We start from the raw sequence: 57,671 nt of genomic DNA, 5'->3' as shown, positions 1-57,671 counted from the left end.
TTGTCTAGCGCAGCAACCATGGTTAATGCATATGGCCAAGGTGATTAACGACACAGTAAACGATGCCAGCTTAGCTGAATATCAACTCGGCAGTGTGTTAGCATTTTTACCCGGCAAAGGTGAAATCAACAAACTGGCCCGTTTGCTTCGTGAACGTTTAGATCCAACATGGCTTATTTGCCCTTTGTATGGTGACTTAAGCTCTGCAGAGCAAGATCGCGCCATAGGCTTAACCGAACCCGGTAAACGAAAAATCGTGCTGGCCACCAACGTAGCTGAGTCGAGTCTCACCATCGAAGGCATCACGATTGTTATTGACAGTGGTTATCGCCGTGAAGCCAGCTTTAATCCTAAAACCGGGGTGACGCGTTTAGGGCTTAAGCGTATTAGCCAAGCATCTGCCGTGCAGCGAAGTGGGCGTGCAGGGCGTTTAGCGCCGGGTTATTGTGTGCGTTTATGGAGCCAGGAAGAGCATGGCCGCCTGCGCAAAGTCGATGAGCCCGAAATTAGCCAAAGCGAACTCACCTCAATGGCATTAGATTGTGCCAGTTGGGGAGCCAAGGCTTTCAATGAATTAGCATTACTAACAGCGCCGCCAGCTATCCATGAGCAAGTGGCGTGGCAGCTATTGCAACAGTTAGCGTTAACTGACCCCCAGCGAAAATTAACACCACTGGGCCATGAGGCTTATGCGTTAGGCTGCCATCCTCGTTTAGCTCACATGTTACTTAAAGCCAAACACATTGCCAGTGAACAATCTCAGCCGCAGTTGTGTGTGTTGGCTTGTGTGCTAGCGGGTATTATTGAAGCGCGCGGCTTACCCAAAAAAGGCGCCGATATTCACCATTACCTTGCTGAAGCACTGCACGGGCAAATAAAGCAACAAGTGCGTCAATGGCAACAATCCTTGGGGATTTCTGGCCAAGTGCAAGATGCCATAAGCCAGGCTTCAACTCGAGACATCAGTTATTTGTTAGCGCTTGCTTACCCCGACCGTATTGCTAAAGCACGTGGTCATGATGGTTTTTTACTCAGCAACGGTACCGGCGTGGTCATCGCAGCTGACGACAGCCTGGCACACGAACCTTGGTTAGTGGTTACTGACTTTCAAGAAAATCAAGGCCGCAATGCCGGCCAGGTGTATTTAGCCGCCCGACTAGATGTACGTTTATTTGATGATGAACTCAGCGAGTTAGTCACTCGCCAGGTGCAAGGTGGTTGGGATGAGGCAAAAGGGCGATTTTTTGCCGAAAAACACACTAAAGTCGGCCAGATAATTATTAAAACAGAAACCGGTATGGCACCAGAGCGAGCTCAAATTACCGCAGCATTGTTAGAACAAGTTCGTGTCAAAGGGTTAACAATACTTAATCGTGAAGAGGCTTTAATCCAGTTACAATACCGAGTCGAATTAGCGCGATATTATGCCCCGCAGCATGACTGGCCTTGTTTAACCGACGCGTATTTACTTGCCACCTTGTCTGATTGGTTAGCACCGTACATTGAACAGGTTAATTCACTGACTTCATTAGCTAAAATTGATGCCTATGGTTTGGTGAAAAACCGCTTAAGTTGGCAGCAGCAAACGTTACTTGATGAGTTAGTACCTACACACTGGCCAATGGCGACAGGGACTCGGGCACCAATAAGATATCAAATGCCTCTCGATGCTGAAGGGCATTTTTATCATAATGATGAACAACAAGGCCGAGCATTATTAAGTGTGCGTTTACAAGAAGCGTTGGGTTTAGCGCAAAGCCCGAGTATATTGCAGGGCAAAATGACCGTCGCCATGGAATTATTGTCTCCAGCACAGCGTCCATTAGCCGTGACCGCAGACTTAGCCAGTTTTTGGCAAGGACCGTATGTTGAGGTGAAAAAAGAAATGCGTGGCCGCTATCCTCGACATTTATGGCCAGACGACCCTGTGAACACCGTCGCCACCAAATTTACTAAAAAGAAAACGCCAGGTTTATAAGTAAACCGCATGTGAGTTAAGGCGAGTCTATTACTGTGCAACATTAAACGAATGAAGATTTATGACAAAAAAAACAACCAAGAAACCCCGCGCTAAAAAAGCTTCTACATCATGGTTTCGATCGCTTTGGTCGTTAACATGGAAACTTGCTATTGTCGGGCTCGCCGTGGTGACATTCTATGCGATCTATTTAGATCAAATTATTGCGCAGAAATTTGAAGGTCAAAAGTGGCATCTACCTGCACAAATGTTCAGTCGTTCAATGGCGTTGTACCCAGGCGCAGCGGTTAACCATCCGCAACTCATGGCCGAATTAAAGCTATTAGGTTATCGCAAAGTCGCTAATCCTCGTCAAGTGGGTGAGTTTTCTGCATCTAGCACTCGCATTGAGCTGTGGCGCCGTCCGTTTTTGCACCCAGAAGGCAATCAAGTCGAACAACGTGTGATGATTAGTTTCGACTCTGATGGCGTGAGTTCTGTTAAGCGCATGTCTGACAAGCGCGAATTAGCAGTATTTCATTTAGAGCCCGTGCTGCTTGATCGCATTATCGCAGGGGATGGTGAAGACCGTTTATTTGTGCGCACGCCAGAAATGCCAACCAGTATTGTCGATGCCCTTATTTTAGTTGAAGACCGCAGCTTTTATGATCATTACGGGGTTAATCCGTTGGCGATTGCTCGTGCAGCGTTAGTGAATATTAGTGCCGGACGCACGGTTCAAGGTGGTTCTACCCTAACGCAACAGTTAGCCAAAAACTTCTTTTTAAGCAGCGAGCGCTCTATTGTGCGCAAAGTACGTGAAGCATTAATGGCGCTGATTATTGATTTTAGGTACAGCAAAGATGAGATTTTAGAAGCGTACCTGAATGAAGTGTATATGGGGCAAGACAAGGCTCGCGGTGTACACGGTATGGGCTTAGCCTCGCAGTTTTATTTTGGTCGTCCTGTGGGTGAATTAACCGTGTCACAGCAAGCATTTTTGGTGGCAGTGATCAAAGGGCCGTCTTACTACAATCCTTGGCGTTATCCTGAGCGTGCTCAGGAGCGCCGTGATTTGGTACTGCGCCTATTAATGGAAAACGACAAACTGACTGTTGCGCAATACAAGGCTGCAGCAGAGTCACCGCTGGGCTTACGCAGCTCGCAAAAATCAGTGCATCAAAAACTACCGGCATTTTTTGCTGTGGTAAAACAAGAATTACGTGAGCGTTACGGTGATTCGCTGTTGCAGCAATCTGGGGTTAAAGTTTACACCACACTCGATCCTATGGCGCAAGAGGCTGCCGAAAAAGCAGTGTCATCGACTATGGCTTCATTAGATAAGCGCGCTAAAAATATTCAGGTAGGCATGGTGGTCACCGACAAATACACCGGCGGTATCGCGGCGATGGTTGGCGACAAAGTTCCTGGCTATGAAGGCTTTAACCGCGCTGTTGAAATTCGCCGTCCTATAGGCTCGTTAATTAAACCTTTTGTTTATGCCAGTGCGTTAAATCAAAGCGATAAGTTTTCGTTGGCTACGCCTATTGACGATAAACCCATTACGTTGAAAAACGAGCAAGGTAAAACCTGGTCACCTAAAAACTTCGATAAAAAGTTTAGCGGCCAGGTGCCATTACTCACCGCGATTAAAGACTCAATGAACGTACCGACAGTCAATGTTGGTTTAGCTGTGGGTGTAGATCATGTGGTGTCTACTTTGCAAAAGTCGGGTTGGGAAGAGTCGGTGTCACCATACCCTTCAGTATTATTAGGTGCAGTAAACGGCTCTCCATTGATGGTGGCACAGGTTTATCAAACCTTGGCTGACGAAGGTCGCTATCGTAAGTTGACGTCGATTACCGCGGTGTTAGACAGTCAAAACCAGGCATTAGATGTGAGCCGGGCGCCAAGTTCGCAAGCAATCGCGCCAGCTACCGATTATTTAGTGCAATATGCAATGAATCATGTGGTGCGCTCTGGTACTGCTAAGCGTTTAGGCGCCGCGTTCCCCGGGGTACGATTAGCCGGTAAAACCGGAACCAGTAACGACAGTCGCGACTCCTGGTTTGCCGGCTTTGACGAGCGTAACGTTGCAGCCATTTGGGTTGGTCAAGATGATAACAGCAAAACAGGCTTATATGGCAGTAGCGGCGCAATGGCGGTGTATCAGGCGTTCTTACAGCAACGTCCACCGCTGAGTTTGCGAATGATCCCAGTCAATGGGGTGATTAATGGCTACTTTGACCGTACCACCGGTATGGCTAAGCAAGGCAATTGTGACAATATTATCGGGCTGCCCGCATTAGAGGCCAGCTACCGCCCGGCAGAAAATTGCGGTGAGCCATTGTCCTGGTGGCAAAAGCTGGTGGGTGGCTAGCAAACTGCTATGCCATTAAAAGCCCAAGGTCTTGTCGACGTTGGGCTTTTTTATATATTTGCTGCGCGGTAAGGGTGTTGCTAGGGCTTATCGAGTTGCTGTCTTAGCTTGCTGATTTCTTCGAGCATTTGTTGTTGATTCTGTTCCATCTGCAATTGATTTTGTTGCATCTGTTCTAGTGCCGCTTCAAGTTTACTGTTGATCTGTTCTTTGTGGGCTTCTTTTGCGTCTTGCTCTTCTTGGCGCTCGGTTTCATCAGGGGCGACAAACACCGATGCCATATAACCTGAAATCACCCCGAAAAAGCTCACACCACTGACAATCACTAATCCACCAATCACATGGCCTATAGTACTCACCGGATAAAAGTCGCCATAACCGACAGTCGAAATGGTCACTAATGCCCACCAAATAGCTTGTTCTGCTGTTTGAATATTGGCATTAGGTTCGGCGCTTTCTACTAATAAAATCAATACCGATGCGGTAGCAAGAATTAATACCATCGCTACAAGTAGGCTGGCTAACGTCGCTTGTTTGCGCTGACGAAGCAGGGGGATTAATAACGACCGGCTCATGCGGATTAAGCGGATAACGCGCAGAATTTGAAATATTCGCGCAAAACGCAGCGCTTCAATGGCTGGAATACTGGCGACAAAATCAATCCAGTGATGACGTATATAGTAGGTTTTATTACGCGCCTTGTATAAGCCATGAAAAAACTTACTCAAGAAAATCATACAAATGCTGCTGTCGATATACAAAAGCACTTTATTGGTTTCGGCATCTAAACGGCCAAAAGTAATGGTCAATACAATGACCACAGAGACCAATGACAGCACCATCATGGCTAATTCAAATGGGCTGGGACCATCGACGTTTTTCAGTGTCCAGCGTTTAGATTCAAACATGAATGCCTGCTTTGATTCATTGTTATTAACTTATAAACCTTATCATAACAAAAAACGCACAAGACGTGAGCCTAGTGCGTTGTTTTTAAGCGACATAACCCATAACGGATATTAGGTTGATGACTTTTTATCAACAAAGTGAACTAAATCATCGAGTACACGCTTTTTGATCTCTAATTGAGAGTCGCTGTCTAAACCGTACTTTTGCGCTAATAACACGTAGTCTTCACCGCTTAATGATACGGTTAAACGTGGACGTTTTGGACGCTTAGAGACCGATAATCCGAGGATAGTGCGTATTTGATCCGACGGACTTACGCCTTTATCTAAAGCGGCTTTGCGGATGGAGTATTGAAACTTTTCATCCAGATCAAAAGCCACTTGAGTGGCCTTTGCTGCTTGTTGGTTTTTAAGCCATTTATCGGGTAACGGTTTACCTGAGCTCATAAGAACGTCATCTCCTACTTGTATCAGCTTGCCGGCCAGTATTCTCTAATGTCGGACAATGGGCGATATAAGGTCAACATCACTTCAGTGTCACCGCCTTCATACACTTCAATATCAACGGCATGAGTGTCTTGATTGTTCACTAGGCTATAGCTTTCAAAGCCTTCGCCTTTTGCGCCATTGTCATCTTGAGGTGGCGTTAAGCCGCGGTAATCTTGACGATGAAAATAACCAAATCCAGCAAATTCAACCTGATGATACTCTTCACTTAACCATTGACTAAACTCGGTTTCAAGTTCTGCTGACAGTGGTTGTGTGGTAAGGAGTGCTTTACCGGGTTCTTCAAATATTTCAGCAAAAGCATCAAGGTCAAACATTTGTTCAACATCGGCACGATTGATTTTGATTGAAATACTGAGGTAAGACTCGTCTTCTTGAATATAAGACAAAAAGATTGCCGTGCCGCTATGGCCACGTAATAAGAATTCACAAAGCTGCGAGCGCTGATATTCATAAGTATGAATGGCTTCAACCTTTAGCTGTTGCCCGCGCAATTGCGCGGGCAAAGCAAAACTGTCATCAAGGGTTAACATATCACCCTTGAGCAGTTTGTTTGGGTGGTCAAGCTGGCGCTTCGGGGCTTCTTTTTTGCCAAAAAGGCCGCTAAGAAATCCCATACCAATTAACCTTTACGCGCTTTGATACGATCTAACACCGCGTTAGCATTCGACTTTTGCTCACCAATACCCGCTTCAGCTAACTTCTTGTGCAGAGACTTGTCGCTGTTTTCTTCAGCTAGGGTTTCAGACGCTTTTAAGCGGTCATCAAACTGTTGCTGACGTGCTTTAATACGCTCTAACGAGTCTTTAGCATTAAGCAGTTTTGAGTTGCTAGACGCAAATGAGTCGGTAATAGTTGCCGTGGCTTTTTGTACGCTTTCAGTGGTTTTAACCATGGTTAATTGACGTTGATAATCAGACAATTGACGTTCGGTCTTTTTCACTAAATCTTTTAAACGTACCGCGTGTGAACTGAAGCTGTCGTTAGCCGTTTGCTGTTCAGACAATTCCTCGTCTAGCTGAGCAATTTTTTCAGCGATTTCGATAGCTAACGCTTCATTGCCTTTGTCGAGCGCTTGGGTCACATAACCTTCATGCTCTGCAACACTGCGTTTTAGGCGATCAATTTCACGGCTGGCTTGCATTTCTTTGGCCATCACGTCAGTTAACTCACGCTTAGCTTTGGTTAAATGCTTTTCTGCATCACGGATTTCTTGTTCAAAAATACGGGTTGAGTTTGCGTCTACGATACTCTGGCCAACTTCTGTTGCACCACCACGAAACGCTGTAAGAATCTTGTTTAGAATGCCCATAATTGGCTCCTTAATTTAAAAATTCGACGAGTTCGTCGATCACTTCCAGACAGTTGTCTGACAGTACTGCTAATTCTTGTTCAATTTCAATCATGCTTGATTGCACTGACAATGCACCGTAAACCACGTACTTATCATCAATTTTTGCAAATGAAGATAATGGCATTGGAATGTTGAGCTCTAACATGGTCTCAAACATTTCAGCGCGGCGGGCCTGGTTTACTTCGTTTTCGCCCCATAAATAACTGATACACAATATTTGGTTGTCAGTTACTGATACAAACACCGGAATTTCTTCACGGCCAACAACATTAACTTGTAACACTTCAACATCACCATCAATCGGATAGCAGTCAAACTGAAAGCCGGTTTGGCTTTGGTCGCATAGTCCGTTTAGGTGACTCGCAATAGTATGGATGTTCATATTCGTCCTTAATTGACATATTATGTCTGTGAGTAAAGATAACACCCAGACATAATATGTCAAGTGCTATCTGGTCCAATTAAAAAAGATTTATCAGTTCGTTTTCTGACCAAGCCGCTAAGTGATAGTTATACAGCTGGAGTGAGCCTATTTCGTTCACTTTGATTTTGTCTATATCATCATAAAAATGCTTTGGGAATTCAAACGCACCATGAATAAGTCCTGGCGTTAACCAGTCCTCAGGTACCGGAATTTGCTGTAAAACCGCTAATCGCTGCTGAGCATCTTTGCCTGTTTTAGTGGCAATACTCCAACCCCATTCGCCAAAACTGGGCACGTTATGATGATATTGTTTAACGTTAAACCCTGCTGCGCTGAGCGTTTTACCTACTGAAATAAAAGCATTAGGCGCATGATAAGGCGAGGTTGATTGCACCGTAATCACGCCATCTGCATTGAGTAATTCATTAATCTTTCTGTAAAATAAGTCAGAATAGAGTTTGTTTAAATCAGGATGGCTAGGGTCTGGCAAATCAACAATGATGGCATCAAACATTTGGCCATTACGGATCAATTTATCGACGCCGTTAAAAGCGTCATCAACCATCAAGGTTAAACGAGGATCATTTAAGGCATCACCATTCAATGTCAGTAACGCATCACTTAAATGTTGCGGCATATCTGCAGGAGGCGATTGAAATAACGTTAATAGATCTTGGTCTAAATCCATCAAAGTAACGGCTTTAGGTTGCCATTTAAGCACTTGTTTAAGCCCAAGGCCGTCACCACCGCCAATAATTAATACATTGTCATGACGGGCACTGGCCGCCAAGGTTGGGTGCACTAAAAAGCTGTGATAAATATGCTCGTCGCTGCTAGAAAATTGCAGACGCCCATTAATGTATAAATTATAAACGGGAGGTAATCCGCCACCACGCAAACGTTCTGTAAAGTTGAGCTGCTGGAACCGTGTTGCTTTAGCGTACACCACATGGTCTTTATACAGCAGATTATTAAAATGTTGCTCCCAACTCGGGCCTTTAACTGCCAGTAAACCAATGACCACGCTGGCGATGATATGGCCAATAAGCAGCAGTTTTACGTGACGGATCTGCGCCCAAAAACGCCAGATAAACACAAGACCTGCCACTAAGTTCACACTGGCCGTTAATGCTGCAGCAAGTTGAATATCAATCGCCAACATAAATCCAACCCAAATGGCAGCACCGACACCAGCGCCAATGTAATCGGCACCATATATGGTGCCGGCATTATGCAGTAAATGGGCATCAGATAACGATTGCCGTACTCGGGCAATTAATGGGATTTCCATGCCAATCATTAACCCGAGTAACACGCCCCAAACGTAAGGCAAGTATTCGCTTAAGATTTGTAAGCTGGCAATAAAGCCACCATTAGGTAAATGATCGGGTGGTAAACCAAGGGTATTGGCAATGGTGAGGGGTAATTGCTGACCAAAACCAATTACCGCTGCGGTAATGATAATGGCAAATGAGCCACACAATGCCACGGTGAGTTCGAGCATGGCAAAACCGGTAAACGCACATTTGATTTTACGGGCAGCAAATGCACCAACACCCATCGACACAATCATTAACCCAATCATGGTGTAAATGGCTGCTTCTAACGCACCTAAAATGCGCCCAGCATAGTGTGATAATAGGTATTCGTAAATCAGGCCGCATCCCGCTAGCGCAGCCATGATGCCCAGTAATAGGGCATCATCGAACCACGACACATTGCGAGATACTGGAGGGCTTTGCTCTTCGCCCCCTTGTGGTAATGCTTTGGGGCTAGCTTCAAGCAAAGGGGTTGTCATAAATTACGCCATCAACGCCGTTAAAATAAGTGCAACAGCAATACTGATTGCCATTTCTACTGCGGCTATACCAATGTTGTGTTGCTTTTCAACTTCTTCAGCTAAGTTAATGCCGGCTAAAACCAATTTTTTCACCAAGGCAATCAGTAATGACAAGGCCACAAGCATAATTAACGAGAATACAAACCAACCTATAATGTTAGTTACGTAAGCCGTTGGCTGGTAAATAATGAAGTGACTGGCCGCGTTAAAGCTTAATGCCATGGCAATCATGTAGCCACTGTGACGCAGTGCTAAGGCGGTTTGCCCTTGTACTAATGCGTGTTGCATTGAAGCATTTTGATTGCGTTTAGCATAACGGTGCTCACGTAAACGCGTTAACAAAACTAACATCAATTGTGAGATTAAAAATGCGCTGAAGATGGCAATAAAGGTGTCGAGGGTGATGTCTTCTGCCCACATCAATACGGCACGAATGATAATGGCGGTGGCAATCGCTGCCGCAGCATCTACAACCGCGACAGACACGTTACCTTTTAAAATTTCAGCGTTTTTAGCAAATTCATTTAATGCAATTTTGTCATGTAAAAAGCGGCCTAGCTTAATCAGCACTAAACCAAATAAACCATAAGCCGACATACCAATGGCTTCGGTTAGGTATGATGGTGCAGCTTCGCCGGTAATGGCGCCCGTTAACACAATGCCTAATGCGGCAACAGCACCGGCGGTGCTAATACCAAAAGCAAAATTATCACGTTCAGCCAGTTCGGCACTGCTGTTCACTTTAATGCTCCAACCTTGCAGGTAACGCATCAATGCCAGCAACACAATCGCGATACTTAAGTCGATAGCCAGGATAATCGCTAGCTGTTGAGTTAAGCCATATTCTTGAAAAAATGTCATGGGGAGTCCTTACCTATTTACCACGGCTAACACCGCGACTAGTGCGGCTGCTTGAGTTGCGAAAACTGCTGTCTTTAGAATAATTCGAACGAAACTTGCTGCTAGAGCTTGCCGTGCGAGTCGTGCTACTGGGTTTTGGCGCACTGGTACTTTGACGCGACAAGGTGGTTGAGCCTGTGCGAGTTTTTGCATATGGGCTATCAAAGCGTTTCCCCTGGCTGTCAAAACGTTTTTTGGTTTGTTCAAACGTTTTGGCTTGTGAAGTGGCCTGTTTTGGCGATGTATAGCGATAACGGCCAACATCGTTGTAGTAACTGTAACCGCGACGACTTGACCAATTGTCGTAAGCAATAGGGCGCGAAAAGTTGGAGAACATCGCGTACATGCCGTACCAAGCCCAAATAGACATACCACTTGAGTTATTTTGCCAGCTTCCATAAGCCGGATTGCCCACTAATTGGCTGCCAGGTTCTGTGCCGTCGGTACCATTGGCTAGCGCTTCAGCTTCACGACTAATGGCATTGACGCGGGCTAATTGACCTTTAGACATGTCTGCGACCACGTTAACCGGATCCGATAACATGTCGTTATATAAGCTGGTGTCTGCGGCTTGATAGATATTTTGTGCTTCGGCGAGTTGTTGGTCTAAATCAACAAAATTTGCGCTGTTGCTCAAATCCTTATATCGACGAGTTAGCGACTGGAACATTGGCCCGTCGGTGCCTGCATCTTTGGCAAGCTCATCAAGTAATGGGGCTAAATCAGGCTGACGCTTGGCTAAAATACTGGTGTATTGCTTCAATAAATTGGCATTGCGTAATTGATCGTCTTTAAGTGATGTTGAAAGCAATTCAAGACGCTGCTGCGTTAATTGCTGGTACTTAGCAATTTGCTCCGGTCTGTCGTCGCCACAGGCACTGAGTGTCAGTGCGACGATGATTACGGTTATCAATGTGAGTACACGGGGGAGGTGACCTACCATGTTTTCTCCAAAATGTAGATTTTTCATGTGCTAATTCAATATGACACAGGTTATAGTAATCTTGATGTCAATGATATTAATCTGCATCAATAGACTGATCATTAGATATAGCATTCACGACATAATATGTCCAACATTCATTTTCTTTAGGGATATTTATTGCCATGCAAAACCAAAGTAACAAGGTGTTATCTGCCGCGCTAGTTGAAACAGCAGATCGTTACTGGTTAAGACTCTGCGAAGTTTGGCCTGACGCTAAAACTGCATTGACTGCCGAGCAACAACAAGAATTAAAGTTAGTGTTTGGTTTAAGTGATTTTATTGGCGAGCAATTATGTCGTCACCCTGAATGGATCCCGCAGTTATTTGATGGCCTATTAAATGAAGTCGTGCGCAGTCAGTTTTATGTTCAATTGCAGTCACTTTTAGAAGAGATTCCCCAGGAAGAACAAGCTAAATCCGTTTTACGACGTTATCGAAATCTGCAAATGGTGCGCTTAGCGTGGCGCGACTTTTTAAATTACGCCGAGGTTGAATCATCGTTACTTGACTTGTCTGCTCTCGCTGAAGCCCTGGTTATAGCTGGCCGCGATTGGGTTTATCAAGACATGTGCAAACAGTTTGGTACCCCAACAAGTGCTGATGGTAAGCCGCAGCCGTTACTGATATTGGGTATGGGCAAGCTGGGCGGGCGTGAGCTCAATTTTTCATCTGACATCGATTTAATCTTTACCTTTCCTGAGCATGGCGAAACCGTTGGCGGGCGTCGTACTCAAGACAACCAACAGTTTTTTATCAAAATGGGCCAACGCTTGGTGAATATTCTTGACCAAGTCACCGTTGACGGTTTTGTATTTCGTGTCGATATGCGCCTGCGTCCTTATGGTGAAAGCGGGCCGTTAGTGGTCAGTTTTAGTGGTTTAGAAGATTATTACCAGGAGCAAGGGCGCGACTGGGAACGCTACGCCATGGTCAAGGCTCGCGTACTTGGTCCGTGGAGTGGTTATTGCGACGAACTGCATGACTTATTACGTCCGTTTGTATATCGACGTTATATCGACTTCTCGGCAATTGAATCATTACGTAAAATGAAGCAATTGATTGCACAAGAAGTCAGACGCAGACAATTAACAGACAACATTAAGCTCGGCGCTGGTGGGATCCGTGAAGTTGAGTTCGTGGTGCAAAGCTTTCAGTTAATCCGTGGTGGGCGAGAACCTGCGTTGCGTCAGCAAAGCTTATTCGGCGCCATAGATACGTTATACAGTTTGGGGCAGTTAGAATATTTAGCCGTTGATGAACTTAAGCACAGTTACATTTTGCTGCGCCGCGTGGAAAACTTACTTCAAGCCATTGGCGACAAACAAACGCAAACCTTGCCCAATAACGATCTTGATTGGCAACGATTGTGTGTGCCGCTCGAATTAGCAGATGAAGCGCAATTACGACAACAAATTGAAGCGGCAATGTCTATTATTCATGGCCATTTTAATGCCACTGTTGGCGGCAGTGATAATCAAGATTACAACGATCATTGGTCATCTTTGTTTTGGAATATTCAACAAGACGATGATGCGGCAACGTTACTGCAAGAGCAGCAAATCGAAGACGAGGCGCTGTGGCCCATGTTAAGTGACTGGCGTCAAACCGTGTCTAAACGCTCTATTGGCCCTCGTGGCCGTGAAACGTTAGACAAACTCATGCCAAAACTGCTTGAAGAGTTATTTAATCAATCGACTCCCAGCTTGGCATTTAAACCGGTATCCAACGTACTGGATAAAATTTTAACTCGCACTACCTACCTTGAATTGTTGTGTGAAAACCCAGGAGCAAGGCAGCAATTAGTGAGCTTATGTTGTGCTAGTCCGTGGATTGCACGAGAACTTGCTAATTTCCCCATGCTGCTTGATGAGCTCATTGACCCTTCGCAGCTATACGATATTACCTCCATTGATGATTATCCAAGTGAATTACGCCAATATTTACTGCGTGTACCAGAAGATGACATGGAGCAACAAATGGAAGCTTTGCGACAGTTTAAGTTGTCGCAGCAGTTAAAAATTGCCGCAGCCGATGTCACAGGTGTATTACCGGTTATGCAAGTGAGCGATCATTTAACCTTTTTAGCAGAAGCGATTATTGAACAAGTGGTGCTACATGCCTGGCATCAGGTTGCGGCTAGACATGGTGTGCCAGAAGGCACAAGCCCCAGTAACATGGGCTTTGCGGTAATAGGTTACGGCAAGTTAGGTGGTATTGAGCTGGGGTATGGCTCAGACTTAGATTTGGTGTTTTTGCATGGCCATAGTGGTGCGGGTAGTACCAATGGTGAACGACCAATCGACAACAGCCATTTTTATTTAAAACTGGCTCAGCGTATCGTGCATTTATTTGCCACCCGTACCACATCGGGTGAGTTATACGAGGTCGACATGCGTTTGCGTCCATCGGGCGCATCGGGGTTGTTAGTGAGTGAAATAGAACAGTTTGGCCAATACCAATTAACCGAAGCCTGGACATGGGAGCATCAAGCATTGGTAAGGGCACGATTTGTATTTGGTGACAATGCATTAGCTGCGCGTTTTAGTGAAGTCCGCGGGCAAATATTACAACTTGAACGAGATCAAACTGAGCTGGCAAAGGCGGTACGTGATATGCGTACTAAAATGCGTAATCATTTACTGCACGCTGAACCCGGACAGTTCGATCTTAAACAAAGTGCTGGTGGCATTGCTGACATCGAGTTTATTGCCCAATACTTAGTGCTCGCTTATGCGCATCAACACCAAGAGTTGACCATTTGGTCTGACAATGTGCGGATTTTTGAAGTATTAGCGGATTTAGAGCTCATCCCTGTCATGCATGCGCAGCACCTAACGCAAACCTACTGTTGGCTACGTGATGAAAACCATGAACTGACATTACAGCAATTGCCCGGTAAGTTACCTCATCATGTAGTGGAACAAAAAACAGACGCCGTCATTGAAATTTATAATGAAATATTATCAGTCTAAACAGGCTTTAGCTTGAAATAGCAGCATTTTACTGCTTTGATTAGGGCATCTTTTAGTAAAAGGCGGTATTAATGCTGGTAGCTCCGATACCTGAAAATGAACACACTCGGCTCGAAACCCTCAGAGGGTTGCACATACTCGATACCATGGCCGAGGAACGTTTCGATCGTATTACTCGCCTCGCAAGGCGCCTATTTTCGGTATCGATTAGCGTGGTGAGTTTGATCGACAGCGATCGACAATGGTTTAAGTCGGTGCAAGGTTTAGACGTTTGCGAAACGAGTCGAAATATTTCATTTTGTGGTCATGCCATTAATCAACCTACAGTGATGGTTGTGCCCGACGCCTTAAATGATCCCCGTTTTGCCGACAACCCGCTGGTGCTTGCCGCGCCTAATATTCGTTTTTATGCCGGCTTTCCGTTAACCATGCCAAATGGTATGCGGGTGGGAACATTGTGTATTATTGACGATAAACCCAAGGAGTTTAGCCTTCAAGATGAGCAAGCTTTAGAAGATTTAGGCCGATTAGTGGAAGATGAATTGCTATCGATTCAGCAAAATACATTAGATGCATTAACCGCGATTTCTAATCGACGTGGATTTGAATTACTAGCAGAGAAAACCCTTGCCAATACTGACCGACTTGGTTTAAGTACGAGCCTGATCTTTTTTGATCTGGATTATTTCAAAGAGATTAACGATGAGTTTGGCCATGAAGAAGGCGATATCGCACTAAAAAGTTTTGCTAAATTGTTGATTGACTGTTTTAGAGAGTCGGATGTTATAGCACGTTTTGCCGGCGATGAGTTTGTGGTCTTACTTAGCCAGAGAGAGCAGGTTTCTGTCGACTCGGTATTGCAGCGTTTTGCCGATTTAGTGAAGCAGCACAATCAACAAAATGGTAAATCTTATGCATTAGCTTACAGCCAGGGTGTGGTGAGCCGACAAGCAAAACAAAAAATGGATTTATGTGAATACCTCGCACTTGCCGATCAAGCCATGTTTATCGAAAAAGCAAAACATCATAAAAGTGATTAAGTGGATAAAATAAACAGGCCCACTGACAATATTTGTTAGTGGGCCTTTTATTTTGATAAGCCATTACATCAAGAGTTGTTCAATCCACATTTGATAAAGTGGCAAGCCAATAAGCACATTTACAGGGAACGTAATTCCTAGTGATGCCAACATGGCCAGCCCAATATTCGCATCTGGGATAGCGGCTTTAATTGCTGCAGGAGCTGCAATATATGAGGCACTGGCACTGAGTCCTGCCAACACTAAAATACTGCCAGAGGGCAACTCTAGCGCAAAGCCTAAGCCAATACCGACCCATGCCAACACAAACGGTGCCAGAGCTGCAAAAGCCAATAAACGCCATTGTTTATAAGGAATAGGAAAACACACTTTAGCCGTGCTGATCCCCATTTCTAATAAAAACAGTGCTAACAAGGTTTTAAATCCGGCAAGCAACATGGGGGTTAATGGTGCCATGCCTGTGGTGCCGTAAATCCAACCGATAACTACACCGCCACACAGTAATACCACACCACGACTGGTGAGAGCCTCATGCAAAATACTGCCGGCAGACGAGTGTACTTCATTGCCAGCGGTTTTAGCCTGTAAGTAACGATGTAGCCACAACATGATAATAATGGCGGGCAGCTCAAGCAGCACTAAATACAAGGTCGTTTCAGGGCGTAAAGGCCATTGCGATTTATCGACCATCGCCATGACCACCGCAAAGGTACCTGCACTCACCGAGCCATAATGGGCAGCAATACTAATGGCTTCTTTTTGCGGTAATTTAATGAGTTTGCGTAAAAGGGGGTACAAGCTCAGTGGGATAATAAACCCTAATGCAATCACTGCCAGTAATTCAGATATTGCTAGATTGGCGGTTTCGCCGTGTAGTGCCATGCCGCCTTTAAGACCGAGGGTTAGCATCAGTAAAATTGACAAGGTTTCGTAGGTGGCTTTGGGGACTTTTAAATCTGATTTTATTAACCCCGCAATTAAACCGAGGGCAAAAAAAGCTATCACAATATCAGGCATAGTATTGGGTTCTGTCTGTTATGAAGTACGGCGATTCTGCCTTGTTGCAGGGTGAAAGGGAACTGTTTTAGGATTTATTTTATGACTATTGGACAGCATTGTCGTTGTGGGCGTATTGTAGTATGTGTGTAGTTCAAAGGATGTATATGATGAAAAATGAAATTGATATTCACCGCGCGTTAAAAGTGTTTAACAAAGTCACGCAATTCGGTGAAAAACGCATAGCCGACAGCGATGAGGCTCAAAAAAGTGTCTTTGGTAATGACTATTATCTTTGCGGCATTAGCGCGCAAACTGACCATGACGGATACACCATTGTATTGTCGGATGCACAGGTAAGCTTAACGGTGTTTTTTCATAATAAATACCAGTTTGAGTACCCGTCTAATGATGCGCTAGACAATTTTTTACGCCGCTTTAATGATGTCGAAAACTATCAAGCGGCATAAATTGATGTGATAGGTCTAACGGGGTAATTGAGCCGTTATGCGTGCTCGTTTGCGGCAGATATCGCCCACTGTTTCATTTCAGTTAAGCGGCTATAAGTGCGCCTAAATTCAAATGAGAGTGCTCCATCAAGGTACAACTCATCTAACGTCCAGTGGCTGTGTATGATCAAAATGACTTTTTGATCATACAATTCGTCAACCAAGCTAATAAAGCGCCGCGCGGGATCGTCCTCGCTCGCATACGCTAATTGGCGCTCGCCGGTTGTCGTGGCTTGCGAACCATCTTCAGTACCTCTTGCTCTAATCCAACTGCGTACTTGACCACCTAACTGTGGCACGTTGCTTAACAGTACATAGCTAAATTGACTGGCAATTTCTATATAATCTAATGCCGATCTTGGGCCTTCACATAATGCAGAAAATTCAAACCAGCCAAGTCGGTCATGCCGTGCTTCGATAGCAATGTCGCGCTGGCAGATCCGTAAAGTCTGTGGAGAGATTTTTGGCACACTGGTATGGCTACATAATTGGCTCATTTGAGTAAAGATATCATCAGCATCTTCAATTGATGGCAGCGAAATCCAGGCTAATGATGTTTGAGGGTGCTGCCGCGAAGCTGCCAGAGACATGCGATGATCTTTATCACCATCAAGGTGGATCTCTTGGGTAAAACGCTGCAGTAAATCGATTGTCGGTAAAAAACGATCGCGCTGTAAACCGTTTTTGTATAAGTCGACAATTGGAATATTGGACGTAGCCACTAAGGTTACCCCTGAGTGGAATAGAGTATCAAACAGCCGCGCCAGTAAAATCGCATCACCAATGTCTGACACAAAAAACTCATCAAAACAAATGAGTTGATATTGCGAGGCGATCTGTTTGGCAATATGGGTGAGAGGATCGCGGATCCCAGATGTTTGATTAAGTTGCTGGTGGATCATGGCCATAAAACGATGAAAGTGCAGTCGCATGACAGTGTTTTGCGCCTGCTTAGGGTGTTGGCTCAGGCACTGACAAAACAAATCCATTAAAAATGTTTTACCCCTACCCACATCCCCCCACAGGTATAAACCTTCATCGATGGGGGATGAATGAATAAATTGCTGGTATAGAGTCTCTAATGCTAACAAGGCCTCTTGCTGTGCTGGGTCTGCTGTTATTGCCTGTTGTGAGTCAGCACCCATCGCTTGTTGGTAAGCTTGCAATGGCGACATCGACTGAACAGTAGGGGAGCTAGGGCTTGCTAATGGCGCGAGAACATCTACCGATGAATATATGGCTAAACTTTGTTTTAACGATGGTTTTATTGATTGTTTTTGCGAATGATTTTGCACTTTTTTAAGGGTGTCTTTTGCTGTGTATGTAGGCTTATGCTTGGGATCAGTCGTTGGCATAACAGTTCGGGCTATTTATTGATCTAGGTACTATAGCATGAATAGTAGGCTTTATTGTGTAGCCCATTTACTTTAAGATTTGTCACTACCTGTAACAATTTATACAAATTATATTAACTATCTGAGCAGGTTAGATAATTAATGTGATAGGTATTTAACCCTAATAAGGACAGCAAGTGAATAATAAGAATAAGGGGATAACCTACATAGGTGCTGATATGTCATTAGCGGGCGACATGAGTATTCGTGGTCCAGCAATGATTGCAGGCAAAACCAAAGGTAAAATTAGTTCTAGTCATCAAATTCAGATTGCGGTTGGTGGTGAAGTTGAAGGTGAAGTGTTTTGTCAGGAAATGCGCGTCTCAGGTGTGTTTAAAGGTAAATTACACTGTAACAAGTTAGTTATCGTTAGTTCTGGCGTCGTTGACGGTGAAGTGTCGAGTCATCAAATGGAAATTTACGATGGCGGCCAGTTTATTGGTATGCGCACCAAAGGTCCGGATGCATCAATCCTGCCAGAGCCAGAAGCCGGTTCTACTGCGATTAATATGCCTGCCATGACCGACTCAAATAAATCCGCGTCATCGCCTAAGTGGGCTTATGCTGCTTTGGCTGGCGCCGTTATTGTTGCGGGTATTCTATTTTTACCGCAAATAAACTCATTCATTATGTCGCCAAATATATCGCCTGATCCTGTCGCAAACCAAGCCAGTCAGTATCTGCAAAGCTCAAACGATATAACCGAAGATGATGCGGCGTTATTAATGCAAGATGTTGAGCAACAAAGTGCATTTCTTGAGCAGCGTGAAGAGCTTATTGGTGCAGGGCAAACTGATATCAATACCGCCATGGAAGACTTGCATGCATTGGAGCACACCAATCAAGCTTTGGGTGATACGCTCAATACTGATGGAACCAATGAGCCAGATATTGAACTAATACCTTAAACGTCAAAAATAAAAAATGGCTTGATTAAAATCCGCTAAAGCGGAGTAATCAAACCATTTTTGTTAATGCATTAGGCCTTTGAAGGCCGAGAGCGATTAAGGGTTAATACGTGTTGGCATGCCAGTACGTTTTTCTAATACACGTTTTAACGTTGTTGAGTCAGTTTCTGGGTGAGCCAGAAAACGCGTCATGTTCTTGTCTAATGTTAATGACACAGGCTCTTTTGAATCAAACTCAGCTTGGGTTTTAGACAGTGGCTCATGCACTTCAAGATAACGGCTGCCATCTGGCTCTGCAGTTGCCTTGATCGGTTTATTTAAGAACTCAACACGGGTACCCACAGGTACAGTTTCAAATAAGTGTTTAATGTCTTCGTCGCGTAAACGGATACAACCCGAGCTCACTCGTAAACCAATACCGAATGTGGCGTTAGTGCCGTGAACCGCAAATAGGTTACCAACATACAGCGCATATAATCCCATTGGGTTATCTGGGCCTGCTGGCCACACTGCGGGTAAGGTAATGCCATTAGAGGCATAAATGCGACGAGTATTTGCCGTTGGCGTCCACGTTGGATTGGCGCGTTTACGTTGTACAGTGGTAACCCAATTTTCAGGGGTATCACGGCCTATTTGGCCAATACCGATAGGCAACACTTCAACGATATTTTTACCCTTAGGATAATAATATAAACGCATTTCAGCAGAGTTAATCACGATACCTTCTTGCTTGGTATCTGGCAGAATTAACTGGTGCGGAATGATTAACGTACTGCCTGGTTTAGGTAAAAATGGATCAACACCAGGGTTCGCTTCGATAAGGTTAGTTAAGCCTAATTGAAATTCAGCGGCGATTTGCTCTAGTGTTAATTTACCTTCTTCAGGTACCACATAATATTGGTTTTCACCGACCAATTTACTGCCGTTAGTCGGTAAACGATATTCAACAGCAGCGCTTGAAAAACTTAACATTATTGCAGACGCGGCAACGAATGCGGTGCGTAACGAATTCATCATAAGGGGGTTATCATTCCTAAAAATAGACGTTATTTAAGTCAGACTACAATATCTTTCAAAGCTTGACTATTGAATAGCGCGCATCCTCACTTATTACGTCTAATAATTCAACTGATTTTTTTGCACTTTAGTCATTTTAATCCTAAGCGTTTTGCTAAACGATGCAAGTTACCTGAGTCAAGCTGTAGGCTTCGTGCCGTTGCTGCCCAATTGCCGTTGTGTTGCTGCAATACCTGTTGAATAAACTGACCTTGAAACTGATCTGTTGCATCTCGTAAGGTAGTTTGTGGTAAAGATGTTACTGAGTGTTTAACTGAGTCATTTCGTGTCTGAGAGGCTATGGTTTCTGTGTGTGGTGCAAATTCAAAGTGTTGAGGAGTGATAGTGCACATGTCCTCGAGAATCCCAGCCGATTTAGCCAACACTGCAGCGCGATGAATAGCATGTTCAAGTTCACGAATATTACCAGGCCAATCATAATGGTTGAGTAATGCCAGGGCATCGTGACTTAATCCTAAATGGGGTAGCTGCAATTGTTGACGATAACGCTCAATGAAAAAACCGGCCAATAAATGAATATCCTGCGGGCGCTCCCTAAGTGGTGGTACAACAACAGGAAATACACTTAATCGATGGTATAAATCTGCACGAAAACGTCCTGCTAATACTTCGCTTTTAAGATCTTTATTGGTGGCGGCAATAATTCTTACGTCCACTTTTAAACTGCGATCGTCACCGACCTTTTGTAAATCACCGTATTGCAGCACCCGTAGTAACTTTGCTTGCAAATTAAGTGGTAATTCACCAATTTCATCTAAAAATAATGTGCCTTTGTCTGCCACTTCAAACTTGCCACTGCGGTGGCTAATGGCGCCGGTAAAGGCCCCTTTTACATGGCCAAATAGTTCACTTTCAGCAACCGACTCAGCTAATGCGGCGCAGTTTAAATACACTAGCGGTTTATCGGCGCGAGGAGAGTGCTGATGCACGGTTTTGGCGATGAGTTCTTTACCTGTTCCGGTTTCGCCTAAAATCAGCACGTTTAACTCGGTCGCGGCAACCACATTCACTTCATTGAGCAAGGCCATAAAGCTGTCGTCCTGGCCAATGATCTCTGTTGCAGTATCGAGCTGCCCAGTAGGTTTATTGCTGGTAATGGTAAAGTTACTCGCTTGTTTTTCGAGTTTATCAATCAGCAAGGCATTATTGAGTGAAGCGGCAGTAATGGCGCTAATGCTGCGTAATTCATTATTGGTAAACTGGTCAAACTTATTGGGATCGAGAGCGTCGATGGTTAATGCCCCAATCAGTTGCTCGTTGGCAAACAAGGGTAATCCAACACAGGCATGTACTTTTAAATCGCCATCCACATTAGGAATAAGGCCATCATAAGGGTCGGGTAATTGACTGTCGGCAGGAAAGCGCACCACATCACCGGCTCGCGCAATGGCCTCAAGCCTTGGGTGTTCATTAACAATAAAGCGCCTGCCCAATACATCTGCGCTTAAACCATCGATTGCCAGTGGCGTAAATTGATGACCTTGGAACGACAATAGCGCCGCGGCATCGCAATCTAGAGTGTCTCTAAGAGTGGTCAGTAAGCGTGAAAAACGATCGCGATTAGATAAATTTGCGGTGATGTCAAGCGCAATACGAGTGAGATCTGTTTGACTTAACGCCATGACCAACTCCAAAAGAAACTAAGTAATTGTCATTATGACAAATGTGAATCTAACAACAAGAACAAAGAGGTTACGTCGATCACAAAAAGGTCATCAAGGCCCTTTTTTTGTTTACTTGAGTTAATTGAGTCTAGTGTTATGCCAATCCGCCGGCTTGTTTCAGTGTCTAAATCACCGTATCCAAATGCGTCATTTAGACATTTAAATGTCTAAATGACATCACTATTAAGCTTACTCTGTTATTTCAACGCGGTTTATCTTATTCGATAAGGTTATTTACTTAGCATGCTAACTAGTTATAATGCTTAGCACGCTAACTAAGTAGGTGCATCTCATGTCCCCAGAATTAGAAAGATTAAAAGAACTGTCTCTTGCTGAAAATTTAGGTCGATTGCACCGTTTATGGCGCACGGCTGCGGATGCAGAATTAATCCCGCTAGGTCTCACTCATCCGCGCTGGACAGCATTGTGGAAATTACTGCGCTTAGGCGACAACGTCAGCCAAAAGGTGCTTGCAGATGCGTTAGAAATTGAATTGCCATCGTTAATGCGCACCCTTAATCAATTAGAAGAACAGGGCTATGTGCAGCGCCGTTGTTGCGAAAAAGATAAACGGGCACGCATTGTTAGCTTAACCCCAGATGGGATTGAGATGCTTAAACAGATGGAAAGTAAAATCATGTTAGTGCGACGTAATTTATTAGCAGGCATTAGCCAGCAACAGCTCAATGACTTTGAAAATATTATGAGTCAAATCAGCGAGAACGCACTGGCAACATTAGATAAAACCTCTGCGTAGCTGCATAGGCAAAAGTGAGTAATGAGAAAGTATATGACCCCAGATCAACAATTTGCACGACTCGTTAAAATATCCATATTTCTGTTTGTATCAGTGTTTGGCTATTTTATGTTTGCCGACGCTATGATGCCAATGACCCCACAGGCAATGGCAACTCGTATGGTGACCAAAGTCACCCCGCAAGTCAGCGGTAAAATTGCCTCTATAGCCGTGGCAAACAATCAAGTGGTCGCTAAAGGTGATGTGTTATTTAGTATCGATTCCGCGCCATATGAACTGGCTGTTGAGCAAGCCAATTTAGCCTTAGAGCAAGCCAAACAAGACAATGCTGAGCTCGATGCTGAGATATTAGCTGCTCAAGCCGATGTTAACGCTAAGCAAAGTAGTGCACAGCAAAAACGCAGTGAGGCAAAACGGCTTGATGCACTTTATGCAAGCCGTGGTGTATCGCAGCAATTAGCCGATCAAGCACAAAGTGACGCCTCAACAGCAGAAGCTAACTTAATGGCAGCCAATGCGCGTCTAAGTCAATTGGTGGTGAGTCGTGGGCGTGATGGTGCAGAGAATTTAAAAATGCGCCAAGCTCAGAATCGTCTCGCTCAGGCCGAGTTAAATCTGTCATACACCCAGGTGCGCGCCGATCAAAATGGGGTGGTCACTAATCTACAACTAGAAGTCGGCAGTTTTGCCACTGTTGGTCAGCCATTGCTCGCAGTGGTATCTGAAAAGGTCGATATTATTGCCGACTTTAGAGAAAAAAGTTTAAGAGGAATAGAGTCTCAATCTACCGCTTTTATTACTTTTGACGGTCAACCAGGGCGTTTATATCAAGCCAAAGTCAGCAATGTCGATGCTGGAGTGAGTGCCGGGCAGTTTGATGCGAATGGGCGTTTAGCCACGCCAGAGGCGTCGGCGCGCTGGGTGCGTGATGCTCAGCGTTTACGTTTGCATTTAGCTCTGGATCATCAAGTGGTTAATACCTTACCCGCCGGTGCGCGCGCCACTGTGCAATTAGTCCCTAATAATGTGGTGCTAGGTTTTTTAGCAAAAGTACAGATTAAGCTGATTAGCGTGCTGCACTATATATATTAATCCCGAGCCAAGTTATTAATCCCGATCAAAATATCGATGTTGTTACTCGCCTTATTGCGCCACTAAAGTCGCGGCAAACCTAGAGTTTGTCGTGACGTATCCTGAAGGTATGCCGATGTTATTACGTCATAGTCCGTTAACTACCAATGATTTACGCCAATGTTTGCGCATTGCTACCGGTGCCACACTGGGCTTGGCGATTTGCAAATTATTCGACCTAAATTATGGTGTGTTTTTTACCGTCACGCCGATGTTATTACTTGGATTAGTTCCGGTAATGAACGCTCATGCCATGCGACAACTGTTGGCTTCGTCGGTTATGGCGGGGCTTGAAGTCGGTATTCTCGGTGGCTTATTTGGCGGTCATCCTGGGGTTATGTTACCCATCGTTTTTTTATTGTTTTTGTATCGGTTTGCCGCCATGTCACGTGGCAGTTTATTTTTGTTCGGTGCCAATGGCGTGATTAGCTTAAGCATTATGCTGCATTTTGCCAGTTATCCGGGTATGGACATCAACAACCTCATTTTCAGTAACTTTTGGGCGACACTCGCCTCGGTGATTATTGCCTATGCGATGACAGCATTATGGCCAGACGTTTCACCAAGGCCGCCAATGGCCAGTGTGGTAAAAGCGCCTAATCGTATGCGCCACGAAGCATTATTGGGTGCCTCTATCGCTACCGCGTCATTTATTGTGTTTCAGATGTTTAATTTACAAGATTCAATGTCAGCCCAAGCCACCACGTTATTACTGTTATTTCCCATGCATTGGAATGGGGCACTGGGCTATGCCAGAAAGCGTGCGATAGGGACCTTATTTGGCGTAATTTTTGGCTTAGTTGGGCAGGCATTGCTTTATGATTGGTCTGGCATGCTACTTTTTGTCGTGCCACTTTTGTGGATAGGCTTGATGTTATTTAGCCAGGTGCACGTTAAAGAGGCCAGCGGCTCAGGCGTCGGCTTTGGCGCCATGACCACCTTAGGCATATTATTTGGCCAGTACCTTAAGCCAAATAATGATCTTGTTTTTAGTGCCTTATACCGTATAAGCAGCATTTTAGTCGCCATCGTTGCCACTTTATTACTGTGTTATCTCGTGCATCGGCTATTAAATCGTTTTGAAGCAACACGATTTGCAAATAATTAACATTTTTTTAAATATAAGCAAACCCATATAAACTCTGGTGTAGTGTTAATTTATTGTTGCAACTCATACCTTTTGTGGCTATTTTTTAACCCTTTTATACTATAGACAAGTTAAGCTTCAGCGCTAATAGTATAAAAACATTCATTAAAAGGAATTAGCATGATGCAACATAAAATAATTATTTTTAGCCTCTTGGCCAGCTTTCTAATTTTTGCTCCAACAAAAAGTGAAGCAAGTCAGTTACCAGAGTGTCAAACATCAGAATGTGTTGAATACTTTAAAGCTTATCGTATTTTAACTAAACGAGGTCACTCATCTGCAATGGCAATGTTAGGTGAATTTTATTATGCCGGTTATGGCACAGATAAAGATTTAGACATGGCGTTAAAGTGGTATCGACGTGCAGGTAAGTACGTATTAGATGCTAAATACAAAGCTGGAGTGTTGTATTTACAAGATACCCATTTAAAGGATGTTGATGAAGGCATCGAGTTTTTAGAGTACACCTCAAAAATGGGCCATTCTCAATCTTCGTACTTACTTGGCAAGATGTATTTAGGCGGCGGCATGGTTAATGAAGATATGGCAAAAGCTGATAAATACCTGACTCGTGCCTACGAACAGAATAATTACGCTGCAAGACATTATGGTCAGACACTCTATTTGCACGAAACCACTAAAGATTTGCCCTTGAATGCACTATATGGGCTAGTTTCTAAAGATGTTGTGACCTTGAAGCAAGAACAAAACGTTTCAGGAGAACAAACCGCCGCAGTCACTTTTCCTGAAGGTGAGATGGAAACCCTAGATGTTACAATGGATACCTTTGAGGGCATGTTTGGCTCTCATATAGCCCAATTGAATCACATGATCCCAGACACTTCTAAAGGCACGGGCTCAAATATTCCAGGGCAAACTTGCGCTAAAATGTGGGGCTGTAGCAGTGAGGGCGATAGCTTGCGCATAGGTGATGTTATGCTATCTGACTGGGGCTTAGAGACTATTCCTTTCAGACTTGAAGGCTCGATATTTATCATTAATTAAATAAGTGTTAAATAAGCCAATATTAACTAAGTAGGCTTTGTGTTTAAAAAAAGTGACTCATGGCGAGTCACTTTTTTATTGCCAGCCTATTTTCCACTTCTGCGGGTCTTTTAAATCGCGCCATTCTATAGCAAATTCAGCGGCATTCATTTCTGCGCGAATAATGCATTCAGTTACATTTTGTAGCTCATCATATTCCACTTTAATAACGCTAAAATGTTTGAGTTTATTAACCACTTCAACTTTGGTCCACTTGCTGTGAAGTAATTTTTTAGGGTGAATTCGATTCATAAGGATTCTCACATTCAAATGTTACAGACTAGGATAATGGCGCCAAACTACTGGATGAAAGGCAGCAGTTGATTGAGCTCATCAATGACTATATCGGCAAGGTCTTGATAGCGCTTTTCAACACCGTGAGTAATTAAACAGGCTACCATCCCTGCATTATTGGCGGCTTGAATATCATATAAATAGTCGCCGACATACATAATGTGCTCAGGGGCAATTTGCCATTGGTTTGCAATTGCTAATAGTGCATCTGGAGCCGGTTTTGCGGGGTAGTCTTCACGGGTTATCACATGATCAATCGCGATGGCATTTTGTTTTACTTTCATGGTGCTGGCAGCAAGACTGTTGCGGGTTACAATGGCTGTAGGCATTTTTACAGCTTCAATAGCACTAATTAATTCGGCCATGCCTTTGATGGGCTTGGCTGTTATGGCATCTTGGTATTCATGCTCAATAATAATGTTATTGGCATGAGCCTGGCTGGTTTGACAGTTTAGGTCGTCGACATATTTGAGTAGGTCGATACCCTCGGGGCAGCCGATTTGTTGGCGAATTAACTCAAAGTCTAAACTCGACTCAACAAGAGTGCCGTCTAAGTCGAAAATAATGCCTTTAATTTGCACAGGTAATTTCAATGTTTAGCCTTTAAATTCAGCGATACGTGGGTGATTATTGTTTATTTTCAAACTCAATAGCATGTAACTCAATTGCAAATGGTCCTTGCTGTTTTTGTGCCACAAGAAACCCAATCCGCTCGATGTCTAGCAAGTTTAATTCCGGCGCGTTGCTTACAACCCGTCCTCTAAAGCTGACAGTAAAATCTGCGGCGGTAAAAGTGTGCTCAGTCAATGTATCTGCTTGAGTGGTAAAGTTAGCCACGTACGCTTCACCATAAGACAGTTGAGGCGTTTTTAAACGCAGCTGATAAACCTTCCCGTCACCTTTAACCGCAATGGTGAGTGATGATGCTGCAGATATTTGATGGGTAAAACGCGATTCTGTCGATGCAAATCCACCGTTATTGTCTAACGATACATTGCCGGTAAACAACAGGTCTTGTTGTTGATTTTGCTTGATTTGGCTTTGCGATACGCCGCCCATCACGGTGTCATTATTGATCTGCCAACGTTCAAAATGATCCTCATCTGCAAAACGAAATAACATATTATCCTCACTCGCACTGTAAGCTGGGTTCATTAATAAAGCCGCGACAATCACGCCGTTGATCAAGCCGAATTTAAGTAGTTTATCAGTGTTAAAGGCTAACATCATTGATCCCCTATCAGTATTGTTTGGTTTTGGTTGGGCAAATTTCGCCGTAAAAAAATGGCTTATCAGGGTGAGGGATAAGCCAAAGGGTCTTACGGAGGTTGTTAAATCAAATGGGTTAAATCGGGTCAGATTTAATGGCAACGAATGTCCTGGTGATTAATTAATGGTGGTTAATCACTGTTGGTTAATCGCTATTGGTTAATCACTATTGGTTAATCAAGAAGGCTTAATTCATTCATTGATAAGTTTTACGTCGGCGATTTGGATTCGGTTCAATTTATTGTAGATTAAAATCTACAAGGCTCGCGATAAGCCTTTAATAAGCTAAATCGAGTTTTGTTACTCATGGTGTTCTCACTCGCAAATCAGTATCCTAGTAAGAGGTTTTATTAGGATTAACATATGTTAAACGTAAACGACACATCATCGCCTACTGCATCTGAGCTTAGCTTTAATGTGGTGAGTATTAACTTATTTAACTTTATTGAACCGCCTTATGCGTTTTATGATTTTGAAAATATTTACAGCGATAAGCAATGGCAAAAAAAGTGTGCCTGGTTAAGTGATTTTATTAATCAAAGTCAGCCAGATATTATCGGTTTTCAAGAAGTATTTAGCCCAGATGCCTTAGCTAAACTGACTCAATCATTAGGCTATGAGTACTTTGTGGCCTTAGATGAGCCAGAAGTGATCAGCGATTATGTTTATCGCAGTCCTGTGGTGGCCATTGCTTCAAAATACCCGATTGTGGATTCAGTTAATGTCAGCCCTGATCCGCAATGGATTGCTCAATTAGGCTTAGCCGATACCTTTGCCTTTAGCCGCAAACCTTTACGAGCCACCATTCAATTACCGGTATTTGGGCCGTGCGATTGTTATGTTATTCACCTTAAATCAAAACGCAGTGGCGTAAGCCGTGATGATATTAGCGAGAGCGGTTTACAAGGCGGACCAGACTTTGTTGCACGCCAGGTGCTTGGACGTTGGGCATCAAGTTTACAGCGCGGCAGTGAGTCAGCATTGTTATGCCATCAAATGCTCATGAGGCGCCAACAAGCCCAGCAACCTTTTCTGTTAATGGGCGACTTTAATGACACCCTAGGCAGCGAGCTGTTAGCGGCCTTTAATAATCAACTGCGGGTGTTTCGCAGTGACATTGAAGACCCGCAATTAGCCAAGCTTGGTGAAACCTCATTAATGGCAGAATTACATCAAAGCAGTTTGTTCGACAGTTATGAGTTGTTTATTGCGGCAACTAAATGCAATGCCACTTTGGCGCAAGATGAGTTTGAATCAGCATCATTGCTTGATGACGAACCACATGCTGTAAGGCAAGCTACGCACTATTATGGCAACACAGGATCGGTGCTTGATTACATTTTAGTCTCAAGCGAGTTTAACCCGACTCAACAGCAAAATTTAGCCCATATTATTGATTATCAAACCTTCGACAGACATCTTGTTCGCCCAGATTATGAGCGCGACAGTGACAGTACCGACCACGCACCAGTGATGATGCGCTTTAGCGTCAGAACTTAAATTCAATCTAGGTAACCTGAGAGCGGGTTCGGTACACAACATAACCACCGACTAAGTGCTTACTTTGCCGGTTGTTAGGTAGATATTTCAACCGTTTTACTTGGTATTTTCTTCATACATCAAATAATGGCTTTGCTGCATGCCCAAAGACTCATAGGTTTTTTGAGCAACGGCGTTGTCATGTTCAACATATAATCTGAAGCTAGCTGTGCCACCATTGGCGGCGGCAAAGTCTTTAACTGCTTGGTAGAGCTTGCCATAAATACCCTGGCGACGGTTTTGCGGACGAACATACACACTTTGGATCCAGTAATAATTACTGGCGCGCCAATCGCTCCACTCGTAAGTCACCATCAGCGAACCGACAATTTCGCCATCTATTTCTGCAACTAAATAAACACCGCGCTCAGGATGTGTTAGCAAACCTTCAACCCCTTGAGTGAGTTTGTCAGCGTCTAGGGTGAGGTTTTCGGTTTCCATTGCCATGGCTTGATTAAAATTAACTAAGGCGTGTAAATCGGCGTGTTGGCCAGCTCTTATTATCATGAAATTCTCGTCAGTAATTGGATATTGAGGAATGCGGCAGTGGCTATTGAATTTTTTATTTATTTGCCCGCGGCAGCTTTAGTGTACGCCAAAATGACACCGCTTAGTAAGAGTGTATGACCAAACACACGGTATAACATGCGCGTGGACGGAGTTGATTGCGTCAGTAAGTAAACATGGCGCTAGCAGCAATGGCTTGCCGTGCCTTTGCTAGCAGGGTAAATCGAACAGGTGGTGCATATTTATACATATAAAATGACTGGCAGTTGCCAACAAAAGTCGTGATATTGATAAGGGATTTCGCTCCATAATGCGGATGACGTTGAGCATAATTCATGCACAAATTTCAGCTTAAACCTTATTAGCGCTCACTTATTTACCACTGTCCACTAACGTATAATTGAAATTATTGTGACGATGCAGTAATGTGACGCCACGACAATTTAGATCAATGTCACAAACTGCATAAATTGATGGAGATAATTATGAAAGTTGCTGTATTAGGTGCTGCTGGTGGTATCGGCCAGGCGCTAGCTTTACTGTTAAAAACTCAACTGCCTGCGGGCTCAAAGTTGTCTCTATATGACATCGCTCCTGTTACTCCTGGTGTTGCGGTTGACTTAAGTCACATCCCAACAGACGTAGAAGTAAAAGGTTTTGCTGGTGAAGATCCAACGGCTGCATTAGTTGATGCTGACGTCGTATTAATGTCTGCTGGTGTAGCGCGTAAGCCTGGTATGGATCGTTCAGATCTATTCAACATCAACGCGGGTATCGTACGTAACCTAATGGAAAAAGTGGCTGTAACTTGCCCTAAAGCATTAGTGGGTATTATTACTAACCCAGTTAACACCACGGTAGCGATTGCTGCTGAAGTATTGAAAAATGCTGGTGTGTACGACAAAAACCGTTTGTTCGGTATCACAACACTTGACGTTATCCGTAGCGAAACCTTTATCGCTGAGCTTAAAGGCTTAAACGTTGCTGACGTTAAAGTTAACGTGATCGGCGGCCACAGCGGTGTGACTATTCTGCCACTACTTTCTCAGGTTGAAGGTGTAACTTTCACTGATGAAGAAGTTGCCGCAATGACAACTCGCATTCAAAACGCAGGTACTGAAGTTGTTGAAGCTAAAGCCGGTGGCGGTAGCGCAACATTATCAATGGGCCAAGCAGCATGTCGCTTTGGTTTATCATTAGTTCGTGGTCTACAAGGCGAAGCCAACGTGGTTGAATGTGCCTATGTTGACGGCGGCAGTGAGCACGCTACATTCTTCGCACAGCCAATCCTACTTGGCAAAAACGGCGTAGAAAAAGTATTACCTTACGGTGACATCAGCGCATTTGAAGCTAACGCTCGCGATGCAATGCTAGACACTCTTAAAGGTGACATCAAATTAGGCGTTGAATTTGTTAAGTAATTAACAAATCGATGCTCTAAAACGCGAAGCTAATGGCTTCGCGTTTTTTTTGCTTAAAATGCCTAGCACCTAGCACCGAATAGCTCGCCTGCCGGTTTACTCCCATTTCATTATTCATATTGTTTACAACCACAATCCTTCATCGCTGCAAAGTTCCACGCTTATTGCCCTACCTTTCATCAACATAGCGACATTAATTTTCATGTGGATCTAAAGTGCCATTGCTGTTTGGCGCAAAATTCTGCAAGTTACTAATATGTTAAATTTGGAAACCGCTGAAATGATCAATAAAAAATACAGCTTAACTATGCCGCTGCTTTTACTGGGTTGTTTTCTTTCAATGCAGTCTGCTCAAGCAATCGACACGCCTTATATTCCTCTTACCGATTTTGGTGATAATCCAGGTGCGCTGACAAGCTCTTATCTTCCTGTGACGCAAGGCTCAAATGCTTCTCTTGCAGGGGATTTATCTTTAGTGGTGTTACTGCATGGTTGTATTCAAGACGGAGTTGAGTTGGCCAACAAAAGCGGCCTAACGTCATTAGCGATAGCGAATCAGTTTGCGGTTTTAGTGCCACAACAAAGCTATGACAATAACGTAAAGGGTTGTTTCAACTGGTTTGCAAGTCAAGATACGCAAATAGACAGTGGTGAAATGTTATCGATAAAAAACATGATAGTGACCACTCAAGAAAAGCTAGGCGCAAAGCATGTTTATGTCATCGGGTTATCAGCAGGTGGCGCTATGGCCAGCGCTGCAATGGTCAATTACCCCAATCTGTTTCAAAGCGGCGCTGTTATCGCTGGCTTGCCGTATCCCTGTGCCGACAATTTGATCAAAGCCATCTCTTGTATGAAACAAGGGCCTGCGCAGTCGGTTGAAGAATTAGCCCAATTTGCCAAAGCTATACATCCTAAGCAAACCCGTTGGCCTTCACTAAGTATCTGGACGGGTGACAATGACAATGTTGTCAGTGCGAACAATGCAAAAATGCTCGCATCTCAATGGCAAGTGTTAACTCAATCTAATGCTAAGCCGACGGTGACCAATGAATCTGGGTACAGTATTTCACGTTGGAAAGATCATCAAAACAATACGTCTATTGAGCTCGTTATGATTAACAATTTTGGTCACGGCATTGCCGTAAATCCAGACATAAAACATGGTGGTGAACAAAGTGACTTTTTGCTTAAAGCGCCGATTAGCAGCGTTAATGAAGTGATTAAGTTTTGGGGGCTTTAATTAAGAACTGAGTTTTAAGATTTTGTTTTTAAATGTTTTTATGTTTTGTTTGTTTGGAAAAAAAGAACAAAACGCATACTACTATAGTACCGATTCAATAAGCTTGAAAATACGATACAGTCAATATGTGAACAAAGAATCGTCAATAAACCAATAAGCAAAATGAGTTGTTAATCAGAATTTGCAATAAGTAAAACCATTAATAATAACTATTACAACGGGGACCTGTATGAAACAGAATACGATTAAAATGAGCTGCATTGCCTTAGCCATTTCGTCAGTGTTAACCGCGCAGCATGCGATAGCCGCAGAAGAACAAAATAACAGCGACGTTAAGCAGCCTGTACTAGAGCGCATTGAAGTCACAGCACGTAAAACGGTAGAGAGTTTACAAAATGTGCCTGTGGCGGTGACATCGGTGAGTGCCACAGAGTTAGCCGAAAATGGCATCAGCGTGATGACCGAAATTCAGCAGTTTTCCCCTAACACCACATTACAATCAAGCCGAGGCACTAACTCTACGCTAACAGCTTTTATCCGCGGCGTAGGCCAGGAAGACCCATTGTGGGGCTATGAGCCTGGTGTGGGTATTTACATCGACGATGTTTATGTTGCCCGTCCGCAAGGTGCGGTGTTAGACATTCTCGACGTACAGCGCATCGAAGTGTTACGCGGGCCTCAAGGCACCTTATACGGCAAAAATACCATTGGCGGTGCGGTTAAATATGTCACCAAAAAAATGTCTGGCGACGGTGAGTTAAGCCTTAAAGGTACCGTAGGCAGTTATGGTCAAAAAGATGCCAAAATTGCCGGTCAATTACCCATAATTGATGACAAACTTTACGTCGGCTTTGCCTTTGCAAGTTTAAATCGTGATGGCTTTGGTGATTTTAAAACTTCAGCATTAGATGGCCAAGATACCGAGAACTATAACAAGGATGTAATGGCAGGGCGGTTAAGTGTTGAGTACACCCCTACAGACGACCTGTTTATGCGCTTTACTTACGATAAAACCGAAGATGATTCTAATTCAAAAGGCGGCTATCGACTGCTTCCTAGTTTGTTAACCGATGCCCCGGTGCCAGACAGTAAATACGACTCTTACACCAGTATGCCAACATGGAATAAGGTTGAAACTGAAGGTTGGAGCGCGACGGTCGAATATAATTTCAATGAGAATTGGAGCGCTAAATCGGTTACCGCTAAGCGTGAAGGCGAGTCTCTCACCAACATCGATTTTGATAATACCAGCTTACGTATTTTCGATGTGCCGGCTATTTATGAAGATGAGCAATTTAGCCAAGAGTTTCAAGTGAACTATGTCGGTGATAACCTCAACTTAGTTTCCGGTATTTACTATTTTGACGGTGATTCTTGTGGCGTGTTCGATGCGATTTTAGAAGAAGCCTTTAAAGCTTTTGGTGGACTTACTCGTGAGGTCAGTGGTTGTAATAATAGCGAAAGCTACGCCGCTTATGTGCAAGGTTCATACAGCTTTACCGAAAAATTGTCGATGACATTAGGCGGTCGCTATACTCGCGAATCTAAAGAGGCCACGGTGTATAACGGAGTTATTTTCGATAGTATTTATCCTGAAACCGGCTGGTATCCTGGTTTTGTGCGCGATGACGCGCTAATTGAGTCGCAAATACCTAAAGTGCTTGATGACGAAGAAACATGGTCTAAATTCAATCCACGAGTGGGTCTAGAGTATCAAGTGAATGATGACTTGATGGTTTTTACCAGTTACTCACAAGGATTTAAATCAGGTACGTTTAACCCAAGAGCAACGGGCGCAGAGCCTGCGGTTGATCCTGAAACGGTGAATTCATACGAGATTGGTTTTAAAAGTGAGTGGAATGATAATCTTCGTGTAAATGCCACCGCATTTTATCTCGATCATAAAGACAGGCAGTTTGTCACTGTGTTACCTGGCGATGATAATTCAGACCTTAATCAGCGTTTAGGCAATATCGGTAAATCAACCGCCACAGGTCTTGAGCTTGAAGTTGAATATGCGGCTACTGAGTCACTGAATTTGTTTGCTAATGTCGGCTTAATTGATGCGTCATTTGATGAGGTGATTTCTTACGACGACCAGGGGACTAAAATTGATATCAGCGATACCTACACCATTACTAATACTCCAGACACCACAGCCAATCTTGGTTTTAGCTACAATATTGAAGCTGATATTGGCAGCTTTATCTTTAACGGTAATTACTACTACCGCAGCGATTACGATTTAGCGGTAGTGGATAACCTATTGAGCCAGGATGGCTACGGCTTGCTTAACTTTGGTCTCAATTGGTATAGCAATGATGGTCATTGGAATGCTGGGTTACATTGGAAAAACGTCACCGATGAAGAGTATTTGGTGGGTAACTACGCCTTTGTCACGCCAACAGGCGATGGTGATTTTACCCCTGGCTTAGGCGGCGATAACACCTTAATTGGATACTATGGCGACCCAGAGACTATTTCATTAACGGTTGGCTATGTCTTCTAAAACCTTGTTTAATTGATGCAGATAAGAATAGCCGGTCTCATCAGAACCGGTTATTCTTTTTATTGCTTATAAAGAGTGAACCATAACAATAACAACGAATGTAAGGGAGTCATGATGTCTCAAATTAAAGTTGCCATTGCAGATGACCATCCACTATTTCGTGCTGCACTCACTCAGGCTGTGCAAAAAAGTGTCAACGATGCACACGTGTTAGAGGCGGAAAACTTTCAAGAGTTAATTGCCTTAGTGGAGCAGCACCCCGATATTGAACTTATCTTTATTGATTTACACATGCCGGGAAATGACGGGTTTACTGGCCTCACGTTATTACAAAATCACTTCCCTGACATTGCCGTCATCATGGTGTCATCTGACGATCAACCGGAGATTATCCGTAAAGCCATCAATTTTGGTGCCAGTGCGTTTATTCCTAAATCGGCCAACTTAACCCAAATATCAACCGCGATTGATACTGTGCTAGACGGAGACGTTTGGTTACCCGAGCACACCAATATCAGTGCCGATCAACATACCGCCGCCGAGCATCAACGTTTAGCAAAGCAATTAGCCCAACTCACGCCGCAGCAATACACAGTACTGGCCAACATTGCTAACGGTCGGTTAAACAAGCAAATCGCGTATGACTTAAACATTAAAGAAACCACGGTAAAAAAACATGTCTCAGCGATTTTGCTCAAACTCGAAATTAACAATCGCACCCAAGCAGGGCTGGTGTTCCAGCAATTAATGATTACCTCAACGGAAAACCAGCAGGTAGAGGTTGAAGCCTCATGATATTGGATCAACTATTTATTATTGCCTCAACGACTGGTTATAGCTTTGATTGCGGTTAAAGATTGATAATAATAATGACTAAAGAGTTAACCCCAAAATGCCTCCATGTGAGGCATTTTTTATGGTCGTTAATCTATTAAAAATAAATTATTCAGTGGGTAATTGTTTAATAATCCGCTTTAACGCGATTGCCTTAAGCGGTTTACGCACAAAGCTAAACTGGGCACTGCTGGTGTGTTGTCTTACGGCTTCAGAAGGGTCGGCAGAGCAGATAACGCAGGTGGGTTTGTTACTGTCATTAACGTGATTAGCCAGTAAGTATTGCACCAGGTCGACCCCATTTTTATCGTCCTCTAAATGATAGTCAGCAATAATGAGTTTGGGTGTAGGTTGAGTCATTAATTGTTGTATCGCACTAGGTTGGTCTTTAGCGGTAATCACCAAGCATCCCCAGCCACTGAGCAAAGATGAGATGGCTTTTAGCATAAGGTCGTCATTATCGATAACCAGCACCGTCACGTTGATGTTATCGCTGTTAATGTCATCTTCAGATGGTAACGCTGCAACTTTAAGCGGTTTTCGTTGTTGCAATACTCGAGGGATTTCGACACTAAAACAGGTGCCTTTCCCAACCTCAGAATGCAGCGATATTGTAACATTGAGCAATTTTGCAATACGGTCACAAATGGCTAATCCTAGGCCTAATCCTGGGATTTCGCGGGTTAACTCTAGGCGTTCAAACTCATTAAAAATGGCGTGTTGTTTATCAAGGGGGATCCCAGGTCCATTATCCCAAACTTGTATTAATATTGACTGCTCAAGCCGTCTTACGCCCAATAGCACCTTTGGTATAAACGCTGTTGTTTTACCCTGATGGGCAGCTTGCTCATTTGTTTTGCCTGAGGGTGAATAATGAAACGCATTAGATAAAAAATTCTGAATAATGCGCCTTAATAACCTTTGGTCACTTTGGACAAAACATGACGATACCTGGTAGTTAAAATCAATGTTTTGCTGAATAGATAAGGCGTTAAATTCATTAACTAAGGTAGACAGTAAATCATCTATCGCAAATTGGCTTTGCTCGGTTTTGAGCGACTTACTGTCTAAGCGCGATATTTCCACTAGATCTGATAATAAGCTTTCAACAACGGTTAATGACTCTTCAATATTGCAGGCCAAATCTTGCAACTCGGTTGATTTTACCCTTTGCTTTAGCATGTCGGTAAATAAGGTTAAGGCATTAAAGGGTTGCATTAAGTCATGGCTAGCCGCAGCTAAAAAGCGGGTTTTGCTGCTGTTAGCGGCTTCGGCCTCAGCTTTGGCTTTTTCCAATTCTTGGGTGCGGCTTTCTACCCTTTTTTCGAGTGTTTCATTGGCCAATTGCAATGCTTTTTCGGCTTCAATGTGGGCGGTAATATCAGCAAATGTACTGACAAAGCCGCCACCTGGCATGGCTTGACCACGGATCTCTAATACTTTGCCATTAAGCATGGTGCGCTGAAAATGATGCGGGCTACCACCGCGCATATGCGCTAAACGTTTTTCCACTAACTCATGAGCTTCGTCGCCGACAATAATCCCTCTGTCGATATTGAAGCGAATTAATTGTTCAATATGCAATCCGGCTTTAACAAAATCTTGCGGGTAATCGAGCAGTTCAATATAACGTTGATTCCAGGCCACTAAACGCATGTCGGCGTCGACAACACTAATGCCTTGTTCAATGTTCTCCACCCCAGATTGCAGCAGCTCACGGTTAAACTCAAAAATTTGGTTAGCTTCGTCGACAATACTGACCACATCTTCTAACGGCACGTGTTGCACTCGAGACGCGGCATTCATTACCATTCTGGTCGATGCCGAACCGAGCACCCCAGATAATTTTAAGCGAGTATAGTCAACCAATTGTTGTTGCTGGTGTTTTCCATTGAGTTGTTTCGCTTTAGCTAATAATGCATCGGCTTCGTCTTTATTAATAAAGCGGTTCAATAAACTGGCTAAGTCATCGACCGACAAGTGCCTTTCTGGCTGCACCGGTTTTCTGTTTACAAATAAATCGGCTTGTAATACCTCGCCAACACTTTGCTCTTTGAGCAGTGAAATGATCACAAAGCAGCCGATGTTTGCCGCTAAACTGTAAAATACCCCATGGCTGATATTGTCTAGACTAGTTAAGCCAAATAAGGCTGTCGGGGTTAACCACGCAATATCAAATAAACCAAATTTAACCCAATGTGCATCAGGAAATGTCACCGGCAACAGTAAGGTATACAGCCACACAATACTGCCCATAATTAAGCCCACAAAAGCGCCTTGAGTAGTAGCATTTCGCCAATACAATGCGCCAATTGCAGCTGGCGCAAATTGAGATAACAGCACAAATGACAGTAAACCGATGCTGGCTAAATGATTTTGTTGATCGATAAAGCGTTCAAATGCAAAGGCTGACAGTAAAATCACCGCGATAGCAATACGGCGTAAATTTAATAAAATGCCAGATAATTGCGGGGTTTGTTGCGAGCTAAATTTTGGTAGTCGTAATAGTAATGGCGTTAAAATTTCAGTCGAAATCATGGTGCTCAATACAATTGCCGCCACAATCACCATGGCGGTTGCTGCAGCGAGTCCACCAACATAAACCAATATGCCGAGCCATGCTTGTTGATAAAACAGCGGTAATGTCAGTACATAGGTATCTGCACCGACACTGCCGCCAGGGAAGCTAAGCTGTCCGGCTAATGCAATCGGCAATACAAAAATATTAATCAATAACAGGTATAACGGTACCATCCAACGTGCAGATTTAAGCTCTTCATCATGATTGTTTTCAATCATCATCATGTGAAATTGTTGCGGTAATGCATAGATGGTAATCGCGCCCAAAATAACCTGCGATACAATAAGATAAATCGAGTCTGAATGAGTGGTTTGTTCAAGGTTTTGGCTTTGGCTGAGTAGGTCGCCAAAGCCATCAAATAGGTAAAACGTGGCAAATATCCCCACCGCCGTCAGAGCAAATAATTTAACGATAGAGCTAAACGCAATGGCTAACACTAAGCCATGATTATGCTTACTGGCGGAGAGTTGGCGCGCGCCAAACAACACGCTAAAAATAATCAGCACAATGGTAACAACAAACGCGGTGCTAATACCCGATTGAAAGGTGCCCGTGAGTAAATCAAAACTGGTGCTAATGGCTCGTAATTGCAAGGCAATATAAGGAATAGTGCCCAGTAATGACACTATGGCTACGCTAGCTGCCAGTTTAGGTGAGCGGTCAAAGCGGCACGCAATAAAGTCGGCAATGGAGGTGAGGTTTTGGCTTTTAATGATTTGCAATGTGCGGATGAGCATTGGCCAGGCTAAGACCAAACAAATAATCGAGCCGATATAAATGGGCGCCAGCCATGCACCGGTCGTCGCGGCCTGGCCAACCGTGCCGTAAAATGCCCAAGATGTGCAGCAAACACCAAGCGATAAGCTATAAATCCACGGTTTTTGGCTGACTTTTTTTACCGCCTGATTCTGTCCCCATTGCGCAACCACAAACAGCATTGCCAGGTAAGCAATCGAAATAGAACTGATCAACCAAGTATCAATAGATAACCAAGCCTGCAAGTTATTCCCCAATTATTTTTATTGTTTATCCTTGCGAAACTACACTAGACGCCCTGTTTGATAAAGATTTTTAACAATGCGGTGAACTAAGGTAGTACTTATTTCTCCATACCCATCAGATAACATGATTAGCATACGATACAGTCATTAAGGTACCGATTACGCCTATGAACATAACCCATAAGTATTTGGTTGAAGGTCTGGTTTTTACCAGTTATGTGCTTTTTGCGATGGCATGGGTTGGCGGGACTGCCAGTATGAGCAACATCATGGCTTCAATGCACATTGATAGCCTAGCCTCTGCCAGCTTTATTAGTGGTGCGGTTACGTTAGCCAAAATTGTCGGTACGTTTGGCGCGGCTTATTTAGCGGTGAAAGTGGGGGTTAAGTATGCTTTTTTATTCGCCTCATTATTAATTGTGGTCGGAATTGTCACCCCTTACGCAACCCATTACGAGTTGCTATTGGCGAGTCGATTTTTAATGGGTTTAGGTGGCGCCTTTATGATTGTTTACTTTAACCCGATTGTGATGCAGTGGTTTGCTCCCGCCGAACGCCCGTTGATAAATGGCTTAAATGCGGTGGCTTTTAACGTTGGCACTGCAATTGTTCTGTGGGGCATGACCAGCATTAATGACATCACTGGTGGCTGGAAAAGTAGCTTGGTGTTGTTTTCGCTTGCCAGTTTGGTGCTGGCCATCCTGTGGATGCTAGTAAAGTTTGACGCTCCGGCTGAGGTTAAGCACGCAGCGGGATCAGAACCCACAGAATATGGCTATATGGATGGATTAAAAGATAAGTTTAATTGGCTCTACGCGTTTACTTATTCTGGGCTGCTGTCGTTTTATATCTGCCTATTCACTTTTTATCCGCAAGCGGGCATTAGTCAAAGTAAATGGGTGATTGGTTTTGGCATTATCGGCACCATTGCGGGGATGTTATACAGCCGAAAAAATCCAATGCGCCTACCTATTATTCGTTTAAGCGGGCTGATTATTTTTATCACTGTACTCGGGCTATCGTTTAGCTCGCAGCCTTGGTTACAAATCTTATGTGCGATGGTATTAGGCTTTTTTATCTTTTTCCCGATAACCGCATTAGTGTCTATTCCCCATGAATTACCACAGATGACAGGGCAAAAAATTACCGTGGTGTTTAGTCTGTTCTGGTCGATTAGTTACCTGGTATCAACCATTGTGCTATGGGTATTTGGCAAGTTAGTGGATATGAGTGACGGCAGTTACACCAGTTCATTTTTGATGATTACCTTGCTTACCGGCACGGTATTTGTGGGCAGTTATTTTCTACCTGAAACGGGTAAATCAAAGGAGTCATGATAATGAGAGGCACAGTGTCTACTAAGTTGACTGATTTTTTGGCCCAGGCAAATAGTAACATTGCCCTGGCTAAACAAAATAATATCCAATTTACACCGACAATATTGCGCGAAAATCTAAACAAACTAAGCGGGTTAATGAGTGACTCTCCAGCGGTGCCTTATATTGCAGATAAAACGTTGACGTTACCCGACCGTATTATTCCCGTCAGAATTTATAGCCCTGCGCCAGATAAACCTTTGCCTGTGTTAGTGCATTTTCATGGTGGTGGGCATATGTGTGGCAGCGTAGAGTTGTACGACCCTATTTGCCGCCACCTTGCCAGTATTGCCCAGTGTGTGGTGATTTCGGTTGAGTATCGCTTGGCGCCAGAGCATCCTTATCCCGCAGGGATTGATGATTGCGAACAGGTACTCATACGTCACGCTGAGTTACTCGATGATGTTAAGCATCAAGATTCGGTCACGATTATTGGTGACAGTGCAGGTGGTGCTATTTGCACCAGTTTAAGCATGAAAAGTTTGACCGATAAGCGGATTAACATCGATCAACAAATTTTGATTTACCCCAGTGTCGATTACACTTTAACAAGCCCATCATTAGACTGTAATGGCACAGGATTTTTACTCGAAACGTCTCGGATTAAATGGTATTTCGAGCAGTATTTTCAATCAACCGATGCTGATATTATTAAAAAGGCTTCACCTTTATTTGGGCCGATATCGGCAGCATTACCTAAAACGCTGATCTTTACTGCAGGCTGCGATCCACTCCGGTATGAGGGCATAGCTTATGCCAATGCATTAACTGTTGCTGGAGTGGATGTTGAACATCATTCGTTCGACGGTATGATCCACGCCTACATGTTGCTGCACGATCTCGTTAAAGATGAATGCATGGCAACCTATCAACACATCGCTAAGTTTATGGCCAGGGTTTAACAGCATTACCCACTGCCAGTAGTTTTTGGCATTAAAAAAGCCCTTATCGATATGAATAAGGGCTAACATTTAATATTAGATTACTTTCAATAAATCTATAACCTCAAGCTTATTGCGCTGTCCAGGCACCATCCATTGGTAATGCTGCGCCGGTAATGCCTTTTGCCGCGCCGCCGCAAAGAAACAATACAAACTCACCGATTTGTCTTGGGGCCAACATTTCAGGCAGTGGTTGCTTGGAGGTAACCAGTTGATATTTTGCCTCGTTATAACTTAAGTTTTTGTCGCTTGCGATGTTGTCAATTTGTTTACCGATAAGCGGTGTATCCACCCAACCAGGGCATATCGCATTGACCGTAATACCTTGCTCTGCACATTCAATGGACACCACTTTGGTTAAGCCCACTATGCCGTGTTTTGCTGCGCAATATGCCACCTTATTTGCTGAGCCGACTAAACCATGTACTGAGGCAATATTAATAATTCGCCCCCATTGTTTATTGGCCATTGCGGGCACAACTTTTTGGATGGTATGAAAGGCAGAAGATAAGTTAATCGCGATAATGTCGTTCCACTTTTCAATCGGAAAGTTGGCCACATCTTGAGTGTGCTGAATGCCAGCGTTATTGACTAAAATATCAATACTGCCTAATTGCTCCACGGCCGCGTCCATAAACTCATGTATACAGGCTGGGTCTCTTAAATCGGCATTGCTAAAATAGGTGTTTATTTGATATTGGGTGGTAAATTCAGCGGCTAATGCAGTGCCTTCATCCTGCGTCATCAATCCATGCAATACGATATGACAGCCTTGTTCAGCCAGTACATGAGCGGTGGCCAAACCTATACCGCTTGTTGAGCCGGTTATCAGTGCTACTTTCCCTTTTAGTCCCGTGTGTAACGTCGACATAGTATCGGTTCCTCAATCCAATTTAGTACTTTCAGGGTAAAGTAATTTAGGCACAATTTAATTGGCACCTTAGTACCATATGACATCAGCAACTTGGCATGTACTTAGCCATAGACATAGACATAACATCAATGAGTGCTTACCAGTTAATCGGCTCGCCTTGCCAATCGAGGTAGCTGGCTTCGCCATCGGGTTCACTGTTATCCATAATTTGCTGTAACTGGCTGGCGACAAAGGCAGGGGTAAAGAGTTTGCCTTGAGGCACATTGGCTTGAAAAGGTTTTGATAATGGTGTGTCGGTGGTGCCGGGGTGAAACGCAATCAGCTTCACGCGTTTAAGGCGTCTGGCATATTCAACAGCCGTGGTTTTAATGAGCATGTTTAATGCCGCTTTTGAGGCGCGATAACCATACCAACCGCCGAGACGATTATCTGAAATGCTGCCGACTCGAGCACTTAATATACTGATGACACATTTTTGCTCAGCGCTGACTTTATGACGAGGTTGTGACAACAATGGGGTGAGGGCGCTTAGCCATAACATCGGCACAATACTGTTGGCATAAAACAGCTGCTCTAACGAATGTGCATCAATATCTTCAATGCGTTTTTCTGGCATTAAGCCTGGTTCGTTTGTGCTGATGTGCTGGTTTTTACTGTGTAATATACCGTTACACATCACTATGCGAGTCACTGTGCCTGCAATCTTCGCAATATCGCTAACACATTGTTCTATTGAGGCTTGTTGATAATCACATCTAAAGTGCTGGTGGTTAATACGTCCCGCTAGTTCACTGTCAGTTAGTACAGGCAACTTAATGCTGGCCTGACGGCTAACCGTGATGATTTGTAACGGCTCTGCGACAGGTGAGTTTGGCTGCTGTTGCTTTGCGTGTTGATGACAAGCTTGCTCGATAAAGGCTTGGGCAATAAAGGATGACGCCCCAATCACAATAATGGTCTGGGCTGAAGTTGGTTCACTCATGTAAAGTCCCTCATACAATCCCCCTTTATTTAACCTTACAACTGCCTGTGTCGCAGCGCTTTTGCCCGGTGAGTAAATACGATATCCGGTAGCGATTGCGCGCAAATGCCAAATACGCGAGGTCTGCCACAGGTTTAATCACGGGCAGGCGCAGCAGTTTTATCCAACCGTGTTTACCTGTTAATCCCCATGCCTTAGCTGTCACGTCTAAACCATAAAGCCAGGTGCCATCCGCTTGCAGGCCATGCAATATGGTATTGGCTTGCACGACATCTAAGTCAGGGAAACGCTGATTAATATCTGCCGCGTTAATGTCTTCAAGCCCAATGCGGTTTAAGCTGTCGTAGCGTTTTAATTGCTGCATTTCATTGAGGCACAGCGGGCAAGTGCCATCGTAAAATATTGTCAGTTCCATTATTCACCTCGTATCGCTTGTATTGAGATTGTACGCACCAGCTCCCAAGCTAGTTTACCTTTATTGTGATTAGCATTGATCATTTAGCGATCAGCATGATCGTTTAAGATTTATGATCTTTTTATTTCACCCTGGCGTATAGATTAGAAACAATCCACTAGGGCTAAATAATGCCATTAAGCCAAGCTATTATTAACGTCACCAATTTACGTTTACGCACCTTTATTGGGTTTAATCAAGACGAACGCGAAAAACAGCAAGATGTGGTGATCAACATTGAGATCCATTATCCAGCGGATCGATCGTTCCAAACCGATGATGTTGCCGATGCACTAAACTACAAGATAATCACCAAAAAAGTGATTCAGCATGTAGAAGAAGGTCGGTTCTTATTACTCGAAAAACTGGTGGCTGACGTGCTCGACATTTGTCGTGAGCATCCAAGCGTAACCCTAGCTCGAGTGACTATTGATAAACCCCATGCACTGCGTTTTGCCGACTCTGTTTCTTTGTCTTTAGAGTATCAAGCCTAACCTATTATTAAGGATGTTATTATGACCACCATTAATGACATAACTCGCGCTGAGTTGTCAGCCGAAGCATTAAAAGTTCAACAGGCATTAGTCGACCATGGCCTTGAAACGCCATTAATTCCAAGTGACATGACTAGCGAGCAAAAGTATCAGCGTATTAAAGGCTTAATGACTGAAGTTGTGTCGACACTTGGCCTCGATTTAAGCGACGACAGCCTAGCTGAAACCCCGCATCGTATTGCTAAAATGTACGTTAACGAGATTTTCTCAGGCCTTGATTACGCTAACTTCCCTAAGATCACCCAAATTGATAATAAAATGGGTGTTGAAGAGATGGTGAAAATCAGCAACATTAGTGTGGTAAGTACCTGCGAGCATCATTTTATTACCATCGATGGTTTGGCCAAAGTGGCTTACATTCCTAAAGGCAACATTATTGGCTTATCTAAAATTAACCGTATTGTGCGCTTTTTTGCTCAACGTCCACAGGTGCAAGAGCGTCTCACACAACAAATTTTAGTGGCGCTGCAAACCTTGCTCGAAACCGACGATGTTGCAGTTAGCATCAATGCGACTCATTACTGTGTTAAATCTCGCGGCATTATGGACACCTCATCGAGCACCCAAACCACGGCGCTTGGCGGCTGTTTTAAAGCAAACCCAGCCAGTCGTGCTGAATTTTTAGCGTAACGTTATACGGTCTACTTCGATTTATTTAATGGCTTCAACCTCCCCCGAGTTGAGGCCATTTTTTTAGGCTGCAAACCTTGTATTAAAAGTTTAATCCTTAACGTTTATTATAAATGCTTATCATAAGCACCTAATTTGCTTATGATAAGTTTTAGGGTAAGTCATTAACCAAACATAAAGAGAGCATTATGGAACGCACAATACTGATCACCGGTGTAGGTAAGCGCATTGGTTATGCGCTGGCTAAGTATTATTTGGCCCAGGGTCATCATGTTATTGGCACTTATCGTACTCATTACGACAGCATTGAGCAGTTAGGCAAGCTTGGAGCCAGTTTACATTCGTGCGACTTAACAGACCCAGCGGCAATTGATGAGCTTATTGCTCACATCAATGAGCATTATGATCGCCTCGATACTATTATCCATAATGCTTCAGACTGGCTGCCAGACACTAACGGTTTAAGTCCAAGTGACACCATGGCCAGAATGATGCAAATTCATGTGTCTGCGCCGTATCAAATCAACCTTGCATTAGCGCCATTGTTGGTTGCCGCCGCTAAAACCAATGACGACAGTATCGGTGCCAGCAACATTATTCATATCACAGATTATGTCGCCGAAAAGGGCAGTAAAAAGCACATTGCTTACGCGGCCAGTAAAGCGGCATTGCATAATATGACCTTGTCATTTGCCAGCTTGCTTGCGCCACACGTTAAAGTGAACTCGATTGCCCCCGCGATGATTCTATTTAATGAGCACGACGATGATGCTTATAAAGTCAAAGCATTAGCGAAAGCGATTTTGCCAAGGGAAGCCGGTAATAATGAAATTATTAACCTTATCGATTATCTACAAAGCAGCCATTATGTTACGGGTCGCAGTTATGCTGTAGATGGTGGTAGGCATTTAAAGTAGGCATGTAAATAAGCGTTTAATTATAGCGCTTAGTCATTGCATATAAAGCGACACAAAGTGTGCCGCGGTATGGCTATCATCATTTCGCGGTATTTTGTTATAGACTTCTAGATGGCTAATTGCTAGTGTGGATATTAATCAATATCACCACAGTCAATTATCTCAAGGAAGTCGCTATGTCTGCAGAAAACATGAAACTGGAATCACTGGCATTACATTATGGCTACGAGTCTGAAGCTACGACTAAAGCTGCGGCAGTGCCGATTTACCAAACCACCTCGTACACCTTTGACGATACCCAGCATGGCGCAGACCTATTCGACCTCAAAGTCGCAGGTAATATTTATACCCGTATCATGAACCCAACCACCAGTGTGTTAGAGCAACGCTTAGCCGCTATCGAAGGCGGTATTGGTGCACTTGCTGTAGCATCGGGTATGGCGGCGATCACCTATGCGATTCAAGCGCTCACTCAAGTCGGCGATAACATTGTTAGCACAAGCCAACTGTATGGCGGCACCTATAACTTATTTGCTCATACTCTGCCGCGCCAGGGCGTTGAAGTGCGCATGGCCGCGTTTGATGACTTTGACGGTCTAGATGCATTAATTGACGGTAAAACCAAAGCATTATTTTGTGAATCAATTGGTAACCCAGCCGGTAACATCGTCGATTTAAAGCGTTTGGCCGATATTGCCCATAAACATGGAGTGCCATTAATTGTTGATAACACTGTCGCGACGCCAGTATTGTGCCGCGCGTTTGATCACGGCGCCGACATTGTTATCCATTCATTGACCAAATACATTGGTGGTCACGGCACCACTATTGGTGGGGTGATTATTGACTCAGGTAAGTTTGATTGGGTCGCCAATAAAGAACGTTTTGCAATTCTCAATCAGCCCGATCCGTCTTATCACGGCGTGGTATACACCGATGCCTTTGGCCCAGCAGCCTATATTGGCCGTTGCCGTGTAGTACCACTGCGTAATACCGGTGCTGCCTTATCGCCACACAGCGCATTTTTGCTGTTGCAAGGGCTCGAAACCCTTAGCCTACGCATGGAACGTCATTGCAGCAATGCACTCGCGCTGGCAGAATTTTTACAAAAACACCCAAGTATTAGCTGGGTCAATTACGCAGCGCTGCCAGATAGCCCGCACCATGCAACCTGTAAAAAAATCACCGGCGGTAAAGCTTCAGGTATTATCAGCTTTGGGATTAAATCTGCTGATGCAGAAGCGGGTAAAGTAGCTGGTGGTAAGTTTATTGATGCGCTGCAAATGGTGCTGCGTTTAGTCAACATTGGTGATGCTAAATCGCTCGCTTGTCACCCTGCCAGCACCACTCATCGCCAGCTCAGCGGTGCAGAGCTAGCCAAAGCCGGTGTATCAGAAGACTTAGTGCGTATTTCGGTAGGTATTGAGCATATCGACGACATCATTGCTGATGTTAGCCAGGCACTAGAGAAAGCAATTGTATAGTCACGATTGCTTTTGTTGCACATAACAAAAATCGTGGCACTTCGTCCACACCCGACCAAGAAGGGAAAAACTGCTTTCCCCTCTTGGATCTCCCCGGCAGCTCCGGCAAAGTGTCGATCCTCATAGCATAATAAAAATCGCCTAACGGCTCAGATGGTACATCCCTGTACCCCTGAGCCTGTGACATCATCCTTGATGTCACTTCGGCATTTTTATCATGCTATTTCGGACACTTTGGACGGAGAATAGTTAGTCTGCAGGTTTTTTCACATATCGGTCATTAATAGCGGTAATAAATCATTTAACTAAAAAGCCCCATCAATACATGTATTGATGGGGCTTTTTATTAAGAAACGATTTTAAATAGCTAATCGTCTCGTTGGGGTAATAATCACTGGCAACGGCACATCCCAAAAGTCGGTTGGTACCTGGCTCACTTCCTGACAATCATGGGCAAAACCAACGGCTAAGGGTTTGTTGTTAACAACTTGAGCTAAGGTGCGATCGTAGTAACCGCCACCCATGCCCATTCGATTACCGTGTTTATCAAATGCAACCATAGGCGTGATGATCATATCGAGTTGCTCAACGGTGATTACATGCTGCACATTGAGTTTAGGTTCGCTAATACCGTATTGGTTTTTAACCATCACCGAGTCACGATCGTAACGTACAAATAACAAGTGACCTTTGCAAAAAGGATGGATAAGCGGCAAGTAAACATTAATGTTTAACTCCCACAGCGCATCAATCAATTTTTGCGTGGCTAATTCGCCGTCATGGGTTAAATACACGGCCACATGTTGTGCCGATTGTGCCTGAATTTCTGCCAGCATATGTCTGCTGGCTATCAGTGCCAATTGGCTTTGTTCTTCAGTGGATAAACTGTTGCGCTCTTGCCTAACATGGCGGCGAATATTGTCGCGGCTCATGTCAGTGCTATCAAACAAAGGCTCTTGAAGCTCAGATGGAGTGGCAAAATAGCTAATGCGTGCCGAAGAAGTAGACGTAACCGGACGGTTGTCGGTGTTAGTCATAAAACGAGTGATAGTCATAAAATTAGGATGCTCCCCAAAATACCGCTGCCGGCGTAGCCCTTGAACCGTAGGTTCAAGGCGGGTAAATGTTCATCTCCTAAGGCTTCTCGGTACGAGCCGAGCATGCACAATGTCAACAAAAGCATTCACCCTGGGTTTGTAAGTATCGGCACAGGGACATAGCCAGTTCGCGCATATCCCAGGGAGCAAAACAGGGTAGAAATAAGTTTTACACTTAGTTCTGAATTCTTAGTTTAGTCATCCTTGCGGCTTCGTTCAACCAATGATGTTTCCAACGTCGATTGTAACAACGAAATACGCTCATCCATTTGCGCCATGTATTGCTTATTTTTTTGCTTTTCTTCAAACAACTCATTGCCAATGTTGAGAGCGGCCATAATGGCAAGTTCTTCACGGCTTAAATTGTTAGTACGCGACTTTAAGGTTGTCAGTTGGTTTTCAACTTCTCTGGCAACGGTGCGCAAGGCATCTTCGCGTCCTTTCGGACAACCAACAGAGTAGGTGCGCCCTAAAAGGGTTATATCAACAGCACTGTTACTCATAATGTCGCCCCAATCCTTAGTCAGTTCGCGAACTATATAGGGCTGAATTTAAAAGCGCAAGGCAACAGCAACGGTTTTTAACTATTTGCTGTTTGAGTGAACAAATCGCCTACAACCATTGTATTACTATTCACAAATTTGAGCACAAGTCGCGCTAGTATTTGGAGCATCATAGTAACTCTGCTAGCATTGAGACTGATATCGCGCTATTAGGAAAAAACCATGGCAACCCCACCTTCGTTATGTATCGAAAATCTTAAAAAAGCCCTAGATGCGGCCGAAATTGGTCAGCACCCCGTAGAAGTGCATGGCGCACTGGTTGGGCTAATTTGTGGTGGTGTAAAACAAGACAATTATGCGTGGTTAAAACCGCTGGTCGACTTAATGAACGACGGTCAACCGCTAGAGTCTAACTTGCAGCAATTAATTGCTGAGCTTTACCAGGACACCGTTGCTCGTCTAGCAGATTTTGAATTTGGTTTTACCTTATTACTGCCAGAAGAAGAAGTCTCGCTTAGTCACCGTGTTGAAGCTCTGGCCCTTTGGACGCAAAGCTTTTTAACCGGCATTGCGATTATTCAACCCGAGTTGGCCAAATCGTCACCCGACGTGCGTGAAGTGATTAAAGACTTAGCTGAAATTGCTCAGGTTGAATTTGATGTTGGTGATGATGAAGAATCAGAAACCGCCTACATTGAACTGCAAGAGTTTGTCAGAATGTCGGCCATTTTATGTTACTCAGAGTTTGGCCTAGACATGCCGTTAAATGACACCGATAAGTCATCGACTATCCATTAATTTTTAACCGTATCAGCAGCGGCGCAGCGTATGACCACAGTACATCATTCAACTTCACCTCAAGCTGTCGACATTGCCATTGTTGGTGGCGCGATGGCTGGGGCGACATTAGCCCTAGGATTAGCCAGGTTATCTGCATCACTTACGCGACCGCTGCGTATCGCTTTAATTGAAGCTCATGTTGCTGACAATAAACACCCAGGTTTTGATGCTCGCTCCATTGCCATTGCTCATGGCTCTATTTTTGAACTGAATCGTCTAGGCATTTGGCCAAAGCTTAAGCATTTAGGCACGCCGATTGAAAACATCCATGTGTCCGATCGCGGCCACTTTGGCATGACTGAGCTTAACGCTAAACCGCTAGGATTAGATGCGCTAGGGCAGGTGGTTGAGTTGGCTAAAGTCGGTAGCGTACTGTTTGATGAACTGGCTAAGTCCTCAGTACAGGTTTATTGCCCCGCTAAAGTCACCGCTTTACAGGCCCAGCAAGATGGCCATGTGTTGTCGTTAGATGACGGCAGTCAGCTGCATTGCCAATTGCTGGTGGCCGCAGACGGTGCGCACTCAGTAGTACGCCAGTATTTAGGCCAAACAACTGAGCAAGTTGATTTTCAACAAACGGCCATCGTTGCCAATGTCACCACCAATCAACCGCACCAGCATTGGGCTTATGAGCGCTTTACTCAAACCGGCCCATTAGCCTTGCTGCCGATGCAAAACATGAGCGCATTCTCAGCGCAATCTAAAGCATCATCGACGCAAGCCAAAGAGCCCTCAGCGCAATTAAAAGAGCCATCAGCGCAATTAAAAGAGTCCTCAACTCAATTAAAACAGCCATCTGCGCAATTAACAGACTCTGCCAAAGGGCAATCGCGTTTTTCACTGGTGTGGGCATTGCCGCCAGCGCAAGCAGATGACTTAAAAAACGTCGATAAAAGCGAATTTTTAGCCGCATTACAACATGCCTTTGGTAACCGCGTCGGCCAGTTTGTCGATGTTGGTCAGCGTGTCAGCTATCCGCTTACCTTGTCATACATGCCAAGGCCGATATATCACCGCTGTGTGTTTGTCGGTAATGCCGCGCAAACTTTACACCCCATAGCAGGGCAAGGGTTTAACCTAGGCCTGCGTGATGTGGTGGGCTTGTTAGATGTTATTGAAACCGCACTAACGCAAGCCAATAGTGAAACTGAAGTAAGCGTCGATCTTGGCAGTAGCGACATCGTGCATCAATATTTGGCCGCACGCCAACAAGACCGCGACAGCACTTTACGTAACATCGAATTTTTAGTTCGTGGCTTTTCCAATCAATATTGGCCATTAGTGGCTGGGCGCAGTATTGGCTTGCGTTTATTGTCTTGGCTGCCGCCGTTAAAACGCCCCGTAGCACAAACTGCCATGGGCTGGCGTTAACTCATTTTAAGGTAAGGATTGAGCATGTTTTCAACCAAAACATATGATGTAGCCATCGTCGGCGGTGGTATGGTCGGGCTCGCAACGGCCATTGGGCTAGCCAATGCCGACCTGAATGTCGTGGTAATAGACGCAGGCACAACTCAGGCCGTCAGTGGCAAACCTAAATTACGTGTTAGCGCCATTAACAAAGCCAGCCAGCAACTGCTGGAAAACCTTGGTGCATGGCAATACCTCGACGACAGCCGCATTAGCCCATATCAAAAAATGTCCGTATGGGACAAAGACGGCCTAGGCAAAATTGAATTTGATGCCCACAGCATTAGCGAAACCTACCTAGGCTCGATTATTGAAAACGATGCCATTAGTCACGCCCTTGCCAAACGCGCCAGCGAAATCACTAATCTTACCCACATAGAAGAACAGCTCCTTGAGCGTGTGGCCTTTGGCGAGCGCGAAGCCTGGCTCACGCTCGCTAATGGCGACAATATCAGCGCTGCGGTTGTGGTTGCTGCTGACGGTGCCAACTCATGGGTGCGTCAGCAGTGCAGTATTCCATTAACGTTTTGGGACTACGGTCACCACGCCATTGTCGCCACCGTGCGCACCGAACTTGCTCATGATGCTACCGCCAGACAAGCCTTTTTACCTGGCGGCCCGTTAGCCATGTTGCCACTGTACCAAGATAACTTATGTTCTATCGTGTGGTCGGTGTCGCCCGAGCAAGCCGAACACCTACAAGCTTTAGACGATGTCGAATTTGGCAAAGCCTTAACCGCCGCACTAGATGGCCGATTAGGAGTGTGTAACGTTGAGAGCGAGCGGCAATCATTCCCGCTGCGTATGCGTTATGCGCGCCACTTTGCTCGCCACCGTTTGGTGTTAGCCGGTGACGCTGCTCATACTATTCATCCGCTAGCTGGCCAAGGGGTAAACCTTGGCTTTTTAGACGCGGCCAGTATTGTCGACACCTTTACCGAGCTGCACCAGCAAGGTAAAGACTTAGGCGAATATAGCCATTTACGTGCCCTAGAGCGCTGGCGTAAAGCCGACGCCATGGAAATGATCGCCACCATGGAAGGCTTTAAAAGACTGTTTGCCGGCAGTAATCCGCTTAAAAAAGCCATTCGTGATATCGGTCTAACCCTGGTCGATAATGTCGCTGGGCTGAAAACAGTGTTCATCAAACAGGCTATGGGTAACAAAATGACATTACCTAAACTTTGCCGCCAATCAATTTCATCTTAGCTAATGTAGAAAGTTGTTTAATATCAGGCAATACAGCCAAATCAGTCATTTTATTGTAAAAAAATATGTAAAAAAAATTACAGCAATGGATTAGCTAAACTAATGCGACCAACCTCGGATTAGAAAATTTTTTTGTATACAAAACAGGTCTGCGGAGTATAATTTTGACCGCATTTTATCAAAGACCTACATAAGAAAGGCCTCAAAAAAAGGGATAATAATGGCTAGCAAAACTGTACTTTTTAACAAGCATTTAGAATCGAAAGCCAAAATGGTTGATTTTCACGGTTGGGAAATGCCGATTAACTACGGCTCTCAAATCGAAGAACACCATGCAGTGCGTCAAGATGCGGGCATGTTCGACGTATCGCACATGACAGTGGTTGACGTAACCGGTAGCGAAGCTTGTGCCTTTTTACGTAAGTTACTTGCTAACGATGTTGCCAAACTCACCGTTCCAGGCAAAGCCCTTTACGGCGGCATGCTAGACGAAAGCGCTGGCATTATCGACGACCTTATTACCTATTATCTCACCGACACCCATTACCGCGTGGTAGTTAACTCAGCCACCCGCGACAAAGACTTAGCGTGGATCAACAAGCAAGCCGCCGCGTTTGATGTTGTGGTTACCGAGCGTCCAGAGCTAGCGATGATTGCCGTACAAGGTCCTAACGCTAAAGCTAAAGCCGCGCAGGTATTCAGCGCTGAGCAAAATGCAGCTGTAGATGGCATGAAGCCATTTTTTGGTGTGCAGTCAGGCAGCCTATTTATTGCTACAACCGGTTACACCGGCGAAGCGGGCTACGAAATCATTGTTCCAGAAGCCGAAGCAGAAGCCTTATGGCAAGCATTATTAGACACAGGCGTTAAGCCATGTGGCCTAGGTGCACGCGACACCCTACGTTTAGAAGCGGGCATGAACCTATACGGGCAGGATATGGACGAGTCAATCAATCCATTAGCGGCCAACATGGGCTGGACAGTCGCGTGGGAGCCGAGCGATCGAGACTTTATTGGCCGCGACGCACTGACTGCCATTAAAGCTGCTGGCACTGAAAAATTAGTCGGTTTAGTCATGGAAGAAAAGGGCGTTTTACGCCATGATATGGCAGTGTTCTTTACCGACGCAGACGGTGTAGAACATCAAGGTGTGATCACCAGCGGTTCGTTTTCGCCAACGTTAGGTTACTCTATCGCGATGGCCCGTGTGCCTAATGGCATTGGCGCTACCGCCGAAGTTGAAATGCGTAAAAAGCGTGTTACGGTCAACGTGATTGCACCCAGCTTTGTGCGCAACGGTAAACAAGCCTTTTAAGTGTGAGTAAACCACAGCTGCGCTAGGATGTTAGGGTGTATTGGGCATCGGCAATCGCATAGCATTCACTCAAGTCGGGTTGTGGTTTATTTCAAAAAATTAATTGATTAAGAATTAGAACATCAGATAAAGGAACAACAACAATGAGCACTATTCCAGCAGAATTGAAATATGCATCTTCACACGAATGGATCCGTAAAGAAGCAGACGGTAGCTACACAGTAGGTATCACTGAGCATGCTCAAGAGCTTCTAGGCGACATGGTATTCGTAGAATTACCAGAAGTAGGCGACACAGTAACTGCTGGTGAAGACTGCGCAGTAGCTGAGTCAGTTAAAGCTGCGTCAGACATTTACGCGCCAATTTCTGGTGACGTGATTGCTGTTAACGAAGCATTAGAAGACTCGCCAGAGTTAGTGAACAGCGACGCTTACGGCGACGGTTGGTTCTTCCGTGTAATGCCATCTGATGAGTCAGAAATTGATTCATTACTTGATGCAGACGGTTATCAAGAAGTGATTGACGAAGAATAATCGCCAACCACAGGAAGCTCCCTAGGGAGCTTCTTTGCTATGTAGCTTTAGCATGGCGCTAAAATGCATCGCCAAATGAAGCGCACTCGCACCGATGGCAACAATAAGCCAAGGGCGAGGGCGCAGCATTTAAACCCTTAACGGGTTAGTCACGTATTACACGTTTTCACCCTTTTCCAGTTCTGTGCCCTACCGCCTTAACTGGTCGATTTGGAACAAGGTTTATCATGACCAAGCAAACCCTGACACAACTAGAACAGCACGAACTTTTCCTTACTCGTCATATCGGCCCAAATGCAGAGCAACAACAAGAAATGTTGAACTTCATTGGCGCAGAGTCATTAGACGATTTAACCGCACAAACGGTTCCGGGTAAAATTCGCCTCCCACAAGACCTCACCATAGGTGATTCATGTGGCGAAGCCGAAGGTATCGCTTATATCCGAGACATAGCAGACAAAAACAAAGTCTTTAAAAGCTATATCGGTATGGGTTACTACGGCGTACAAGTGCCAAATGTCATTTTGCGTAACGTATTTGAAAACCCAGGTTGGTACACCGCGTACACGCCATACCAGCCTGAAATCGCTCAAGGTCGTCTTGAAGCAATTTTAAACTTCCAACAAGTGTCGATGGACCTAACCGGTCTAGACCTTGCATCAGCCTCATTATTAGACGAAGCCACCGCAGCTGCTGAAGCCATGGCGCTGGCTAAGCGTGTGTCTAAAGCTAAAAAATCTAACACTTTCTTTGTGGCTGACGATGTGTTTCCACAAACACTAGACGTAGTGAAAACCCGCGCAGAATGCTTTGGCTTTGAAGTTGTCGTTGGCCCAGCCAATGAAGCGGTAAACTACGAATTATTTGGTGCCTTATTTCAATACACCAACCGTTACGGCCAAATTACCGATTACACCGAACTGTTTGCCACACTGCGTGACAACAAAGTGGTTGTGACCGTTGCTGCCGACATCATGTCGTTAATGCTACTCAAATCACCTGGTGCCATGGGCGCAGACGTGGTATTTGGTAGCGCGCAACGTTTTGGCGTACCAATGGGATACGGCGGACCACACGCAGCATTCTTCGTTGCCCGTGACGAGCACAAACGTTCAATGCCAGGCCGTATTATTGGTGTATCAAAAGACACCCGCGGCAACAGCGCATTACGTATGGCCATGCAAACGCGCGAGCAACATATTCGCCGCGAAAAAGCCAACTCAAACATTTGTACCGCGCAAATTTTACTTGCCAACATGGCGTCGTTTTATGCCGTGTTCCATGGCCCACAAGGCTTAAAAACCATTGCATCACGCATTAATCGTTTAGCTGACATCCTAGCCGCAGGCTTACAAGCTAAAGGCGTTAACCTGGTTAACAACACCTGGTTCGACACCATCAGCCTTAAAGACGCCGATGTAGCCGCCATCAATGCACGCGCTATTGCCGCACAAGTTAACTTACGTATCGACGCCGACGGCATTGTGGGTATCAGCCTAGATGAAACCACTATCCGTAAAGACATCGCAGTATTGTTCGATGTGATCTTAGGCACAGGCCACGGCCTGGATGTTGCTGCACTCGATGCCGACATCGTTGCAAATGGTAGCCAGTCAATTCCTGAAGCATTAGTGCGTCAAGATGCGGTGTTAACTCACCCAACGTTTAATCGCTACCAGAGCGAAACCGAGATGATGCGTTACATCAAGCGTCTCGAGAACAAAGATTTAGCCTTAAACCACTCTATGATTTCGTTAGGCTCATGCACCATGAAGCTTAACGCCGCCGTTGAAATGCTGCCGGTGAGTTGGCCAGAATTTGCCAACATGCACCCATTCTGCCCATTAGATCAGGCCCAGGGTTACACGCAGTTAATCAATGAGCTGTCTGAGTATTTAGTTAAAATCACCGGCTACGACGAAGTGTGTATCCAGCCAAACTCAGGCGCACAAGGTGAATACGCGGGTTTACTCGCCATTAGAAAATACCACGAGTCTCGCGGTGACGCGCACCGTGACATTTGCTTAATTCCACAGTCTGCGCACGGCACCAACCCAGCATCGGCGCAACTTGCCGGTATGAAAGTGGTTGTCACCGCGTGTGACAAGCAAGGTAACGTTGATTTAGAAGACTTACGCGCTAAAGCATCTGAGTTAGCCGACAGCTTATCGTGCATTATGATCACATACCCATCGACTCACGGTGTGTACGAAGAATCTATCCGCGAAGTCTGCGAAATCGTCCATCAATATGGCGGTCAAGTGTACCTAGACGGCGCCAACATGAACGCACAGGTTGGAGTAACATCACCTGGCTTTATCGGCGCAGACGTATCGCACTTAAACTTGCACAAAACCTTTGCTATCCCGCACGGCGGCGGTGGCCCAGGTATGGGCCCAATCGGTGTTAAAAAGCACCTTGCGCCATTTGTTGCCGGCCACGTAGTGGTTAAGCCTGGCCGCGAAAGCGACCATAACGGCGCGGTATCTGCCGCACCATATGGCAGCGCCAGCATCCTGCCAATCAGCTGGATGTACATCAAGCTGTTAGGTACTAAAGGCATTAAGCAATCAACCCAAACGGCATTGTTAAACGCTAACTACATCATGAAAAAGCTATCAACACATTACCCTGTGTTGTTCACCGGCCGTAATGACCGCGTAGCGCATGAATGTATTATCGATTTACGTCCATTAAAAGAAACCTCAGGCGTGACCGAAATGGACATCGCTAAGCGTCTTAACGATTATGGTTTCCATTCGCCAACCATGAGTTTCCCAGTAGCGGGAACCTTAATGATTGAGCCTACGGAATCAGAGTCTAAAGTTGAGTTAGATCGTTTCGTTGAAGCCATGATTTCTATTCGCGGCGAAATCGCCAAAGTAGAAGCAGGCGAGTGGCCAGTAGACAACAACCCACTGCACAATGCACCGCATACGCTAGCAGACATTATGGACACCGAGTTTGACTCACGTCCATACAGCCGCGAAGTAGCCGTGTTCCCAACAGCAGCAGTTAAGGCGAATAAGTTTTGGCCGACCGTAAATCGCATCGATGATGTGTATGGGGACCGCAATTTGATGTGTAGTTGTGTCCCACTTTCAGACTATGAATAAATGATAATGACTACTTGGCCTCGATAATACGGCGTCAGCCGACACTTTTCTCTTCTCATTGACACCAGTCAACTCCGAGGAGAAAAGCATCGGCTTCCTTGTCTTCTCATCGGCAGTAACGCCATTATCGTGGTAGTAGGCTTTATTTGATTTAGAATTAAAAAGCGACCGCAAGGTCGCTTTTTTGTGCCTGTCATTCTAGTCAATCCCGAACAAACGTCATATATGGACCCACCCGTTTTGCAAGTGATTTCGAAGCGTTAATAAACAAATTCATTGCCTTCATATATCCGGCTTGTAAATCGGGTGTTTTATATACCCGCAGCCCTAATGCAATTAGCTAA

At 44.6% G+C, this 57,671-nt stretch carries 49 protein-coding genes and 1 other RNA gene (1 of these 50 running past the window's edge); 27 read left to right on the top strand and 23 right to left on the bottom strand.

From position 1 onward, the window contains the following. Window positions 1-1,978, top strand: the 3' portion of a protein-coding gene (gene hrpB, locus GQA99_RS04150; RefSeq protein ID WP_229785830.1) for an ATP-dependent helicase HrpB. It extends 587 nt beyond the left edge of the window; only the last 1,978 of its 2,565 coding nucleotides appear in the window; the start codon falls outside the window, past its left edge; the stop codon is at window positions 1,976-1,978. 61 nt (window positions 1,979-2,039) lie between these two features. Then, a complete protein-coding gene (mrcB, locus tag GQA99_RS04145) occupies window positions 2,040-4,337 on the top strand; it encodes a penicillin-binding protein 1B (protein ID WP_160052595.1) in 2,298 nt (765 codons plus the stop codon). Window positions 4,338-4,417: 80 nt separating this feature from the next. Here mrcB and GQA99_RS04140 read toward each other — a convergent pair whose 3' ends face one another. The 8 genes from GQA99_RS04140 to GQA99_RS04105 all read right to left on the bottom strand — a co-directional run bounded on the left by GQA99_RS04140 (window position 4,418) and on the right by GQA99_RS04105 (window position 11,213). Then, entirely contained in the window at window positions 4,418-5,245 is an 828-nt protein-coding gene (locus GQA99_RS04140) for a potassium channel family protein (protein WP_160052594.1), read from the bottom strand. 111 nt (window positions 5,246-5,356) lie between these two features. Continuing rightward, window positions 5,357-5,692, bottom strand: coding sequence for a hypothetical protein (locus GQA99_RS04135; protein ID WP_160052593.1), 336 nt, complete (start codon window positions 5,690-5,692; stop codon window positions 5,357-5,359). Window positions 5,693-5,715: 23 nt separating this feature from the next. Beyond that, the gene (locus tag GQA99_RS04130) at window positions 5,716-6,369 is read right to left on the bottom strand and encodes a hypothetical protein (RefSeq protein WP_160052592.1); all 654 of its coding nucleotides are present in this window, start codon (window positions 6,367-6,369) and stop codon (window positions 5,716-5,718) included. 5 nt (window positions 6,370-6,374) lie between these two features. Next, window positions 6,375-7,064: a PspA/IM30 family protein gene (locus tag GQA99_RS04125; protein ID WP_160052591.1), complete on the bottom strand. Its 690-nt coding sequence runs from the start codon at window positions 7,062-7,064 to the stop codon at window positions 6,375-6,377. A 10-nt stretch (window positions 7,065-7,074) separates the two neighbouring features. After that, window positions 7,075-7,488, bottom strand: a complete 414-nt coding sequence (locus GQA99_RS04120) for a YjfI family protein (RefSeq protein ID WP_160052590.1) — start codon at window positions 7,486-7,488, stop codon at window positions 7,075-7,077. A gap of 79 nt (window positions 7,489-7,567) precedes the next feature. Beyond that, the gene (locus GQA99_RS04115) at window positions 7,568-9,328 is read right to left on the bottom strand and encodes a polyamine aminopropyltransferase (protein WP_160052589.1); all 1,761 of its coding nucleotides are present in this window, start codon (window positions 9,326-9,328) and stop codon (window positions 7,568-7,570) included. 3 nt (window positions 9,329-9,331) lie between these two features. After that, window positions 9,332-10,231 carry a DUF350 domain-containing protein gene (locus tag GQA99_RS04110; RefSeq protein WP_160052588.1) on the bottom strand — a complete coding sequence of 300 codons (900 nt, stop codon included), beginning with the start codon at window positions 10,229-10,231 and terminating at the stop codon, window positions 9,332-9,334. Between the two features lie 13 nt (window positions 10,232-10,244). Continuing rightward, on the bottom strand, window positions 10,245-11,213 hold the full coding sequence (locus GQA99_RS04105; RefSeq protein WP_160052587.1) for a hypothetical protein: 969 nt from the start codon (window positions 11,211-11,213) through the stop codon (window positions 10,245-10,247). A gap of 164 nt (window positions 11,214-11,377) precedes the next feature. Between GQA99_RS04105 and glnE the strand changes: the two genes are divergently transcribed. Beyond that, window positions 11,378-14,227: a bifunctional [glutamate--ammonia ligase]-adenylyl-L-tyrosine phosphorylase/[glutamate--ammonia-ligase] adenylyltransferase gene (glnE, locus tag GQA99_RS04100; RefSeq protein WP_373291407.1), complete on the top strand. Its 2,850-nt coding sequence runs from the start codon at window positions 11,378-11,380 to the stop codon at window positions 14,225-14,227. Window positions 14,228-14,298: 71 nt separating this feature from the next. Further along, a complete protein-coding gene (locus GQA99_RS04095) occupies window positions 14,299-15,267 on the top strand; it encodes a GGDEF domain-containing protein (RefSeq protein ID WP_160052586.1) in 969 nt (322 codons plus the stop codon). Window positions 15,268-15,330: 63 nt separating this feature from the next. Here GQA99_RS04095 and GQA99_RS04090 read toward each other — a convergent pair whose 3' ends face one another. Next, window positions 15,331-16,284 (bottom strand): sodium-dependent bicarbonate transport family permease, encoded by a 954-nt coding sequence (locus GQA99_RS04090; protein ID WP_160052585.1) that lies wholly within the window; start codon window positions 16,282-16,284, stop codon window positions 15,331-15,333. Between the two features lie 146 nt (window positions 16,285-16,430). On the opposite strand from GQA99_RS04090, the gene GQA99_RS04085 reads away from it, so the two are divergent. Next, window positions 16,431-16,733: a DUF3081 domain-containing protein gene (locus tag GQA99_RS04085; RefSeq protein ID WP_160052584.1), complete on the top strand. Its 303-nt coding sequence runs from the start codon at window positions 16,431-16,433 to the stop codon at window positions 16,731-16,733. A 35-nt stretch (window positions 16,734-16,768) separates the two neighbouring features. On the opposite strand, the gene zapE is transcribed toward GQA99_RS04085, so the two are convergent. Next, on the bottom strand, window positions 16,769-17,947 hold the full coding sequence (gene zapE, locus GQA99_RS04080) for a cell division protein ZapE (protein ID WP_160052801.1): 1,179 nt from the start codon (window positions 17,945-17,947) through the stop codon (window positions 16,769-16,771). A gap of 356 nt (window positions 17,948-18,303) precedes the next feature. Between zapE and GQA99_RS04075 the strand changes: the two genes are divergently transcribed. Further along, a complete protein-coding gene (locus tag GQA99_RS04075; RefSeq protein WP_160052583.1) occupies window positions 18,304-19,074 on the top strand; it encodes a bactofilin family protein in 771 nt (256 codons plus the stop codon). 96 nt (window positions 19,075-19,170) lie between these two features. Here the strand turns inward: GQA99_RS04075 and GQA99_RS04070 are convergent, their stop codons facing one another. Both GQA99_RS04070 and norR read right to left on the bottom strand, forming a co-directional pair. After that, window positions 19,171-20,088, bottom strand: a complete 918-nt coding sequence (locus GQA99_RS04070) for a L,D-transpeptidase family protein (protein ID WP_160052800.1) — start codon at window positions 20,086-20,088, stop codon at window positions 19,171-19,173. A 134-nt stretch (window positions 20,089-20,222) separates the two neighbouring features. Beyond that, window positions 20,223-21,773 (bottom strand): nitric oxide reductase transcriptional regulator NorR, encoded by a 1,551-nt coding sequence (gene norR / locus GQA99_RS04065; protein ID WP_160052582.1) that lies wholly within the window; start codon window positions 21,771-21,773, stop codon window positions 20,223-20,225. 334 nt (window positions 21,774-22,107) lie between these two features. Here norR and slyA point away from each other — a divergent pair, with 334 nt between their 5' ends. From slyA to GQA99_RS04045, 4 genes are all read left to right on the top strand, one after another. After that, window positions 22,108-22,572: a transcriptional regulator SlyA gene (gene slyA, locus GQA99_RS04060; protein ID WP_160052581.1), complete on the top strand. Its 465-nt coding sequence runs from the start codon at window positions 22,108-22,110 to the stop codon at window positions 22,570-22,572. A 33-nt stretch (window positions 22,573-22,605) separates the two neighbouring features. Further along, window positions 22,606-23,664 (top strand): HlyD family secretion protein, encoded by a 1,059-nt coding sequence (locus GQA99_RS04055; protein WP_160052580.1) that lies wholly within the window; start codon window positions 22,606-22,608, stop codon window positions 23,662-23,664. A gap of 115 nt (window positions 23,665-23,779) precedes the next feature. After that, on the top strand, window positions 23,780-24,811 hold the full coding sequence (locus tag GQA99_RS04050; protein ID WP_160052799.1) for a DUF2955 domain-containing protein: 1,032 nt from the start codon (window positions 23,780-23,782) through the stop codon (window positions 24,809-24,811). Window positions 24,812-24,970: 159 nt separating this feature from the next. Continuing rightward, a complete protein-coding gene (locus GQA99_RS04045; RefSeq protein WP_160052579.1) occupies window positions 24,971-25,855 on the top strand; it encodes a tetratricopeptide repeat protein in 885 nt (294 codons plus the stop codon). 75 nt (window positions 25,856-25,930) lie between these two features. Here GQA99_RS04045 and GQA99_RS04040 read toward each other — a convergent pair whose 3' ends face one another. The 3 genes from GQA99_RS04040 to GQA99_RS04030 are packed head-to-tail and all read right to left on the bottom strand — an operon-like array spanning window position 25,931 to window position 27,418. Beyond that, window positions 25,931-26,146 (bottom strand): TIGR02450 family Trp-rich protein, encoded by a 216-nt coding sequence (locus tag GQA99_RS04040; protein WP_170293500.1) that lies wholly within the window; start codon window positions 26,144-26,146, stop codon window positions 25,931-25,933. A gap of 47 nt (window positions 26,147-26,193) precedes the next feature. Beyond that, window positions 26,194-26,781, bottom strand: coding sequence for an HAD family hydrolase (locus GQA99_RS04035; protein ID WP_160052578.1), 588 nt, complete (start codon window positions 26,779-26,781; stop codon window positions 26,194-26,196). A 34-nt stretch (window positions 26,782-26,815) separates the two neighbouring features. Continuing rightward, a complete protein-coding gene (locus GQA99_RS04030) occupies window positions 26,816-27,418 on the bottom strand; it encodes a CIA30 family protein (RefSeq protein ID WP_160052577.1) in 603 nt (200 codons plus the stop codon). A gap of 402 nt (window positions 27,419-27,820) precedes the next feature. On the opposite strand from GQA99_RS04030, the gene GQA99_RS04025 reads away from it, so the two are divergent. Next, a complete protein-coding gene (locus GQA99_RS04025; RefSeq protein WP_160052576.1) occupies window positions 27,821-28,957 on the top strand; it encodes an endonuclease/exonuclease/phosphatase family protein in 1,137 nt (378 codons plus the stop codon). A 96-nt stretch (window positions 28,958-29,053) separates the two neighbouring features. Here the strand turns inward: GQA99_RS04025 and GQA99_RS04020 are convergent, their stop codons facing one another. After that, window positions 29,054-29,503, bottom strand: a complete 450-nt coding sequence (locus GQA99_RS04020) for a GNAT family N-acetyltransferase (RefSeq protein WP_160052575.1) — start codon at window positions 29,501-29,503, stop codon at window positions 29,054-29,056. 485 nt (window positions 29,504-29,988) lie between these two features. Between GQA99_RS04020 and mdh the strand changes: the two genes are divergently transcribed. From mdh to GQA99_RS04000, 4 genes are all read left to right on the top strand, one after another. Continuing rightward, window positions 29,989-30,924, top strand: coding sequence for a malate dehydrogenase (mdh, locus tag GQA99_RS04015; RefSeq protein ID WP_160052574.1), 936 nt, complete (start codon window positions 29,989-29,991; stop codon window positions 30,922-30,924). Between the two features lie 256 nt (window positions 30,925-31,180). Next, window positions 31,181-32,167, top strand: a complete 987-nt coding sequence (locus tag GQA99_RS04010) for an extracellular catalytic domain type 1 short-chain-length polyhydroxyalkanoate depolymerase (RefSeq protein ID WP_229785829.1) — start codon at window positions 31,181-31,183, stop codon at window positions 32,165-32,167. Window positions 32,168-32,396: 229 nt separating this feature from the next. Next, entirely contained in the window at window positions 32,397-34,676 is a 2,280-nt protein-coding gene (locus GQA99_RS04005) for a TonB-dependent receptor (protein WP_160052573.1), read from the top strand. A 114-nt stretch (window positions 34,677-34,790) separates the two neighbouring features. Then, a complete protein-coding gene (locus GQA99_RS04000; protein ID WP_160052796.1) occupies window positions 34,791-35,471 on the top strand; it encodes a response regulator transcription factor in 681 nt (226 codons plus the stop codon). 147 nt (window positions 35,472-35,618) lie between these two features. Here the strand turns inward: GQA99_RS04000 and GQA99_RS03995 are convergent, their stop codons facing one another. Further along, on the bottom strand, window positions 35,619-39,092 hold the full coding sequence (locus GQA99_RS03995; protein ID WP_160052572.1) for a hybrid sensor histidine kinase/response regulator: 3,474 nt from the start codon (window positions 39,090-39,092) through the stop codon (window positions 35,619-35,621). 167 nt (window positions 39,093-39,259) lie between these two features. Between GQA99_RS03995 and GQA99_RS03990 the strand changes: the two genes are divergently transcribed. Next, entirely contained in the window at window positions 39,260-40,429 is a 1,170-nt protein-coding gene (locus GQA99_RS03990; protein ID WP_160052571.1) for an MFS transporter, read from the top strand. 2 nt (window positions 40,430-40,431) lie between these two features. Beyond that, a complete protein-coding gene (locus GQA99_RS03985) occupies window positions 40,432-41,370 on the top strand; it encodes an alpha/beta hydrolase (protein ID WP_160052570.1) in 939 nt (312 codons plus the stop codon). 109 nt (window positions 41,371-41,479) lie between these two features. Here GQA99_RS03985 and GQA99_RS03980 read toward each other — a convergent pair whose 3' ends face one another. The 3 genes from GQA99_RS03980 to GQA99_RS03970 form a co-directional block, all read right to left on the bottom strand. Beyond that, window positions 41,480-42,280: a 3-hydroxybutyrate dehydrogenase gene (locus tag GQA99_RS03980; RefSeq protein ID WP_160052569.1), complete on the bottom strand. Its 801-nt coding sequence runs from the start codon at window positions 42,278-42,280 to the stop codon at window positions 41,480-41,482. Between the two features lie 139 nt (window positions 42,281-42,419). Further along, window positions 42,420-43,265 (bottom strand): SDR family NAD(P)-dependent oxidoreductase, encoded by an 846-nt coding sequence (locus GQA99_RS03975; RefSeq protein ID WP_160052568.1) that lies wholly within the window; start codon window positions 43,263-43,265, stop codon window positions 42,420-42,422. Window positions 43,266-43,290: 25 nt separating this feature from the next. Further along, window positions 43,291-43,680, bottom strand: coding sequence for a thiol-disulfide oxidoreductase DCC family protein (locus GQA99_RS03970; RefSeq protein WP_160052567.1), 390 nt, complete (start codon window positions 43,678-43,680; stop codon window positions 43,291-43,293). A 170-nt stretch (window positions 43,681-43,850) separates the two neighbouring features. On the opposite strand from GQA99_RS03970, the gene folX reads away from it, so the two are divergent. The 4 genes from folX to GQA99_RS03950 all read left to right on the top strand — a co-directional run bounded on the left by folX (window position 43,851) and on the right by GQA99_RS03950 (window position 47,304). Beyond that, window positions 43,851-44,213, top strand: a complete 363-nt coding sequence (gene folX / locus GQA99_RS03965; protein WP_160052566.1) for a dihydroneopterin triphosphate 2'-epimerase — start codon at window positions 43,851-43,853, stop codon at window positions 44,211-44,213. Between the two features lie 21 nt (window positions 44,214-44,234). Continuing rightward, on the top strand, window positions 44,235-44,903 hold the full coding sequence (gene folE / locus GQA99_RS03960; RefSeq protein ID WP_160052565.1) for a GTP cyclohydrolase I FolE: 669 nt from the start codon (window positions 44,235-44,237) through the stop codon (window positions 44,901-44,903). Between the two features lie 188 nt (window positions 44,904-45,091). Next, a complete protein-coding gene (gene folM, locus GQA99_RS03955) occupies window positions 45,092-45,820 on the top strand; it encodes a dihydromonapterin reductase (protein ID WP_160052564.1) in 729 nt (242 codons plus the stop codon). Between the two features lie 191 nt (window positions 45,821-46,011). Further along, window positions 46,012-47,304: an O-acetylhomoserine aminocarboxypropyltransferase/cysteine synthase family protein gene (locus GQA99_RS03950; RefSeq protein WP_160052794.1), complete on the top strand. Its 1,293-nt coding sequence runs from the start codon at window positions 46,012-46,014 to the stop codon at window positions 47,302-47,304. 359 nt (window positions 47,305-47,663) lie between these two features. Here GQA99_RS03950 and GQA99_RS03945 read toward each other — a convergent pair whose 3' ends face one another. The 3 genes from GQA99_RS03945 to GQA99_RS03935 form a co-directional block, all read right to left on the bottom strand. Next, on the bottom strand, window positions 47,664-48,359 hold the full coding sequence (locus GQA99_RS03945) for a 5-formyltetrahydrofolate cyclo-ligase (RefSeq protein ID WP_160052563.1): 696 nt from the start codon (window positions 48,357-48,359) through the stop codon (window positions 47,664-47,666). Between the two features lie 9 nt (window positions 48,360-48,368). Beyond that, window positions 48,369-48,550: non-coding RNA, 6S RNA (gene ssrS / locus GQA99_RS03940), on the bottom strand. A 45-nt stretch (window positions 48,551-48,595) separates the two neighbouring features. Further along, complete coding sequence (locus GQA99_RS03935) at window positions 48,596-48,904, bottom strand: cell division protein ZapA (protein WP_160052562.1); 309 nt, start codon at window positions 48,902-48,904, stop codon at window positions 48,596-48,598. 222 nt (window positions 48,905-49,126) lie between these two features. On the opposite strand from GQA99_RS03935, the gene GQA99_RS03930 reads away from it, so the two are divergent. From GQA99_RS03930 to gcvP, 6 genes are all read left to right on the top strand, one after another. Beyond that, window positions 49,127-49,702 (top strand): UPF0149 family protein, encoded by a 576-nt coding sequence (locus tag GQA99_RS03930; RefSeq protein ID WP_160052561.1) that lies wholly within the window; start codon window positions 49,127-49,129, stop codon window positions 49,700-49,702. A gap of 30 nt (window positions 49,703-49,732) precedes the next feature. Continuing rightward, window positions 49,733-51,115, top strand: a complete 1,383-nt coding sequence (locus GQA99_RS20785) for a UbiH/UbiF/VisC/COQ6 family ubiquinone biosynthesis hydroxylase (protein ID WP_229785828.1) — start codon at window positions 49,733-49,735, stop codon at window positions 51,113-51,115. 24 nt (window positions 51,116-51,139) lie between these two features. Further along, on the top strand, window positions 51,140-52,363 hold the full coding sequence (locus GQA99_RS03915) for an FAD-dependent oxidoreductase (protein WP_160052560.1): 1,224 nt from the start codon (window positions 51,140-51,142) through the stop codon (window positions 52,361-52,363). A 220-nt stretch (window positions 52,364-52,583) separates the two neighbouring features. Beyond that, on the top strand, window positions 52,584-53,678 hold the full coding sequence (gcvT, locus tag GQA99_RS03910) for a glycine cleavage system aminomethyltransferase GcvT (protein ID WP_160052559.1): 1,095 nt from the start codon (window positions 52,584-52,586) through the stop codon (window positions 53,676-53,678). 143 nt (window positions 53,679-53,821) lie between these two features. Continuing rightward, entirely contained in the window at window positions 53,822-54,211 is a 390-nt protein-coding gene (gene gcvH / locus GQA99_RS03905) for a glycine cleavage system protein GcvH (RefSeq protein ID WP_160052558.1), read from the top strand. Window positions 54,212-54,438: 227 nt separating this feature from the next. After that, window positions 54,439-57,327 carry an aminomethyl-transferring glycine dehydrogenase gene (gcvP, locus tag GQA99_RS03900; protein ID WP_160052557.1) on the top strand — a complete coding sequence of 963 codons (2,889 nt, stop codon included), beginning with the start codon at window positions 54,439-54,441 and terminating at the stop codon, window positions 57,325-57,327. The last annotated feature ends 344 nt before the right edge of the window (window positions 57,328-57,671 follow it).

The sequence above is a fragment of the Shewanella litoralis genome, from assembly GCF_009828585.1.
In the GTDB taxonomy this organism is placed as follows: Bacteria; Pseudomonadota; Gammaproteobacteria; order Enterobacterales; family Shewanellaceae; genus Shewanella; species Shewanella litoralis.
This window is presented reverse-complemented; position numbering and strand designations above follow the sequence as displayed.

Bases quoted from the DNA above. Each gene is read 5' to 3' on its own strand.
- mrcB (WP_160052595.1), top strand. From the start codon at position 2,040: ATGACAAAAAAAACAACCAAGAAACCCCGCGCTAAAAAAGCTTCTACA.
- GQA99_RS04140 (WP_160052594.1), bottom strand. From the start codon at position 5,245: ATGTTTGAATCTAAACGCTGGACACTGAAAAACGTCGATGGTCCCAGC.
- GQA99_RS04135 (WP_160052593.1), bottom strand. From the start codon at position 5,692: ATGAGCTCAGGTAAACCGTTACCCGATAAATGGCTTAAAAACCAACAA.
- GQA99_RS04130 (WP_160052592.1), bottom strand. From the start codon at position 6,369: ATGGGATTTCTTAGCGGCCTTTTTGGCAAAAAAGAAGCCCCGAAGCGC.
- GQA99_RS04125 (WP_160052591.1), bottom strand. From the start codon at position 7,064: ATGGGCATTCTAAACAAGATTCTTACAGCGTTTCGTGGTGGTGCAACA.
- GQA99_RS04120 (WP_160052590.1), bottom strand. From the start codon at position 7,488: ATGAACATCCATACTATTGCGAGTCACCTAAACGGACTATGCGACCAA.
- GQA99_RS04115 (WP_160052589.1), bottom strand. From the start codon at position 9,328: ATGACAACCCCTTTGCTTGAAGCTAGCCCCAAAGCATTACCACAAGGG.
- GQA99_RS04110 (WP_160052588.1), bottom strand. From the start codon at position 10,231: ATGACATTTTTTCAAGAATATGGCTTAACTCAACAGCTAGCGATTATC.
- GQA99_RS04105 (WP_160052587.1), bottom strand. From the start codon at position 11,213: ATGGTAGGTCACCTCCCCCGTGTACTCACATTGATAACCGTAATCATC.
- glnE (WP_373291407.1), top strand. From the start codon at position 11,378: ATGCAAAACCAAAGTAACAAGGTGTTATCTGCCGCGCTAGTTGAAACA.
- GQA99_RS04095 (WP_160052586.1), top strand. From the start codon at position 14,299: ATGCTGGTAGCTCCGATACCTGAAAATGAACACACTCGGCTCGAAACC.
- GQA99_RS04090 (WP_160052585.1), bottom strand. From the start codon at position 16,284: ATGCCTGATATTGTGATAGCTTTTTTTGCCCTCGGTTTAATTGCGGGG.
- GQA99_RS04085 (WP_160052584.1), top strand. From the start codon at position 16,431: ATGATGAAAAATGAAATTGATATTCACCGCGCGTTAAAAGTGTTTAAC.
- zapE (WP_160052801.1), bottom strand. From the start codon at position 17,947: ATGTCGCCATTGCAAGCTTACCAACAAGCGATGGGTGCTGACTCACAA.
- GQA99_RS04070 (WP_160052800.1), bottom strand. From the start codon at position 20,088: ATGAATTCGTTACGCACCGCATTCGTTGCCGCGTCTGCAATAATGTTA.
- norR (WP_160052582.1), bottom strand. From the start codon at position 21,773: ATGGCGTTAAGTCAAACAGATCTCACTCGTATTGCGCTTGACATCACC.
- slyA (WP_160052581.1), top strand. From the start codon at position 22,108: ATGTCCCCAGAATTAGAAAGATTAAAAGAACTGTCTCTTGCTGAAAAT.
- GQA99_RS04055 (WP_160052580.1), top strand. From the start codon at position 22,606: ATGACCCCAGATCAACAATTTGCACGACTCGTTAAAATATCCATATTT.
- GQA99_RS04050 (WP_160052799.1), top strand. From the start codon at position 23,780: ATGTTATTACGTCATAGTCCGTTAACTACCAATGATTTACGCCAATGT.
- GQA99_RS04045 (WP_160052579.1), top strand. From the start codon at position 24,971: ATGATGCAACATAAAATAATTATTTTTAGCCTCTTGGCCAGCTTTCTA.
- GQA99_RS04040 (WP_170293500.1), bottom strand. From the start codon at position 26,146: ATGAATCGAATTCACCCTAAAAAATTACTTCACAGCAAGTGGACCAAA.
- GQA99_RS04030 (WP_160052577.1), bottom strand. From the start codon at position 27,418: ATGATGTTAGCCTTTAACACTGATAAACTACTTAAATTCGGCTTGATC.
- GQA99_RS04025 (WP_160052576.1), top strand. From the start codon at position 27,821: ATGTTAAACGTAAACGACACATCATCGCCTACTGCATCTGAGCTTAGC.
- GQA99_RS04020 (WP_160052575.1), bottom strand. From the start codon at position 29,503: ATGATAATAAGAGCTGGCCAACACGCCGATTTACACGCCTTAGTTAAT.
- mdh (WP_160052574.1), top strand. From the start codon at position 29,989: ATGAAAGTTGCTGTATTAGGTGCTGCTGGTGGTATCGGCCAGGCGCTA.
- GQA99_RS04010 (WP_229785829.1), top strand. From the start codon at position 31,181: ATGTTAAATTTGGAAACCGCTGAAATGATCAATAAAAAATACAGCTTA.
- GQA99_RS04005 (WP_160052573.1), top strand. From the start codon at position 32,397: ATGAAACAGAATACGATTAAAATGAGCTGCATTGCCTTAGCCATTTCG.
- GQA99_RS04000 (WP_160052796.1), top strand. From the start codon at position 34,791: ATGTCTCAAATTAAAGTTGCCATTGCAGATGACCATCCACTATTTCGT.
- GQA99_RS03990 (WP_160052571.1), top strand. From the start codon at position 39,260: ATGAACATAACCCATAAGTATTTGGTTGAAGGTCTGGTTTTTACCAGT.
- GQA99_RS03985 (WP_160052570.1), top strand. From the start codon at position 40,432: ATGAGAGGCACAGTGTCTACTAAGTTGACTGATTTTTTGGCCCAGGCA.
- GQA99_RS03980 (WP_160052569.1), bottom strand. From the start codon at position 42,280: ATGTCGACGTTACACACGGGACTAAAAGGGAAAGTAGCACTGATAACC.
- GQA99_RS03975 (WP_160052568.1), bottom strand. From the start codon at position 43,265: ATGAGTGAACCAACTTCAGCCCAGACCATTATTGTGATTGGGGCGTCA.
- GQA99_RS03970 (WP_160052567.1), bottom strand. From the start codon at position 43,680: ATGGAACTGACAATATTTTACGATGGCACTTGCCCGCTGTGCCTCAAT.
- folX (WP_160052566.1), top strand. From the start codon at position 43,851: ATGCCATTAAGCCAAGCTATTATTAACGTCACCAATTTACGTTTACGC.
- folE (WP_160052565.1), top strand. From the start codon at position 44,235: ATGACCACCATTAATGACATAACTCGCGCTGAGTTGTCAGCCGAAGCA.
- folM (WP_160052564.1), top strand. From the start codon at position 45,092: ATGGAACGCACAATACTGATCACCGGTGTAGGTAAGCGCATTGGTTAT.
- GQA99_RS03950 (WP_160052794.1), top strand. From the start codon at position 46,012: ATGAAACTGGAATCACTGGCATTACATTATGGCTACGAGTCTGAAGCT.
- GQA99_RS03945 (WP_160052563.1), bottom strand. From the start codon at position 48,359: ATGACTATCACTCGTTTTATGACTAACACCGACAACCGTCCGGTTACG.
- GQA99_RS03935 (WP_160052562.1), bottom strand. From the start codon at position 48,904: ATGAGTAACAGTGCTGTTGATATAACCCTTTTAGGGCGCACCTACTCT.
- GQA99_RS03930 (WP_160052561.1), top strand. From the start codon at position 49,127: ATGGCAACCCCACCTTCGTTATGTATCGAAAATCTTAAAAAAGCCCTA.
- GQA99_RS20785 (WP_229785828.1), top strand. From the start codon at position 49,733: ATGACCACAGTACATCATTCAACTTCACCTCAAGCTGTCGACATTGCC.
- GQA99_RS03915 (WP_160052560.1), top strand. From the start codon at position 51,140: ATGTTTTCAACCAAAACATATGATGTAGCCATCGTCGGCGGTGGTATG.
- gcvT (WP_160052559.1), top strand. From the start codon at position 52,584: ATGGCTAGCAAAACTGTACTTTTTAACAAGCATTTAGAATCGAAAGCC.
- gcvH (WP_160052558.1), top strand. From the start codon at position 53,822: ATGAGCACTATTCCAGCAGAATTGAAATATGCATCTTCACACGAATGG.
- gcvP (WP_160052557.1), top strand. From the start codon at position 54,439: ATGACCAAGCAAACCCTGACACAACTAGAACAGCACGAACTTTTCCTT.